Consider the following 57,671-nt stretch of genomic DNA (forward strand, 5'->3'; position numbering starts at 1 on the left):
TCACGGCGGTAACACGGGTTCGAATCCCGTACGGGTCATTAAATAAAAGGAGGATTAGCTCAGCTGGGAGAGCACTTGCCTTACAAGCAAGGGGTCAGCGGTTCGATCCCGTTATCCTCCACCATTTATTATTAAATAAGAATTAAGGGTAGGTAGCGAAGAGGCTAAACGCGGCGGACTGTAACTCCGCTCCTTCGGGTTCAGTGGTTCGAATCCACTCCTGCCCACCATTTATTGGGATATAGCCAAGCGGTAAGGCAACGGTCTTTGACTCCGTCATGCTCTGGTTCGAATCCAGATATCCCAGCCATGAGCCATTAGCTCAGTTGGTAGAGCATTTGACTTTTAATCAAAGGGTCGAAGGTTCGAGTCCTTCATGGCTCATTTTAAATAAATGCCTAGTGCATTTTATTATGGCCCGTTGGTCAAGTGGTTAAGACACCGCCCTTTCACGGCGGTAACACGGGTTCGAATCCCGTACGGGTCATTAAATAAAAGGAGGATTAGCTCAGCTGGGAGAGCACTTGCCTTACAAGCAAGGGGTCAGCGGTTCGATCCCGTTATCCTCCACCATTTATTATTAAATAAGAATTAAGGGTAGGTAGCGAAGAGGCTAAACGCGGCGGACTGTAACTCCGCTCCTTCGGGTTCAGTGGTTCGAATCCACTCCTGCCCACCATTTATTGGGATATAGCCAAGCGGTAAGGCAACGGTCTTTGACTCCGTCATGCTCTGGTTCGAATCCAGATATCCCAGCCATGAGCCATTAGCTCAGTTGGTAGAGCATTTGACTTTTAATCAAAGGGTCGAAGGTTCGAGTCCTTCATGGCTCATTTTAAATAAATGCCTAGTGCATTTTATTATGGCCCGTTGGTCAAGTGGTTAAGACACCGCCCTTTCACGGCGGTAACACGGGTTCGAATCCCGTACGGGTCATTAATTTAAATAAGCATTGTGCTTATTTTTTTTATATTAACTTGTTTAAATAATAATTATTTATGTTTTATGCAAAAATAATTTTATTAAACTTGATTATGATGCATTTTTAGAAGTTGTAATAAACTAAGTTATAAAAAATGTGGGATCTTATCTTTAGAAATTGTAAATTTAAAATGATATAATATTAGTATCAAAATTATTTCCGGGAAATATTTATTCGGAAAATTTTTATTTTTAGGGGGAAGAAAAATGAAAATCATTTACTTATCATTGACTGGTAATTGTAAGAAATTTTTGAGTTATACAAATGTTAAACTAGAAAATATAATGTCTATAACTGATTTAGAAATAGTTGATTTTCCTTTTATTTTAGTTACTCCAACTATAGGATTTGGGGATATACCTTTAAAAGTAAAGGAATTTATGGATAAAAATTCCAGATATGCTGTAGGTGTAGTTGCAAGTGGAAATAGAAATTGGGGAAGTAATTTTGCAGCTTCTGCTGATAAAATAAATGCAAGTTATGGGACACCTATTTTAATGAAATTTGAGCTTTTAGGAAATAATAGAGATGTAGATAAATTTAATGAAATCTATGAGGAGATAAGTAATGCCAGAATATAAACACATAGAACTTAACAATGAGGTGACTAAACGAGATGAAACAGGGTTTTATATGCTATATAAAGACAAAGAAGCAATCACTGAATTTTTAAGAGAAATTGATGACAAAACAATTAAATTCAATTCTGAATTAAAAAGACTAAGATACCTTGTAGAGGAAAATTATTATTATAATATTTTTAATCAGTATATTGAGGAGGAAATTCTTGATTGTTTAGAATTAGCAACTAATTATAAGTTTGAATTCCAATCTTATATGGCTGCTAGTAAATTTTTTAAAGACTATGCACTTAGAACTAATGATAAAAAACAATATCTAGAAAACTTTAATCAACATGTATTTATAGTTTCAATGTTTTTAGCTGGTGGTGATGCTTCTTTAGCTAAGGAATTAATTATTTCTATGCTTGAACAGAGACTACAACCAGCTACACCAACATTTTTAAATTCTGGTCGAGCACGCCGTGGTGAGCTAGTATCATGTTTTCTATTAGAAGTAGGTGATTCGTTAAATTCTATAAATTATATTGATTCTACAGCTAAACAACTATCTAAAATTGGAGGGGGAGTTGCTATTAACCTTTCTAAACTTCGAGCACGTGGAGAATCAATTAAGGGAATTAAAGGGGTAGCTAAAGGTGTAATCCCTGTAGCAAAATCATTAGAACAAGGATTCGCTTATGCGGATCAATTAGGTCAAAGGCCTGGTGCAGGAGCTGTGTATTTAAATATTTTTCACTATGATGTTTTAGAATTTTTAGACACTAAGAAAGTAAATGCTGATGAAGAATTACGTTTACCTACTATATCAACTGGTTTAGTGGTTCCATCATTATTTTTTGATTTAGCAAGAGACAATAAAGACTTTTACATGTTTGGACCACATTCTATTTGGGAGGAATATGGTCTTGTTCTAGATGATATTGATTTATCTGAATACTATGATAAATTTGTCGCTAATGAAAATATTATTAAGAGAAAATTCTCAGCAAGAGATATGTTATCATTAATTGCATCGACTCAATTACAATCAGGATATCCATACTTGATGTTTAAAGATAATGCTAATAAAAATCATGCTTTAAGTGAAATTGGGCAGGTCAAGATGTCTAATTTATGTACAGAAATTTTTCAATTACAAGAGACATCTTTAATCAAAGATTATGGAGAAGAAGATATTATTAAGCGTGATATCTCTTGTAACTTAGCATCATTGAATATTGCAAATGTAATGGAATCAAAAAAAATTAAAGAATCTGTATATTCTGGAATGGACGCATTGACATTTGTTTCGGATTCTACAAAAATTAAAAATGCACCTGGAGTAGTTAAAGCAAATGATGAGTTTCACTCAGTAGGATTAGGTGCAATGAATTTACATGGTTATTTAACGAAAAATTTAATTGCTTATGAATCAGAAGAAGCTAAAGATTTTGCAAATGTATTCTTTATGATGATGAATTATTATACAATAGAGCGTTCTATGCAAATAGCTAAGAAAAAAGGAAAAACCTTTAAGGATTTTGAAAAATCAGACTATTACAATGGTAAGTATTTTGATAAATATACAGAAAATCTTTTCTTACCAGTAACAGATAAAGTTAAAGAATTGTTTAAAGATATTTATGTACCTACTAAAGAAGATTGGTCTAGCTTAAAAAACAAAGTTAGAGAAAATGGACTTTACCACGCATACAGAATGGCTATCGCACCAACACAATCAATTTCTTATGTACAAAATTCAACTTCGAGTGTATTACCAATCGTAGATAAGATTGAAAGACGTGCCTATGGTAATGCTGAAACATTTTATCCAATGCCTTACCTAAATGCTCGTAACCAATGGTATTATAAGTCAGCCTTTACAATTGATCAAATGAAGCTTATAGATCTAATGTCTGTAATACAAGAACATGTAGATCAAGGTATATCTATAATTTTATTTGTAAATTCAGACATATCAACAAGAGAATTAGCTAGATACTATGTATATGCGCACCACAAGGGGTTAAAATCACTTTACTACACAAGAAATAAATTACTATCAGTAGAGGAGTGTACCTCTTGTTCAATATAAAAGAGAGGATTATAAAATATGAAAGCAGTAAACTGGAATAAGCAAGATGACCTTACATTTATGTACTGGCGTCAAAATATTGCACAATTTTGGGTAGATACGGAGTTTAAAGTATCGAAAGATATAAAAAGTTGGACGGAAGACTTAAATGATTCAGAAAGAGACACTTATAAAAAAGTTCTTGCAGGATTAACAGGTCTTGATACTCAACAAGGTGATATGGGAATGCCACTTGTTTCTTTGCACACAGAAGATATGAGGAAACAAGCAGTTTACAGCTTTATGGGAATGATGGAACAAATACATGCTAAGTCGTATTCAACAATTTTCACCTCTCTTATATCATCTTCAGAAACAGATTATTTGTTAGATGAATGGGTTACAGCTAATAAGGAATTACAATATAAAGCTGAAAAAATAAATTCTTACTATATGAAGTTATTTAAACCACAAGTAGGAAAATATGATCAATATATGGCACGTGTTGCTTCAGTATTTTTAGAGTCATATATTTTTTATTCAGGATTCTTCTATCCTTTATATTTAGCTGGTCAAGGTAAATTAACTACATCTGGAGAAATAATTCGTAAGATATTATTAGATGAAACTATACATGGTTCATTTACAGGTTTTGATGCTCAAGAAATATTTCAAACATTAACTAAGGAAGAACAAGAAAAAGCAGAGAAAGAGATGTATAAGCTGCTATTGGATCTATATCAAAATGAGTTAGTCTATACAACTGATTTATACGACCAAATAGGTCTTACTGATCAAGTTAAAGACTATATTGAATACAATGCTAATAGAGCTTTAGCTAATTTGGGATATCCAGGTTATTTTGAACATAAAGATTTAAATCCAATAATAGAAAATGCTATGGATACATCTACTAAGAATCATGATTTCTTTTCTGTTAAGGGAGATGGCTATGTTGTTTCTATGAATGTAGAGCAATTAGAAGATGATGATTTTATATTTGAATAGGAGAAAAATATGAAAATTTTAATGGTTAGACACGGAGAAACTGATTATAATAAAAATCATTTAGTCCAAGGACATACAGATATACCTTTAAATGCAACCGGAATTCAACAGGCGAAAGATGCGGGATTAAAATTAAAGGACTATAATATAGCTGCAGCTTATTCAAGTCCAATGGAAAGAGCTTATGATACTTGTCGCTATATGTTAGATAATTCTGAAAATCAAGACATAGCTATAGAGAAGGATATTAGAGTTATAGAAAAAAATTACGGTAAATTTGAAGGTGCTACTTATGAGGAGTGGCATCTTGGACAAGAAAAGGGTGATATATCAAGTGTTGAGTCGGATACTGCTATTGCCCAAAGAATAGAAGATTTTTATAAAGAGAAATATGATGAGCATAAAGATGATACAATTTTAGTTGTTTGTCATGGTGCTTGTACTAGAATTTTCTTAGAATCAAAAAAAATTAGACCCAATGATGCTTATATAGTTAATACATCTTTAAATGAAATTGAGTATGATGGAGAAAATTTTACTTTATTGAAATATAATGCTTAATAGAAGTATACATGCTTCTATTTTTTATATGAAAAAATTTTTATATGATATAATGTATAAGAAATTAAATTATGTAGGAGAGATAAGATGGCCAGAGTAGAAAGTTTTGAATTAGATCATAATATAGTAAAAGCACCTTATATACGAATAGCTGGTGTAGAAACTCATGAAACAGGAGCAAAAATTAGTAAGTTTGACCTTAGATTTTTACAACCCAATAAAGATGGATTTTCAACTGGAGCAATGCATACACTGGAGCACTTATTAGCAATTAATATGCGTGATCATTTGAAAGGAATTATTGATATTTCACCAATGGGATGTAGAACAGGTTTCTACATGATTATTTGGGGAAGTCCTAGTGTAGAAGAAGTAAGAGAAGTTTTAGTTAAAGTTTTACACACTGTAGGAGAAACAGAGGTAGTTCCTGCTACAACCGCTAAAGAATGTGGGAATTTTAGAGATCATTCATTATTTGCAGCTAAAATTTATGCAAGTGAAGTACTGAGTCAAGGAATTAGTTTAGATCCATTTAAAAGAATTTTATAAAGGGTGGTTTTACCGCTCTTTAATTTAGAATTAAATGAAGTAAAAAAGAGGATATTATACATAGTAAATAAGAGATAATAGGAGGAAATAAAATGATAACAGTAAAAAATATTATAGTAGATCCGCATGAAACACTTAGATTACGTTGCGAGGAAGTAAAGTCACCAATATCAAAAGAAGATAAGGACATTTTACGTTCATTACTTGAGTATGTGATTGCATCACAAGATGATGAATTGGTAGAAAAATATGGATTGAAACCAGGAATTGGATTAGCAGCACCTCAGATTAATGTAGCTAAAAGAATGATGGCGGTCCATATTCCAAATGAAGAATATCCGGAGAATACAATATCTTATGCTTTATATAATCCAAAGATTATTTCTCATTCAGCGGCTAAATCTTACTTAGCAGGAGGGGAAGGCTGTTTATCCGTCGATAAGGAAATAAAAGGATATGTTCCTAGATATTCTAAAATTAAGGTAGTAGGATATAATGAAAATGATGAAAAAGTAACTTTAGACTTAAAAGGTTTACCTTCTATTTGTTTTCAACATGAAATTGATCATTTAAATGGGGTTTTATTTTACGATCATATCAACAAGGAAAATCCTTTCGATATATCAGAAGAATATGAGAAACTTTAGTTTTAGGACACTTGACAAAAAAAGAGAATAGGAGTAGAATAAGTATTAAGTTAATACTTTATTTGGTATAGACATGTTTTAAAATATAAAATTTTTAGAGAGAGTATGCTTGCTGAAAATACTTAATTTTGATTTTAAAATTCTACTATTTTCTATATGATTAGTTATAGACCAAATAATTTTCTAAAGAGAGCTGTGAAGCTAAATTTAGGGTGGAACCACGATTAGACTCATCGTCCCTTGCATTTATATATTAAATGCGAGGGATTTTTATATTTTTGGAGGAAGAAAATGTTAGATATTAAATTAATAAGAACAGAAACTGAATTTGTCAAAGATAAGATTGCTAAGCGTGGAGATGATGCAGTAATAGTAGATACTATTTTAGAATTAGACAAGTTAAGACGTGAAAAATTGATAAAGGTTGAAGATATGAAGGCTTTACGTAATAAAACAAGTGAAAAAATTGCAGTTTTAAGACGTAATAAGGAAGATGCTAGTGATTTTATCTCAGAAATGAAAAAACTTTCTGATGAGATAACTGAATTAGATACAGAAGTTAGGGGAATTGACGAAAAATTACAAGATATTTTATCAAGAATACCAAATCTTTTATCTGATGAAACTCCAGTAGGAGAAGGTGAAGAAGATAATGTAGAAGTTCGACGTGTTGGAAATTTACCAAACTTTGATTTTGAAGCAAAAGCACATTGGGATTTAGTTGCTGATTTAGATATAGTTGATTTTGAAAGAGCAGCTAAAGTTTCTGGTGCTAGATTTGCCTTTTATAAAGGAGCAGGAGCTTTATTAGAAAGAGCATTGATTAATTTTATGATTGATACCCATGTTGTTGATCATGGATATCAAGAGATGATGGTACCACAAATGGTTAATAGAAATTCTTTATATGGAACAGGACAATTTCCTAAATTCTTAGAGGATGTCTACACTGTAGAATCAGAGGGATTGACACTTATTCCAACCGCAGAGGTACCTTTAACAAACTATTATAACAATGAAATATTAAGTGAGGACGACTTACCGCAAGGATTAACAGGTTTTTCAATTTGTTTCCGCTCAGAAGCAGGTTCAGCAGGACGTGATACTCGTGGTTTAATTCGTATGCACCAATTTGATAAAGTAGAAATGGTTAGATTTTCTAAACCAGAAGAATCCTTCCAACAATTAGAATTAATGACAGGTCATGCAGAAACTATTCTTAAAAAATTAGAATTACCTTATCGTGTTATAACATTATGCACAGGAGATATTGGATTTTCAGCCGCTAAAACTTATGATATAGAGGTATGGTTGCCGAGTTATGGGGCCTATAAAGAAATTTCATCATGTTCAAATTGCACAGATTTCCAAGCGAGACGAGCTAACATTAGATTTAGAAGAGAGAAAAATGGTAAATTAGAATTTGCACATACTCTAAATGGATCGGGATTAGCAGTAGGGCGTACAGTAGCAGCTATAATAGAAAACTATCAAAATGAAGATGGATCAATAACAATTCCAGAAGTGTTGCGACCATATATGAGAGGTATGGAAAAAATTACTAAAGCCTAGTAGTTAATGATAGGATATACTATAAAGTATTAGAATGAGATAGAATTTTTATAGAAGAAGTATCTTGGGAGCATAATAAAGTAATAGAATGCTTTGAAGAATAGAATACAGACAGACCTAGCAAGAAATCTTGCTAGGTCTTTATATTTGTCTTTTAAAAATTATAATATGGGTAAAATTAGTTGTACTACTTTTTATCTAAAATTATGATATGTTAAATAAGAAAAAATAGGTGAGAAGTTAATAATTTATTAATTTTTTAAAAGGAGAAACAAAAAAGTCAAAAAAAGTCAAAAAATTTTATTTTTTCTATTGACATTATTTGACCTTAGTGGTATTATATAAATATGAGTTAGCACTCGATAACTCAAAGTGCTAATTCTGAAAAAATAAGAAGGTGGATACTATGTTATTAGAAAGGCAAGTTCTTATCCTTCAAACAATAGTTGAAAATTTTATCAATAATAATCAACCAGTAGGGTCAAAACTAATATCACAAGATATAAAATTCTCGTCAGCTACGATTCGTAATGATATGAGTAAGCTTGAAAAAGAAGGATTTATAATGAAGACACATACATCTTCAGGAAGAATTCCTTCTGAAAAGGGATATAGATATTATGTTGATTATATAAATACAGAGTATAAGCTAACAGATGATGATAATACTATAATTAATTCTATAAATAAGGAAGAAGTTTATTCACAATCTAAATTTTTAGAAAAGAATGCTATAGTCTTATCAAATTTAACTGATTGTACAGCAATTATATTGGCACCTACTAAATCAGATAAAAGGATAAATAAGATAGAATTGATTTTATTAAGTCCTAGAAGTGTACTGGTAGTATTAATTACTAGTATAGGAGAAGTCCATCAACAGAATTATAAAATGCAAGCTGATTTTACAAATGATGATATAGCAGAGGTAAATAGATTACTTCAAGTATATTTCTATGATGTAGAAATGGCACAGGCTCATATAGTACTTCATAAAGAACTTGAAAAATATCTTAAAAATAAAGTAAATAATTATGATATGATAGTTCTAGTATTAAATAGACTTCTAAATGATGAAAGTAAGAAAACTATTGCTTTGGGTGGTAAGTATAATTTGCTAAAACAACCTGATATAGATAATATAGACAAATTAAAAGAAATAGTAAGTCTTTTAGAAGATGATAGTATCATAGAACTTTTAGATAATAACTCTACAAGTAATGATATATCAATAAAAATTGGTAATGAGCTTTCTGGATCTAATTTGACTGAAGTCTCATTAATATCAAGTAAGTACTCTAGCGATAAAGGAGAAGGGGTTATTGCTGTAGTTGGTCCTAAGAGAATGAACTATAAAAAAGTAATGGCTTTGATAAGATGTGTAAAGAGTAACTTGAATAAAAACCTAAAATAATAGGAGGTAGCTATGTCTAGTAAAAAAGAAGAAAATTTAGAAAAAAAGAAAGAGAGCTTAGAGGGTACAGTAGAAGAAAATCTAAAGGCCACCACTGAAGAAATAAAGAATATAAGTGAAGAATTAGAGTCTGAAGAAACTTTAGAAAAAGAAGTCGAAGAAAGTATAGAGGGCCTTTTAGAAGCTAAACTTTTAAAAGCAGAAGAAGACTTGAAAGCATCGGAAGATAAATATTTAAGACTTTATGCAGAATTTGAAAACTTTAAAAAACGTAAAAATCAGGAAATAGAAACAAATAATAAATATAAAAGCCAAAAGATAATTTCAGAAATACTTCCTAGTATAGATAACTTAGAAAGAGCTTTAGCTTCAACCGAAGAAACAGAAGAGACAATTGGACTTTTAAAAGGTGTACAAATGGTCTATGAAGGATTACAAGCTGCTCTAAAATCAGAGGGAGTAGAGCTAATAGAATCAACGGGAGAAAAATTTGACCCTAATGTTCATCAAGCGGTAATGCAGGATAGTGATTCTGAAAAAGAATCTGGAATTGTATTAGAAACTTTCCAAAAAGGATATAAATTAAAAGATAGAGTAATTAGACCAGCTATGGTTAAAGTAAATTCCTAATACTTAAGAAGAAATAACTTTAAAATTATAAAAATATTTTAAAATTTATCCGAATAACTAGGAAAAATATTCAGTGATTAGAGATAATTGCTGAGTAAATTAGATGTGAAAATAATATTAATTGTATATAAATAAGGAGAATAAAAAATGTCAAAAATTATTGGTATAGACTTAGGAACAACTAACTCATGTGTATCTGTATTAGAAGGAGGGGAAGCTAAAGTTATCCCTAACCCAGAAGGAAATAGAACTACTCCATCAGTAGTGGCCTTTAAGGGAGATGAGATTCAAGTAGGTGAAGTTGCAAAACGTCAGGCAATTACAAACCCTAACACAGTAATTTCAATTAAGCGTCATATGGGAACTGATTATAAAGAAGCGGTAAATGGAAAAGATTATTCACCACAAGAAATTTCGGCAATGATTTTGCAAAATTTAAAAGCAACAGCAGAGTCATATTTAGGTGAAAAAGTAACTAAAGCAGTAATTACAGTGCCAGCTTACTTTAATGATGCTCAACGTCAAGCAACTAAAGATGCAGGTAAAATTGCTGGACTAGAAGTAGAAAGAATTATCAACGAACCAACAGCAGCAGCTCTAGCTTACGGTCTAGATAAAACAGATGTAGATCAGAAAATCCTAGTATTCGACTTAGGAGGAGGAACATTTGATGTTTCTATTCTTGAATTAGGAGATGGAGTATTTGAAGTATTATCTACATCAGGTGATAATTTACTAGGTGGGGATGACTTTGACCAAGCAATCATTGACTACTTAGTAGAAGAATTTAAAAAAGATCAAGGAATTGATTTATCACAAGATAAAATGGCTATGCAACGTCTAAAAGATGCAGCAGAAAAAGCTAAGAAAGATTTATCTGGAGTAACATCAACTCAGATATCTCTACCATTTATCTCTGCAGGGCCTGCAGGACCAGTTCACTTAGAGAACACATTAACTCGTGCTAAATTTGATGAATTAACTCATTCATTAGTAGAGAGAACATTGATTCCAACTCGTCAAGCACTTAAAGATGCAGGGTTATCAGCTTCTGAAATTGATCAAGTAATCTTAGTAGGGGGATCTACTCGTATCCCAGCTGTGCAAGAAGCAGTTAAGAAAGAAATGGGTAAAGAAGCAAATAAAGGAGTAAATCCAGATGAAGTTGTTGCAATGGGAGCAGCTATTCAAGGTGGAGTTATTACTGGAGATGTTAAAGATGTAGTACTACTAGATGTAACACCACTATCACTAGGTATTGAGACAATGGGATCAGTAATGACTGTATTAATTCCAAGAAATACTACGATTCCAACATCTAAATCTCAAGTTTTCTCAACTGCAGCAGACAACCAACCTGCAGTAGATATTCACGTGTTACAAGGTGAAAGACCAATGGCAAATGATAATAAGACTTTAGGAAGATTCCAATTATCAGATATACCACCAGCACCACGTGGAGTGCCTCAAATCGAAGTTACATTTGATATTGACAAAAACGGTATCGTAAATGTTACAGCTAAGGATTTAGGAACACAAAAAGAACAAAAAATTACTATTGAATCATCATCATCACTATCTGATGCAGATATAGATAGAATGGTTAAAGAAGCAGAAGCAAATGCGGAAGCAGATGCTAAACGTAAGGAGGAAGCTGATTTACGTAATGAAGCGGACCAACTATCATTCCAAGCTGATAAAGCTTTAGAAGATGGAAAAGATAAAGTTGATCAATCACTATTAGATGCTATTAAAACTAAAAATGATACATTAAAAGAAGCAATTAAAAATAACGAATTAGAAGGGATTAAGTCTGCAAAAGAAGAACTAGAGAAAGCTGTTCAAGAAATGACTATGAAGTTATATGAACAAGCACAAGCAGCGGGATCTGCTAACTCAGAAGCAGAAACTACATCATCAAATGATAAAGATGATGACGTAGTAGAAGCAGATTTCACTGAGAAAAAATAAGCATACAGTTATTAAGATAAAAAAGTTAAAAATTATTATCTCAAGATTTTCTAGAATGAAAATGTTGTTTAAAACAATAGGAAGCAATCACATAGTGATGTAATATATATATAGAAAATTTTTAAAAATAATCAAAATTTGAAATAAATAAGGGAGTGTTTTACGCTCCCTTAAAATTTAACATAGGGGAAAATATGGCAAAAAGAGATTACTATGAAGTGCTGGGACTTAGTAAAGGTGCTAGTGCACAAGAAATAAAAAAAGCATATAGAAAATTATCTAAGCAATATCACCCAGATATTAATAAAGAACCAGGGGCAGACGAAAAGTTTAAAGAAATCACAGAAGCCTATGAAATTTTAAGTGACGATAATAAAAAAGCCCAATATGATCAATTTGGACATGCAGCTTTTGAACAAGGTAATTATGGAGGTGGTGGCTTCGGAGGATTTGGTGGAGGATTCTCTGGAGCAGATTTTGATGATTTAGGAGATATATTTTCATCATTTTTTGGTGGTGGAGGACGTGGAAGAAGAAATCCAAATGCTCCAAGGCAAGGAGAGGATCTACTTCACAGACTTAATATATCATTTGAAGAATCTGTTTTTGGTGTTAAGAAAGCAGTAAAATTTAGAAAAGATGTAACGTGTGAAAAATGTAATGGTTCGGGAGCTAAAGATGCATCGTCTACTACAACATGTACAACTTGTCATGGTTCTGGATCTGAAACATTTGTTCAACAATCAATCTTTGGTCAGGTACAAAGTCAAAGAACATGTTCAAGATGTAACGGAACAGGTAAAATAATTAAAGATAAATGTGCTCATTGTTTCGGTAAAGGATACAACAACAAAGAAGTTGAGTATGAAGTCGATATTCCAGCTGGAATTGAAAATGGACAAAGAGTTCGACTTTCAGGAAAAGGAGGACCTGGTGTCAATGGAGGACCAGCAGGAGATTTATTTATAGAAGTTATTGTTCCAGAAGACAAGTACTTCCATAGAGATGGAGACGATATCTATACAGAGTTAGAATTATCACCAGCACAAGCTGCTTTAGGAACTAAGATAGATGTTCGTACACTTAATGGGGAAATAGAACTTAATGTTCCAGCTGGAACGCAATACGGGCGTAAATTTAAATTAGCAGGGAAAGGTGTTAAAAATGTTAGAGGATATGGAGTAGGGGATCATTATATTATAGCGATAATAAAAATACCTAAAGACTTATCACAACGTGAACGTGAATTATATGAAGAACTTGCTAAAATAAGAGGGGAAAAATCATCTGAAGGAGAAGGATTTTTTGAAAAAGCAAAAAGAAAAATAAACAAAGCATTAGATGACTTATAGAATAAAAATCGTAACTAGAAATAGTTGCGATTTTTTTGCTAGCATTCTTGACTATAACCTAACGTTATGCTTTAAAATAAAGATAGTTAGCTAACGATATATTAATAAATGAGGAGGGGAAGTATGTTTTCTATTAAGGATATTATAAAAATAACAGGAATAACAAAGAGAACTTTACATTATTATGATGAACAAGGTATCTTAACACCTAGCAAAAATAGTGAAAATAATTATAGAGAGTATAATAAAAAAGATTTGATTAAATTACAAGAAATACTTTTTCTAAAAGCAATAGGTTTGTCGCTTAAAGAAATTAAAGAGTACTATTTATTAGATAATGAAAAAAGAACTAAAATTTTATTAAAACACAAAGAAAATTTAAAATATGAATTATTAAAATTACAGAATACTATTGAAAAATTAGATAAAGTTATTGATGGAAAAGACATAAGAAGAGAAATACTTGAAGGAGAAAAAGTAAATAATATGGAAAAACAATATGAACGAGAAATAGAATTACTGTATAGCAATTCAAGTGAATATAGGATATATAAACATAATACTAAAGATTACACGAAGGAAGATTTTAAAAATTTAGAAAAAGAATTGGATCATGTTTATAGGAATATTGTAGAAAATATAGACGAACTAGCCGAAAGTAAAGTTATACAAAATGAAATAGCAAGTTTATATGATATTATGTATAATTTAATGGGATGCAGTAAAGAGATATTTTACAGTATATGTTTATCTTACAAGGAAGATTGTCGTTTTAATAGCTATTTTGAGAAGTTTGGAGAAGAAAGCCTGGTAGACTTAATAATAGAAGCTGCAAAAATTTATAAAGAAAAATAAAAATAGAAGAATTATATTGACAAATTCAAAAAAATATAGTATATTATTCTAAGTCAGTTTGATATGTACCTAAGACAGTAGGGAACTTAAGTTTTAATAATCCTACCGAGGACGATAATAAAAAGAGTATTATGTTTATGCCTTTTTGTATGTTCTCGCATGCAGAAAGGTTCTTTTTGGTACAATTGAGATTGATAAATCTAATTAGGAGGAAGTTCAATGTCAAAAGCTATTGAGAGAAAACAAGAACTTGTAAACCAAATTGCTGAAGAAATTAAAGCAAGTTCGTCAATCGTTATCGCAGATTACCGTGGTTTAAATGTTGCTCAAGTAACTGAATTACGTAACAAAATGCGTGCTGAGGGATTAACGTTTAAAGTTTACAAAAACTCACTAGTGCGTCGTGCTATGGAGCAAAATGGTATTGAAGGATTAGAAGAAGTATTAACTGGTCCAAATGCTATTGCATTCTCTACTGAAGACGTAGTAGCGCCTGCTCGTGTACTTAATGATTTTGCTAAAGAAAACGAAGCACTAGAATTAAAAGCAGGGGTAATTGAAGGTAAAGTTGCTTCATTAGAAGAAGTTAAAGCTATCGCAACATTACCAAACAAAGAAGGGTTACTTTCTATGTTACTATCTGTATTAACAGCGCCTATGAGAAATACTGCTTTAGCAGTTAAAGCTGTTGCAGATCAAAAGGCTGAACAAGAGGCTTAATTCTTGTAAAAGAAATTAAATAAAAGATAATATTTGGAGGAATATATAATGACTAAAGAGCAAATCTTAGAATCAATTAAAAACATGTCAGTTTTAGAATTAAACGACTTAGTAAAAGCAATCGAAGAAGAATTCGGTGTAACTGCTGCAGCACCTGTAGCTGTAGTAGGTGGTGGAGCTGCTGCTGCTGAAGAAAAAACTGAGTTTGATGTAGTATTAGCAAGCGCAGGAGACCAAAAAATTAAAGTTATCAAAGTTGTTCGTGAGATCACTGGTGATGGACTTAAAGAAGCTAAAGAAAAAGTTGATGGTGCACCAGCAACTCTTAAAGAAGGAGTTTCTAAAGAAGAAGCTGAAGAAATCAAAGCTAAACTTGAAGAAGTTGGAGCTTCTGTTGAAGTTAAATAATTTTAATCGATTAATTTCAACAACTAATTAGATAGATGTAAAAATAACAAATATCTGTATAAGATATTTATAGATGATAATAACAATAGTGTATCTCATATCGAATAGGTTATGAGATATACTTTTTTAATATATAAAAACATAAACAAATACTCTTATAAATAGAAAGAAAAAACAGGAAGAAAAAATGGAACATTATTATACAAATAATCCTAATTCTAAAAGTGAAGAAAAAGTAATTTCGGGATTTATAAATTCAAAAGAATATAACTTTTATACAGATAATGGAGTTTTCTCAAAAAATGGAATAGATTTTGGTACAAAAACTATGTTAGAATCTTTTGAAACGGATAAAAAAATAGCTAATGTATGTGACTTAGGTTGTGGGTATGGAGTTGTATCTGTATTTTTGGCTGATAGATATAAAGATTTTTCATTTATCTTAGTTGATGTTAATAAGAGAAGTCTCGAATTATCCAAAAAAAATTTAGAAAAAAATAATATAAAAAATAATGTGAAACTCTTAGAGAACAATGCTTTATCAGATATTGAAGAAAATTTTGATATTATTTTAACAAACCCTCCTATAAGAGCTGGGAAAGAAGTAGTTCACATGATGATGAAGCAATCATTTGAACGATTAAATTCTAAAGGTGAATTATGGGTAGTTATTCAAAAAAAACAAGGGATGGCTTCTTGTAAAAAATTATTGGAAGAACTTTTTTCACATGTAGAAATTATTACAAAAAATAAAGGATATTATATCCTTAAAAGTGTCAAATAAATTGACTTTACATCTATATTATGCTATTATGATATATTGCAAGTAATTTATTTAAATTAATAAAAAATTACAAAAAACTCATTTGAAACAGCTTTAAAATTAACTTTAAAATAGCTGTTTTTAATGCGTTATGCTTATAAAAAAACCAAGGGGTGACACAGTTGCAAAAAATTAAATTTGGTAAACATAGAGAAAGACGTAGTTATGCAAGAATTTCAGAAGTTATTGACTTACCGGACTTAATCGAAATTCAGACTTCATCATATGAGGAATTTTTAAAGACTGGTATTAAGGAAGTATTTAAAGATGTTTCTCCTATTGAAGGTAATAACGATAAACTAAGTTTAGAATTTATCGACTACAAATTAGGTGATCCTAAGTATGATATTGATAAGTCTAAAGAACGTGATGCTACTTATGCGGCTCCGTTAAGAGTTAAAGTTAGACTATTAAATAAAGAAACAGGTGAAATTAAAGAACAGGAAGTATTCATGGGTGATTTACCACTTATGACTGATACAGGTACTTTTATTATTAATGGAGCAGAACGTGTTATCGTATCACAATTAGTACGTTCTCCATCGGTTTATTTCACAGAAGATGAAAAACTTAAAGTTAAAAATATTGCTAATGCCTTCAAAACAACGGTTATCCCTAATCGAGGGGCTTGGTTAGAATTCGAAAAAGATATGAAGAATTTAGCTTATGCTCGTATTGATAGAACAAGAAAAATTCCTATTACTACATTAATTAGAGCTCTTGGATTTGCAAGTGATGAAGAAATAGTATCCTTATTTGGAGAAACTGAAGAATTATTATCTACTTTAGAAAAAGATGACAAAAAAGATACTGGAAAAGCACTTCAGGAAATTTACGAAAAACTTCGACCAGGAGAGCCATCAACTGTAGAATCAGCAAAAGCAACATTATTTGGAAGATTTTTCGATGCTCGTCGATATGACTTAGCAAAAGTGGGTCGTTATAAATTAAATAATAAATTACATGTATCTGAAAGACTTGAAAACCAAGTTTTAGTTGAACCAATCGTAGATACTGAAACTGGTGAAGTCTTAGTAGAAAAAGGTACAAAACTAACGCGTACAATCTTGGATGGAATCCATGAAGAACTGGCGAAAACAGCAAATATTAAAGAATATGAAATTCATGAATCAATAGATGGAAATGATATATTAAGATTGCAGTTGTTTAAGGTTGTAAACATGGTAACTGCACCAGCAAATTATAATGTTGATGATTTAACAGGAGATCAAATTTTACATATAATTGGTAATGCTAGCCCAGAAAAAGATGTAGTTACATTGACTATTGCTGATATTATAGCAAGTATTAACTATTATTTATTATTAATCAGGAATAGAAGAAATATTGACGGATTTGAATTCGATTTAATTGGAAATTCTGATGATATAGATCACTTAGGAAATCGTCGTTTACGTTGTATAGGTGAGTTACTTCAAAATCAAATTCGTTTAGGTATTTCACGTATGGAAAGAGTTGTTCGTGAAAGAATGTCGCTTCAAGATTCAGAAGAAGTTACTCCACAACAATTGATTAATGTTCGTCCAGTAACAGCTATAATTAAAGAATTTTTTGGATCTTCACAACTATCACAATTTATGGATCAAACAAACCCATTATCAGAACTTACCCATAAACGTCGTTTATCAGCTTTAGGACCAGGTGGACTTACACGTGAACGTGCTGGAATGGAAGTGCGTGACGTTCACTATTCACACTATGGACGTATGTGTCCTATTGAGACACCTGAAGGACCTAACATTGGTCTGATTAACTCACTTTCTTCATTTGCAAGAATTAATGAGTTTGGATTTATTATGACACCTTACAGAAAAGTGGAGTTTGATAATGAAGGAAATCCTTATGTGACTAAAGAAGTATCTTACTTAACAGCGGATCAAGAAGATAAATATGTAGTTGCACAATCTAACTCAAATGTAGATGATAATGGATTTTTCTTAGATGATCAAGTTGTATGTCGTTTCCGTGGGGAGAATACAGTTCTACCTAAAGAAATGATGAACTATATGGATGTATCACCTAAGCAAGTAGTTTCAGCAGCTACAGCATGTATACCTTTCTTAGAAAATGATGACTCTAACCGTGCCTTGATGGGAGCTAACATGCAACGTCAGGCGGTACCTTTAATGGTAACAGAGGCTCCTTTTGTAGGAACAGGGATGGAACATGTTTCTGCACGTGATTCAGGAGCAGCCATCGTTGCTAAATATCCAGGGGTAGTTGAGTATGTAGATTCTACTGTGATTAAAGTAAGAAGAACAGAATATTTAGATGGAAAAGAGTTAAGAGGAGACTTAGACCTTTACTCAATTCATAAGTTTGTTCGTTCTAATCACTCTACATCTTATAATCAAAAGCCAATTGTTAAGGTAGGAGATAAGGTTAAGAAAAAGGATATTCTTGCAGATGGGCCATCTATGGATAAAGGAGAGTTAGCACTAGGGAAAAACTTAGTAGTTGCTTTTGTAAACTGGGATGGTTACAACTATGAGGATGCTGTAATTATGAGTGAGCGTCTTGTTAAAGAAGACGTATATACTTCTATTCACTTAGAAGAATATGAAACAGAAACTCGTGATACAAAACTAGGACCTGAAGAGATCACGCGTGAAATTCCTAATGTAGGGGAAAATGCACTTAAAAATTTAGACAGTCGCGGAATCATTCGTGTTGGTGCTGAAGTTAAATCTGGAGATATTCTAGTTGGTAAAGTTACTCCAAAAGGACTGACAGAACAAACACCAGAAGAAAAGCTTTTATATGCAATATTCGGTTCTAAATCTAAAGAAGTACGTGATACATCGTTAAGAGTACCACATGGTGCTGATGGAGTAGTAGCGGATGTTAAAATCTTTAGACGTGAAGATGGAGCGGAATTAGCTAACGGTGTTAATGAGTTAGTGAGAGTATTTATTGTTCAAAAACGTAAAATACGTGTAGGGGACAAGATGGCTGGACGTCATGGTAACAAAGGGGTTATATCTAATATTTTACCAGAAGAAGATATGCCATACCTACCAGATGGAACACCAGTTGATATCATGCTTAATCCATTAGGGGTACCATCACGTATGAATATAGGTCAGGTATTAGAGCTTCATTTAGGAATGGCTGCTAAAAGATTAGGAATCCATGTAGCAACTCCAGTATTTGATGGAGCAACTGATGATGATGTATGGTCGACTGTTGCTGAGGCAGGTATGTCTAAAGATGCTAAGACAATCCTTTATGATGGTCGTACAGGTGAACCATTTGATAGTCGTGTATCGGTAGGAGTAATGTACATGATTAAGTTATCTCACATGGTTGATGACAAACTTCATGCTCGTTCAATTGGACCTTACTCGTTAGTAACTCAACAACCACTTGGAGGTAAAGCGCAGTTTGGTGGACAAAGATTTGGAGAGATGGAGGTATGGGCATTAGAAGCATATGGTGCAGCTTATATACTTCAAGAGATCTTAACTTACAAGTCAGATGATACAAATGGACGTATTAAGACTTATGAGTCAATAGTCAAAGGTGAAAATATTCAAAAACCTGGAGTTCCAGAATCATTTAGAGTACTTATGAAAGAGATGCAAGCTTTAGGAATGGACTTTAGAGTCATGGATAAAGATGACAATGAAGTAGATTTAGCACATATGGAAATTGCAGATACAATTGAATTTCAAGCAAAAACTAGTTTAGAAGAAGTTGAAAACGCTGATTCAGAAGAAGCTTCAATAGACCTAGTAGAAGAAACAAAAGAAGAACATGCAGGCTTAAATGCCCTATTATCAATGTTAAATAGTGATGAAGATGATTTAGAGGAAGAAAAATAATTTCAAAATAATCTAAATCTAATAAAAGACGCGTTATCGAATAATGAAGGAGGTAGGCTTTCTTGATAGATGTAAATAATTTTTCATATATGAAAATTAGTTTAGCTTCTCCGGAAAAGATCAGATCTTGGTCATATGGAGAAGTTACTAAACCAGAAACAATAAACTATAGAACATTAAAACCTGAAAGTGATGGTTTGTTCTGTGAAAAAATTTTTGGACCAGCTAAAGACTGGGAATGTTCTTGTGGTAAATACAAGAGAGTAAAATATAAAAATATTAAATGTGATAAATGTGGTGTAGATGTAACTTTATCTAAAGTTAGACGTGAAAGAATGGCGCACTTGGAGCTTGCTGCTCCAGTCAGCCATATCTGGTATTTTAAAGGAACACCAAGTAGAATGGGATTATTACTGGATATAACACCTAAATATCTAGAAGAAGTAATTTATTTTGCATCGTACATAGTAATTGATCCAGGAACTACTGACTTCACTAAAAAACAAATAGTTTCTGAAAGAGAAGTTCGTGAAAGAAGAGCTCAATATGGAGCAGGTTCATTTGTTGCCAAAATGGGTGCTGAAGCAATTCGTGATCTGTTAGAAGAACTTGATATTGAAAAAGAACTTAAAGAATTAAAGAATGAATTAAAAGAATTAAGTGAATCAAATTACAAATCAGGGCAAAAAGTTGTAAAACTTATCAAACGTATTGAAGTATTTGAGGCATTCAAAAACTCAGGAAATAAACCGGAATGGATGATAATGACAGTACTTCCAGTCATTCCACCAGAAATTCGTCCAATGGTTCAATTAGATGGTGGACGTTTTGCAACATCTGATTTAAATGATTTATATCGTCGTGTAATTAACCGTAACAACCGATTGAAAAAGCTTATCGAACTTAAAGCACCAGGTTTAATTGTCCAAAATGAAAAACGTATGTTACAAGAAGCTGTAGATGCCCTAATTGACAACGGACGTCGTGGACGTCCAGTAACAGGACCAGGTAACAGAACTTTAAAATCATTATCTAATATGCTTAAAGGTAAACATGGACGTTTCCGTCAAAACTTACTTGGTAAACGTGTTGACTATTCAGGACGTTCGGTTATAGTTGTAGGTCCAAATCTGAAAATGTACCAATGTGGACTTCCAAGAGAAATGGCACTTGAACTATTCAAGCCATTTATTATGCGTGAACTAGTAAAACGTGAATTAGCTAATAACATTAAGAATGCTAAAACACAAATTGAAAAAATGGAAGATCATGTATGGGGAATCTTAGAAGAAATTATAAAAGAACACCCAGTACTACTTAACCGAGCACCTACACTTCATAGATTAGGGATTCAAGCCTTTGAACCAATCTTAGTAGAAGGTAAAGCAATTAGATTACATCCACTTGTTACAACAGCATTCAACGCTGACTTTGATGGAGACCAAATGGCTGTTCACGTTCCTTTATCTAAAGAAGCTCAAGCAGAAGCTAGAATGCTTATGCTTGCTGCTCAAAACATCCTTAACCCGAAAGATGGGAAACCGGTAGTTACCCCATCTCAGGATATGGTATTAGGTAACTATTACTTAACATTGGAAAGATCTGGAGCTATTGGAGAGGGAATGATTTTTAAAGATGCAAATGAAGCTAATATTGCTTATCAAAATGGATACATTCACTTACATACTAGAATCGGTATTTCAGCTAAATCATTTGGTAATATTACCTTTACTGAAGAACAAAACAGTAAATTACTTATTACAACAGTAGGAAAAGTAATTTTTAATCAAATACTACCAGAAGAGTTTCCTTACTTAAATGAGGCTACTAAAGTAAACCTTGAAGAAGCAACTCCAGATAAGTACTTTGTTGCTTATAAAGATTTACCACAGGGTGGCTTAAAAGAGTACTTGGCAGATAAAGCGGTGGTTACTCCATTTAAGAAAAATTTCTTATCACAAATAATTGCAGAAATTTTCAATAGATTCCATATTACTGAAACATCAACAATGCTTGACCGTATGAAAGATCTAGGATTTAAGTATTCATCAAGAGCAGGTATTACTGTAGGAGTAAGTGATGTATTTGTTCTTCCAAATAAATATGAAATTTTAGCAGCTGCACAAAAGAATGTTGATGAAATTAATAATTCATTTAGACGTGGATTAGTGACAGAAGATGAAAGATATCAACATGTAATTAGCCAATGGGCTAAAGCTAAGGATATAATTCAAGATCAATTAATGGATTCATTGCCAGAAACCAATCCAATTTTCATGATGGCTGACTCTGGAGCTCGTGGTAATGCGTCGAACTTTACACAATTAGCCGGAATGCGTGGATTGATGGCATCTCCATCAGGAAGAACTATCGAGATGCCTGTACGTTCTTCTTTTAAAGAAGGGTTGACGGTATTAGAGTATTTCATTTCATCACACGGAGCACGTAAAGGACTTGCAGATACAGCACTTAAGACTGCAGATTCAGGTTACTTAACTCGTCGTTTAGTAGATGTGGCACAAGATGTAATTGTTCGTGAGGAAGATTGTGGAACATCTAGAGGACTTCAAGTATCTGCATTAAAAAATGGTACAGATGAAATTGAATCACTAGAAGAACGACTAGAGGGACGTTATGCCAAAGAAGATGTTATTAATCCAGAAACAGGAGAAATTATTGTTGCTAATGGTGAAATGATAACATTAGATAAAGCGAAAACTATAGAAAAATCTGGTATTGAATCAGTAGTAATAAGATCAGCATTTACATGTAACAGTCGTCATGGAGTTTGTGAGAAATGTTATGGTAAAAACTTAGCAACAGGAGATAAGGTAGAAGTTGGGGAAGCAGTTGGAACAATTGCAGCTCAGTCTATCGGAGAACCTGGTACTCAGCTTACTATGCGTACATTCCATACAGGAGGAGTTGCCGGAGCTGATATTACGCAAGGTCTTCCTCGTATCCAAGAGTTATTTGAAGCTAGAAATCCTAAAGGGAAAGCACTTATAAGTGAAGTTAATGGAGTAGTGACTAAAATTGATACAACAACAACTCATGGAGAAAGACACATTCACGTAGTAAGTGATCTTTCAGAAGAAAGAGTATATCAAGACTATGGTGCAACAAGAACCCTGGTTGCTGAGGGAGATAGAGTAAGACGTGGTCAAGTCCTTACAGAGGGATCTATAGAACCAAAAGAATTACTTTCAATTGCTGGTCACCAAGCAGTTCAAACATACTTATTAACAGAGGTTCAAAAAGTATATAGAATGCAAGGGGTAGAAATCTCAGATAAGCACGTAGAAGTTATGGTTCGTCAAATGTTACGTAAGGTAAGAATTATAAATTCTGGTGATACTGATCTATTGGCAGGTTCACTTGTTGATATTCATAAGTTCACAGATGAAAATGCTAAAATTTTAGCTAAACGAGGAAAAATGGCTACAGCAAAACCTATTATGTTAGGTATTACTAAAGCATCCCTAGAAACGGAATCCTTCTTATCTGCAGCCTCATTCCAAGAAACAACTCGTGTTCTTACTGATGCAGCAGTCAAAGGTAAGGTTGATAGATTGATGGGACTAAAAGAAAATGTTATTATCGGTAAACTGATACCAGCAGGTACAGGTATAGAGAGATATAACGGTGTTCAAATTGACTACTTAGAACAAGAAGAAATAGAGGAAGTTTAATAAAATAACTTGACAATTTTTAAAAAATAATATAGAATAACTAATGTTGAATACAAAAGTAGAAGCAGCCGTTTCTCACCTGCGTTCGTTTAGGATGATAGGTAATGAATAAACTAGATTATTTATGGGCTGGGTGTACTATGTATACTCAGCTCTTTACTTTTAGTATTTAATGAATTATAAATGGGAGGTGCTGGTCATTAGTAAGGATACTGCACAAATTAATGAAGGTATAAAAGCGAGAGAATTTCTTTTAATTAGTCAAACTGGAGAACAATTAGGTGTTAAAACTAGAACAGAAGCTATTGAGCTTGCATCAAGACAAAATCTTGATGTTGTTATGGTTGCACCAAATGCTAAAACTCCTGTTGCTAAGATTATGGACTATGGTAAGTTCAAGTTCGAGCAACAAAAGAAAGAAAAAGAAGCACGTAAAAAACAAAAAATTGTTACAATCAAAGAAATTAGACTATCTCCAACGATAGACAAGCATGACTTTGAAACAAAATTAAAAAATGCTAAGAAATTTTTAATGAAAGAAGACAAAGTAAAAGTAACTATTCGCTTTAAGGGGAGAGCAATTACCCACAAAGAAATTGGACAGAAAGTTTTAGAACAATTTTCTAATGAAGCTAGTGAAGTAGCTACTGTCGAACAAGCACCTAAAATGGATGGACGCAGTATGTTTTTAGTCCTAGCACCCAAAAAAATAAATAAATAAAGGTTTAATATAGGAGGAATCTACAATGCCAAAAATGAAATCGCACCGTGGTTTAGCAAAACGTGTGAAGAAAACAGCAAGCGGAAAATTAAAAAGAAGCCGTGCTTATACATCTCACTGGTTTTCTAGAAAAACTACTAAACAAAAACGTCACTTACGTAAAGCTGCATTAGTATCACGTGGGGACTACAAACGTATTAGAACTTTATTAGTAAAATAAGATTTAGATATAAGATAATTTAATTTATTTTATGTATTCGTAAGGAGGAATTTGATATGCCACGTGTAAAAGGTGGAACAGTGACTCGTCGTCGCCGTAAAAAGGTTTTAAAATTAGCTAAGGGTTATTTCGGTTCGAAATCTACTCTATTCAAAGTTGCTAAGCAACAAGTAATGAAATCAGGATTATACGCATTCCGTGATCGTCGTCAAACAAAGCGTAACTTTAGAAGATTATGGATAGTTCGTATAAACGCTGCTGCTAGATTAAATGGATTATCATATAGCCGTTTAATGAATGGATTAAAAGTTGCGGGAATTGAAATTAACCGTAAAATGTTATCTGAATTAGCAATCCATGATTCAGCTGCATTTACTAATCTTTGTGAACAAGCTAAAACTGCTTTAAACAAATAATAATAATAAAAAGCCTAGTGTGTTAACACACTAGGCTTTTTATTAGGTTAAAGTATAAAAATATAGTACTTTGAAATCTGTAGTTCTATATCTTATTTTAATAAAAAATTAATTATAGAATCTATCTAAGGTATCCCTTAAAAATATTTAAGTCGACGGTTTTTCATTATCATAAGGAATAGACCTATTTTAATATTTATTTTTATCTAAAAAAGTTTAAATTTACAAATTAGATAAAAATACTATTTAAAAGTCAATTTAAATCATCTTTTATGCCACAAATTATTTAATAAATTAAGAATATATGTTATAATATAACATTGTAAATAAACTTAATGTATATAAATTAGGTAGGAGTAATTAATGAAAAATAAAATTGTAAGGTTACTAGAAAACTCTGTTGCAAAAATTACAGAGAAGACAATTGATATATATGTAGAAACTCCAAAAAATACAGAAAATGGAGATTTTTCTTCTAATATTGCAATGCAATTAACAAAAGTATTAAAAAAGAATCCACGTATGATTGCAGAAGAAATCATTGCTAATATGGAAGATAATGACTTTGTAAAAAAAATAGATATAGCAGGACCAGGATTTATTAATTTTTTCGTTAACAAATCTAGTTTAGTAGAAGTTTTGGACAAAGTTTTATTAGAAAAAGATGACTTTGGTCAGAATAATTCAGGAAATAGTGAAAAAGTTTTATTAGAATATGTTTCAGCAAATCCAACAGGAGATTTACATGTAGGACATGCTCGTAATGGTGCAGTGGCAGATTCTATAGTAAGAATTATGAAAAAATCATCTTATGATGTAACTAGAGAATATTATGTAAATGATGCAGGAAATCAAATTAACAATTTAATTTTATCTGTTGATGCAAGATATAAACAAGCATTAGGACAAGATGTAGCTATGCCAGAAGACGGATACAATGGAAAAGATATCATGTTATTAGGGAAGCTTCTTGCTGAAGAGTTTGATGCAAATCTTTTAGAAAAATCTGAAAAAGATTACATGAAGTTTTTACGTGAGTATTCAGTAAATTATCAATTGAATAAATTGAAAAAAGATTTAAGTGATTTCAGAGTAGAATTTGATAATTTCTATAGAGAAACCTGGCTTTATGAAAGTGGAAAAATTACAGATACTTTAGCTGCCTTAAAAGAAAGTGGTTATGTATTTGAAGAAAGTGAAGCAGTATGGCTTAGAACTACTAGCTTAGGGACGGGAGATGATAAAGACCGTGTTCTTATTAAGGCAGATGGTTCCTATACTTATTTCACACCAGATATAGCTTACCACAAGGATAAATTTGATAGAGGATATGATAAATTAATTAATTTATTTGGAGCTGATCACCATGGCTATGTTCCAAGACTTAAAGCGTCAGTCAATGCCTCTGGCTATAAATCAGAAAATTTAGAAGTCTTAATTATGCAACTTGTGAGACTATTAGAAGATGGTCAAGAAATAAAAATGAGCAAGCGTACAGGTAAGTTAATTACAATACGTGATCTGATAGAAGAAGTAGGTACCGATGCAGCACGATACTTCTTAGCAATGCGCAGTGCAGATACTCATTTAGATTTTGATTTTGCTTTAGCTAAAGAACAATCAAGTGATAATCCACTTTACTATGTACAATATGCTCACGCTCGAATTTGTTCAATTCTAAGACAAGCAGAAGATCAAGGTCTTGAATTTACAGTTTATGATAAGGAATTATTGACTGATCCTTATTCAGTAGAAATTCTTAAGAATTTAGCTTACTTCCCAGAATTAGTGGCCCAAGCAGCAAAACATAGGGAGCCACATCGAGTATGTAATTATATGCAAACACTGGCTGCTTCATTTCATAAATTCTATGGAAATAATAAAGTAATTAGTGATAACAAAGAGCAAACACAAAGTTACTTAGCTTTAATAACAGCAGTTAAAATAACTATTAAAAATGCGTTAGAATTAGTAGGAGTATCTGCTCCAGAGAGAATGTAAGGAGAAAAATAATGACAGGAAGAAAAATTAACAGTAGTTCAATTACGGAACAATGTTACCAATATATGGTAGATAATGGTATTAAAAATTTGAATATCTATGATTTTATGGATTCTATTAGACCCCAGTACAATGTATCTGACCAAGAGTTTGCATCAATTATGTCTTATTTTTATACAGATCTAAATGTAGATGGGAGATTTGTATGTGTTGAAGATGGAACATGGGCATTAAGAGATGATTTAACTATGGAAGATGTTAAGGCTTTTGTAGAACCAAGTATATCAACTACTTCATTAGATGTATTTGATGATGAAAATGATCTTGAAGAAGAAGTAGCTGAAGAAATCGAAGTTACAGATGAAATTGATGAGCATAGAGCATCTGAAGATGATGAAACAGAAATTTTTGATGGTGGATTTACTGAGAGTACAGATATAGCGTCGAAATTTTCAATTGATTCAGAGGAAGAGAGTTTCTAGTATTTTAAATTTAAAGATTGAGAATTATTCTCAATCTTTTTTTTTTCAAAAATATTGCTAAGTATATTTATATTTGATACAATTTTATTAAGAAGTAGATTAAAGGAGAAGCTAGGAGTGGATCACAAATTTTATATGTCACTAGCGATTGAAGAGGCCCAAAAAGCCTATAATAAAGGAGAAGTTCCCATAGGGGCAGTTTTAGTTGTTGATGGACAAATAATATCAAGGGCACATAATAATAGAGAGGAAAGTCAGCAAGCTTTAAATCATGCTGAAATTTTAGTTATAAAGGAAGCTTGTGAAAAAATGGGATTTTGGAGATTGGATAATACATACTTGTATTCAACAATAGAACCTTGCATGATGTGTAGTGGGGCAATAGTTCAAGCAAGGATAGAGAATGTTATATTTGGTGCTAGAGATCCAAAAAATGGTTGTTGTGGGTCTAAAATGAATATAGTAGCTAGTGGAATTTTTAATCATGATGCTAATATAGTATCGGGAATTATGGAAGAAGAATGTTCAAAAATAATGAAAAAATTTTTTAAAAAACTCAGAGATAGTAAAAGATGAAAATAGAAAATGTTATAAAAAAATTTAATAAAGAACTAGATTACTCTTGCCCTAAATGTAAAAATTTAGCAAAAATTAATAATATATCTTTAAAGTGTATAAATAATCATTCCTATGACTTTTCTAAGAAAGGTTATATACATTTAATTAATAATTATAAAGATAGTAAGTATGATGAAAAATTGTTTAAAGCTAGAAATTATGTTTTTTCAAATGGATTTTATAAGCAGCTATTAGAGGAAATAAAGAAATTTATTAATGAAAGAAAATCTGAGATTATTGTAGATTTAGGTTGCGGAGAGGGTTATTATATTAAAGAATTAAAAGAAAAATATCCAGAAACTTACTTTTATGGTTTAGACAATGCTAAATCAGCTATAGAATACGCTGTGAAATATGATAAGAAGAATCCTTATATCTTGGCTAATCTTGCTAATATTCCTTTTTCTGATAAGACTGTAGATCTTATTTTAAATATACTAAGCCCTGCAAATTATGAAGAATTTGTTAGAATCTTGAAAGATGACGGTTTAGTTTTAAAAATTATCCCATCTAGTAATTATTTAAAAGAAATAAGAAATTTATTAGAAATTGATGATTATAGTAATCAGGAGACAATAGATCAACTTAGCAAGTTTGCAGATATAGTTAAAAGAAATTTAGTAGGTAAAACTTATACTCTCTCTAAAGAAGATGCTGAAAACTTTTTGAAAATGACACCCTTATCTTTTTCTAAAGAAATAAGTGAGAAACATATAGAAAACTTAAAAGAAATTACAGTAGAATTAGAGATGCTTATTTTAAAACTCAAAAAATAGGAGTTGATTTTTATGTATATAGCTCTAGATAGTAAAGGGAATATTGTTAACGTTTTAGAGCTAAGTGTGGAAAAAGGACAGGAATATTTTTGTCCACATTGTAAAAAATCTTTACTTTATAAAAAAGGAAGAAAAATTCAATCACACTTTGCTCATAAGAAGAAATTATCATGTTCTTATAATTCATATAAAAGTGAAAGTAAGGAACACTTGTTGACTAAGAAAGATTTTTATGATCATTTTAAAAGAATATATAGTGATGTTAAACTGGAATATATTTTTAAAGCGGATGATAATTTGCAAATTGCTGATATTTATTTAGTAGATAAGAATATTGCTTTTGAGTACCAACGCTCTATAATATCAAGTTCTCAAATAAAAGAGAGAACTATTGGCTATGAAAAAGCAGGGATAAAACTTATTTGGTTAATAGACTTAAATAAGTTTGTTAAGGAATTCAAGTTTTACAATAATATAGCTTATATAAGATATGCAGCTTTTGTGGAAAATTTTTTAAATTATCACAAGGGTTGTGTATTTTTTTATGGATATGATTTAGAAAATAAACAACTTGTATTCTATCAAATATGGCCGAATAGATTGAAAAAAAGACATGCAGTCGCAATAAAACAAGTATGTAAATTAGAAAATTTTAGACTACCACTTAATTTTAAATTTTCTAAAAAAAATTTAATTAGCAAGATAGATAGGTCTCATATTGAAAATTATTTATATGTACAACTTAAGTTTGATAAGACAGTAAAAAATAAGGTGCTTAGCTTATTTTATAATTCAAGAATTGCTTTAAATGATATACCAGAAATAATAGGGATCCCTAGTGTGGAGGACTTACTTGTAAAAACACCTATATTTATGTGGCAGACTAAGGTTTATAAAATGTATAAGGAAAATAGGACGTATGTAGAAATATTGAAGTATATGTATACCTATATGGAATTAGTAGATTCTATTTATTTATCAGATAAAATAAAAGCAAAAATAATTGAGAAGTTAGTTAAAAAATATTATATAGAATTAGTAAAAATTTAGGAGAATGCTTATGAATAGAGAAGAACTGCTTAATAAAAAATTGAATGATATGGAAAAAAGAATATTATTATCTTTGGTAGCTATAGAAAAAGTAACTAGTTTAAAAATTCATAAGATATTAGGAAAATTAGAAAAAATAGAAGAAATTGCTAAGTTAAATAGAGAGTCTTTTATAAAGTTGTTTGGTAAAAATAGTGACGATATATATGAAAAATTTCATAATAATATGGATTTTAACTATGACAAATATTTTAAATTTTATAAAACAAACTATTTATTTTTTGATTCAGAATACTATCCCCAAAATTTATTTAAGCTCTATGATTTTCCCTTTATACTATTTTATAGAGGTAATAAAGACTTACTCCTATTTAAAAGAAAAATATCTATAGTTGGAACAAGACATAATACAAGTTATTCTGATAAATCTTTGGATCAAATAGTACCTTATCTTGTAAAAAATAATTTTGTAACTGTATCTGGAATAGCGTCTGGAGTAGATAGATTAGTACATGAGAAAACAATAAAAAATAAGGGATATACTATAGGGATTATAGGTCACGGACATAATACAATATATCCAGAAGAAAATATTAAATTATATGAAGAAATGAAAAAGAATCATATAATAGTGTCAGAGTATTTTCCAACATCTGGAATAAGAAAATATAGATTTTTAGAAAGAAATAGACTAGTGGCTGCTTTTGGATTAGGTTTACTAGTAACAGAAGCAGCTAGTAAATCTGGAACATCTAGGACAATAGATTATGCTTTAGATATAGGCAATAGTGTATTTTGTTTACCAGGAAGGTTTGGAGATAAAATGAGCGGAGCATTGAATGAACATATAAAATCGGGAGCCATACTATTTAATAAATTAAGTGATTTGAATGATGAACTAAGGTTTAAGTCTTAAATATGGTATAATGGTAGATATTTGATATTAGGAGAAGACATAATGTTATTTGATACACATGCACATTTGAATGATGATGCCTTTTTGAATGATTTAGAAGAAACGATGAAGAGTGCTAGAGAAGCTGGTGTGAAACTAATCAATATAGTTGGATTTGATGATAAATCTATAAAAAGGGCCTTAGAAATAGTAAAAAATTATGAAGAATTGTATTTAACAGTAGGATGGCATCCGGTGGAAGCTATTGATTTTAATCAAGAAAAATACGATATGATTAAAGAAATAGCCTTAACAAATCCTAAGGTAATTGCTATTGGAGAAATTGGACTAGATTATCATTGGGATAAATCCCCAAAAGATATACAAAAAGAAGTATTTAGAAAACAAATAGCTCTAGCCAAGGAAGTGAATAAGCCAATAGTAATTCACTGTCGTGAAGCTATGGCAGATGTACTAGAAATTTTAAAAGAAGAAAATGCTAAAGAAGTAGGAGGAATAATGCATTGTTTTTCTGGTTCAGTAGAATCGATGAATATAGCATTAAAAGAAAATTTCCTTATTTCTTTAGGCGGACCGGTTACTTATAAAAATGCTAAAAAGGCAAAAGAAGTAGCAAAATTATGTCCTTTAGATAAATTATTAGTGGAAACAGATTGCCCATATCTATCTCCAGTTCCATATAGGGGACAGAGAAATGAACCAGCTTATGTAAAAAATGTAGCTCAAGAAATAGCGGATCTGAGAGAGATGACTTATACTAAATTAGCAGAAGCATCTTTTGAAAATGCTTGTAGATTATTTAATATAGATTATAGAAAATAGTAAATATATTACTTAGATCTAGGTAATTAAGAAATTTTGATATTTTATTGACAATTTCTAAAAAATAATATAAAATAAATTAGTGGATTGTGTTTTAACAATTCTATAAATTTAGACTTTTTAATATCGGAGGGAGGGAAATCCAATGTCAAAAACTGTAGTTCGTAAAAACGAAACTTTAGAGGACGCGCTACGTCGTTTCAAACGTGCTGTTTCTAAAAATGGTACTATTCAAGAAGTACGTAAACGTGAATTCTACGAAAAACCAAGTGTTCGTCGTAAGAAAAAATCTGAAGCAGCTAGAAAACGTAAATTCTAATTTTTAATTAATTTATTTTTCAAGTTTATAAATCTAAAGAATTTCCCTCTTTTAGATTTAGCCTCATCACTCTAAGTGGTGGGGTTTTTTATTTTTGATTACTGTTAATATAATCAAATTTTTGATATAATTTATAATATTTGTTAATAATATAATGAAAGGAGTAGTTATGTTACTTCAATTAAATAATATAAGTAAATATTTTGTTGTTACAGAAGTTTTTTCTAAGGTAAAGTTAGAGATTAATGAAAAAGATAAGATAGCTATTGTCGGACGAAATGGTGCTGGAAAATCTACCTTACTTAAGGTTATTGCTGGTATAACTTCTTATGATTCTGGAGAGAGAGTAGTATCTAAGAATGTGAGTATTGGTTATTTATCACAAGAATTTATTGTTAAGGAGGATAAGACGGTTTATGAGGAAATGCTTTCTTGTTTTGATGAAATTATAAGTTTAGAAAAAGAACTAGAAAGACTGTCGGAAGAACTAACAGCTGAAAATCTTGAATCGGATCATGGACTTTTAAATAGATATGATGCTTTACAAAATATGGTATTGACCCATAATGACTATCATTATAAATCAAAAATAAAGTCAGTTTTATATGGTTTAGATTTTTCAGAAAATGATTTGAATAAATCTATTTCTAATTTTTCTGGAGGACAAAAGACGCGTATTTCTATGGCTAAATTATTACTTAGTGAACCTGATATTTTAATTCTAGACGAGCCTACTAACCACCTTGATATGGAAAATGTTGCTTGGTTAGAAAATTACTTAAATGCTTATCCAGGTGCTGTTGTAGTAGTCAGTCACGATAGGTACTTCTTAGATAAAATTGTAAATATTGTTTATAATGTAGAGTTTGGACGTACTAAGAAGTATGTGGGTAATTACTCTAAATTTCTTAAGCAGTACGAAGAAGATTATGAAAAGCATCTTAGAGAATATATTAGCCAACAAAAAGATATTAAAAAATTAGAAGACTTTGTTCAAAAGAATATTGCTAGATCATCAACATCAGGTATGGCCAAGTCTAGACAAAAAATTCTTGATAGAATTGAACGTATTGATAATCCGCGTAAAGATGAAAAAAGGGCCCATATAGAGTTTTCTATCAATGAACAGTCTGGTAGAGATGTACTTAGAATCTTTGATTTAAAAGTAGGATATGAGAAAGAGCAGATTGGTCCCTCTTATAATATAGATGTCTATAAGGGAGATAGGATTGCAATTGTAGGAAGAAATGGTGTTGGTAAATCCACTCTTATAAAAGCTATTGCTAAAAAGTCAGACTTTCTTGATGGAGAAGTAACTTATGGTTCTAAAGTATCTTTGGGTTATTATGATCAAAAACAAGCTGAATTTGAGTCTGTAAAGACAATTTTACAAGAATTATGGGATGAGTATCCAAATATGAAAGAAGCTGATGTGCGTAGTGTATTAGGTCGTTTCTTATTTTCAGGGGAAGATGTTCTAAAGCTTGTTAGGGATTTATCTGGAGGAGAGAAAGCGAGATTACAACTTGCAAAATTAATGCTTGAAAAAAATAACCTGTTAATTTTAGATGAACCCACTAACCATCTTGATATAGTTAGTAAGCAAGTACTAGAGTCTGCTTTAGAAAACTATGAGGGAACTCTTATCTTCGTAAGTCATGATAGATATTTTATTAATAAGATTGCCAATAAGATAATTTTTATAGATGAAAATAAGTATAATTTATACTTAGGAAATTTTGATTACTATTTAGAAAAGAGAGAGCAAGAAAAAATTGCCCAAGAAATAGCTGGAAAAGAGGACAAGAAAGAGCTAGTAAGGGAAAAAAATTCTTATGCATTAGGTAAAGAGGAGAAGAAACTTCATAGAAAACTAGAACGTGAAAGAGATGCAGTAGTTATTGATATAGAAACTTTAGAAGAGGAGATTTCTAAGATAAATAAGGAACTTGTAAAAGAAGAAGTCTATACAGATGTTGAAAAAACGCAAGAATATAATACTAAACTTCAAGAAGCTAACCTTAAGTTAGAAGAATTAAATGAGCGTTGGTTAGAATTGGAAGAAGAACTTGAGAATATGGAAGGGAATTAATCTTTTTTTATATGAGAAGTAAGATAATATATAGGAGTTAATATGAATATTCAAGTAACAACATATATAAATAATGAAAAATTATTATTTGAAAAAAATGAAGGAGATTTTTTAGAAGAAGAGAAATTTTATCAGATAATATATAAAGATAAGCATTCTGAGCTATGTGATATTAAGATTGATAAAAGTGGAGAAAAAGTATTGATAAAAAAAGGAGGATCAAACCTGAATATAGGAAAAGAGATAACTAGTAGTCAGTATATGACAGACTATGGACCAATAGACTTACAGACTCAATTACTATCGGTAGAAATAAAAGAGAAAAGTAAGTTTATTCAATTTGAGATGCTGTATAGAATAATTTTTTCTAAAGTAGATAATCAATTAAATAAATTAAAGATACTAATAAGACGATAAAAAAAGACTTGCTGTGATCAGCAAGTCTTTTTTTATTAGTGGTTATTGTGCCAGTATTCTTCTAATTGTGATTTAACAATAGAAACACGTGGTCCGTAGATAACTTGGACTCCATTACCAGCTTTAATTACCCCTAGAGATCCTGATTGCTTTAATGCTGCTTCATCAATTAATGAAACATCTTTAACTGTTGTACGTAACCTTGTAGCACATGCATCAACATCGGTAATATTTTCTAGTCCACCTAAACCTTGAGCTACTAGAAGGATTTGCTCGTTAACTCCTGCTTCTTTAGCAGCATTAGCAGAGGCACCTTGTTTTTCCAGATAGTCAGCTTTAGAGTATAATTTAACCTCTTCACTAGAATCTTCACGACCAGGTGTTTTTAATTGTAATTTTGTGATTAATGTTCTGAACATGAAATAGTAAACAACTGAGTAAGTCAATCCTAATGGAATCATTGTTAACCAGTTTGTTTTAGCGTTTCCTTGTAAGATACCAAATAGGAAGAAGTCTATTAATCCTCCAGAGAATGTTTGACCAATAGGAATATTTAATATGTGCATCATCATGAATGATATACCAGCAAATAAAGCGTGAACGATGTATAATACAGGAGCAACGAATAAGAATGAGAATTCTATTGGCTCAGTAATACCTGTAATCATAGCTGTAAGACCAGCTGAGATTAATAATCCACCAACAACTTTTTTATTTTCTGGCTTAGCAGTGTGATACATAGCTAAGGCAGCTGCTGGTAAACCGAAGATCATGAATGGAAACTTACCAGCCATAAATCTAGCATGTTCGATTGTAAACATTCCAGTCCAGTTTTTATCTCCTAACTCAGCGAAGAAGATGTTTTGAGCACCTTGTACTAGTTCTCCTCCAACTTGAAGTGTCCCACCAACTCCTGTTTGCCAGAATGGTAAGTAGAATACGTGGTGTAATCCGAATGGAATTAATGATCTTTCGATTAATCCATAGATTAACGTTCCGAAGTAACCAGAACCAGTAACTAGTCCACCAAGAGCATAAATTCCATTTTGCACAGGTGGCCAAACGTAGTACATTGCAATACCAACAAATACATAAACAACTGTCGAAATGATTGGAATAAACTTAGATCCACCAAAGAATGAAAGTATTTGAGGAAGTTCAATTTGGTAATACTTGTTGTGTAGGTAAGCTACTCCAAGACCAGCGATAATCCCCCCGAATACCCCCATTTGAAGTGATTGAATACCAACTATTGATCCAATTGTTCCACCTAGCACATGCTCGGCAACTGTACCATCTGCTAAAATTTGTCCGTGTGTTTTTAACATGGCGTTAATAGATGTATGCATTACGAAAAATGCGATCATAGCCGATAGAGCAGCAACTTCTTTTTCTCTCTTAGCCATACCTATGGCAACACCAACTGCAAATATTAGTGGTAGAGTTCCGAAAATTGCATCTCCTGCATTAGACATAACTGTCAAAATCATATGTAGGATTGTTCCTTCTCCAAGGATTTTTCCTAATTTATAAGATTCTATGGTTGTAGGATTAGTGAATGATGCACCGATTCCTAGTAGAAGACCTGCAACAGGTAGAACTGCTATAGGTAACATGAATGATCTACCGATACGTTGCAGAATAGAAAATATTTTATTTTCTTTCATCGTCTTTTCCTCCTTAAATTAATATATCTGTATAAATAAAAGACAAACTAATTATATTATCAATTATATAGGGATGTCAATAAGAAAAATATACTCTAAGTTATAATTTTAAATTGTAGATAAGCTTTCCATTTACTGAGTAAAGAAAATTTACAAAACAAAACGACTCAAGATATTTTCATGTTTTCATTTCATTGTAATATATGTTAGTATTTTAGAATGCTTCAATTTATGAATTAATTCATTAATTATAGATTGACATATTATAAAAAAGACTGTATAATTTAGTAAATTTAATATAAAAATTCTTTTAAACAGTCCAGAGAGGCTAGTAAGGAAATTTATTATACTTGGCACATAGAATGCTTGGTTTATTTATGATATAAAATTTACTACTCTGACTTAGGTCGGAGTTTTTTTATGGGAGAATATATGTCAGAAAAAGTTTTGTTTGATAATGAGCAAATTTCTAAAATGATTAACAGAATATCGTATGAAATTATTGAAAAGGGAGATTTTTTAGAAGATCTTGTGCTAGTGGGTATAAAGACTAGAGGTATTTATATCGCTCAAAGATTACAGGAGAAGATTAAATCAATTTCAGAAAAAGAAGTAGGATTAGAAAGTCTAGATATTACATTTTATAGAGATGATCTTGAAAAGTCTTCTGTAGATCCTGAAGTAAGAAATTTTAAATTTGGATTAGATATCACTAATAAAACAATAGTAATTGTTGATGATGTTTTATATACAGGTAGAACTGTAAGAGCGGCTATTGATGCAATAATGGATAGGTCTAGACCAAAAGCTGTCAGATTAGCAATATTAGTAGACAGAGGACATAGAGAACTACCTATCAGGGCAGACTTTGTAGGTAAGAATATTCCTACATCAAGTAAGGAAAATATAAAAGTACACTTGAAAGAAGTGGATAGACAAGATAAAATTTTACTAATAACTTAATATAAAAATCTTTTTAAGTTAGTACAGAGAGACTAGCAAGGGATAAATTATGCAATACACCTTAGGAGTGTATTCTATTTTACTGCGCCTTGTTAGCTTAGCTAGCAAGGCGTATTTTTGCGGGGAGAATAATATGGTAAAGAACTTAGTAACAATGTCAGATTTGAGTAAGGAAGAAGTCTATGAATTAATTGAGAGAGGTTTGCAACTAAAAAACGGGGCTAAAGCTCTAGAAAGAAAAGATTTGTTTGTAGCTAATTTATTTTTTGAGAATTCAACAAGAACAAAGCATTCTTTTGAAGTCGCTCAGAAAAAGCTAGCTTTAAATTTAATAAATTTTGAGGCGTCCACATCATCAGTGAATAAGGGAGAAACACTTTATGATACTTGTAAAACTTTGGAGATGCTTGGTATTAAAATTCTAGTAATAAGGCATCCAGAGAGAGAATACTACAAGAAATTGAGCACTTTAAATATTCCAATTATATCAGGAGGAGATGGATCAGGAGAGCATCCAAGCCAGTGTTTATTAGATCTTATGACAATATATGAACGCTTTGGAAAAATAGAAGGACTAAACATAGTAATAGTAGGGGATATTAAGAATTCTAGGGTTGCTAGAAGTAACTACAATATTCTTACGAGATTAGGTGCTAAGGTAAGATTTATTTGTCCGGATATTTTTGCAGATGAAACTTTAGGGCAGAGAGTAGAATTTGATGAAGTAATATCAGAGATTGATGTCTGCATGTTATTAAGAGTTCAACATGAAAGACATGATGGTTCCGCAATTTTTGATAAGGAAGATTTTCATAAAAATTATGGATTAAATAAGGAAAGATATGTGAAGTTGAAAGATTATGCTATTGTAATGCATCCAGCTCCAGTCAATAGAGGAGTTGAAATTGCAGATGAATTAGTAGAGGCTGATAAATCGGTAATTTTTGAACAAATGAGAAATGGTATGTTTATGAGACAGGCTATTTTAGAAAAAATAATTAAAGATAATAATTTATAAGGAGATACGCTATGTTACTTTTAAAAAATGGTAAAATTTTAGAAAATGGAAAACTTATTAAAAAAGATATTTTAGTGGAAGGAAAATATATTAAGAGTATAAAAGATGAAATAGAATTAGAGGGAGCAGAAGTTTTAGAGCTTAATGGAAAATTTGTATCTCCTGGATTTATCGATGTACATGTTCACTGGAGAGAACCTGGATTTGAATACAAGGAGTCAATTTACAATGCATCAAGAGCAGCAGCAAGGGGTGGTTTTACAACTGCTATGCCTATGCCTAATTTAGATCCAGTACCCGATACTTATGAAAATTTAAAACTTCAATTAGATATTATTGAAAAAGATTCAGTAATTAGAGCTATTCCCTATGGTGCTATTACTAAAGGGGAACTCGGAGAGGAGTATGCAGAGTTTGAAGAATTAAGTGAGCATGTATTTGCATTTTCTGATGATGGACGAGGAGTTCAGGATGCTAATATGATGTATCAATCAATGAAGATAGCATCTAAACTTAATAAGGCAATAGTAGCCCACTGTGAGGATAATTCCTTAATTCTCGGAGGTTGTATGCATTGTGGTAAGAGAAGTGATGAACTTGGACAAAAAGGAATTCCTTCAGTCTGTGAATCGGTACAGATTGCAAGAGATGTTTTGTTAGCAGAGGATGCAGCTTGCCACTATCATGTTTGTCATGTGTCTACTAAAGAATCTGTACGTATAATAAGAGATGCAAAAAAAACCGGAATTAAGGTAACTTGTGAAGTTTGTCCTCATCACTTAATCAGTGATGAAAATGATATAACAGAGGCAATAGGAATGTGGAAAATGAATCCACCCTTAAGAGCTAGTGAAGACAGGCAAGCTCTTATTGCTGGGGTATTGGATGGAACTATTGATATTATCGCAACAGATCATGCACCACATGCATTACATGAAAAAGAAGTTCCTATGGCGGAGTCAGCATTTGGAATTGTAGGTTCTGAAACTGCCTTTGGACAACTATATACTAACTTTGTAAAAACAAATATTTTTACCTTAGAGCAAATAGTAAATATGATGTCTACTCGAGTTGGGGAAATTTTTGACCTTCCATATGGAAAATTAGCAGAGGGAGAGTTAGCAGATTTGACAGTAATTGATTTAGAAAGAAAAGAAGTAATTAATCCAGATAATTTCTTATCTAAAGGAAGAAATACACCTTATAAGGGGCAAGAAATTTATGGTATTCCAGAATTAACCTTAGTAGAAGGAAAAGTAGCATATAAGGATGAGAGAATTTTTTAAGGAGAAAATTATGTATAAATTAGATAGACAACTAGTACTTGAAGATGGAACGGTATATAAAGGATATGGATTTGGTTCTGACAAAGAGATGACAGGAGAAGTAGTTTTTAATACGGCTATGACAGGTTATCAAGAAACTTTATCAGATCCATCTTATAATGGGCAAATTGTAACTTTTACTTATCCTTTAATTGGAAATTATGGAATTAATAGAGATGATTATGAAACAATCAGTCCTACTATCAAAGGAATGATTGTGAGAGAGGTTTGTCATAAACCATCTAACTTTAGAACAGAATTTACCCTTGATGAAATTTTAAAAGATTTAGAAATTCCGGGTATTGCTGGTATTGATACAAGGGCTCTAACTAGAAAAATAAGAGAACATGGAACTATTAAGGGTATAATTACGTCTTCTGAAAGAGATGTAACAGGGGTTGTGGACGAATTAAGAAATAATATATTACCAACCGATCAAATTGATCAAGTTTCTACTAAACGTTCATTTGTATCATCTGGTAGAGGAAATAGAGTAGTCCTACTAGATTGTGGTGCTAAATCAGGAATTTTAAGAGAGTTAAATGATAGAGATTGTGACATTATAGTAATGCCACATAATTCAAGTGCTAAAGAAATTTTAAGGCAAAAACCAGATGGGATTATGTTATCGAATGGACCGGGAGACCCAGAAGATGTACCAGAAGCAATAGAAGCTATTAGAGAACTAATTCCGCAAGTACCAATCTTTGGTATTTGTATGGGACATCAACTTATAGCTTTAGCTGCAGGAGCTAAGACTTATAAACTTAAGTTTGGGCATAGAGGGGCAAATCAACCAGTAAAAAATTTACTAACTGGACGTGTAGATATCACTTCACAAAATCATGGTTATGCAGTAGATATTGATTCACTAAAAAATACAGATTTAGAATTAACTCATGTTGCTGTTAATGATGGAACTTGTGAAGGATTTAGACACAAGAAATACCCAGTATTTTCTGTTCAATACCACCCAGAAGCAGCACCAGGGCCACACGATCCAAATTACTTATTCGATCAATTTGTTGAAAATATGGAAAAATTCAAGAAAAATAAATAAGGAGAAATCATATGCCAAAACGTACAGATATTAAGAAAATTTTAGTAATAGGTTCTGGTCCTATTATCATCGGTCAAGCAGCAGAGTTTGATTATGCAGGAACGCAAGCCTGTCTATCTCTTAAGGAAGAGGGATATGAAGTTGTTTTAGTAAACTCTAATCCAGCAACAATTATGACTGATAAAGAAATTGCTGACAAGGTTTATATTGAACCATTAACTCCTGAATTCATTACTAAAATTATTAGAAAAGAAAGACCTGACGCTTTATTACCAACTTTAGGTGGACAAGTAGGACTTAATATGGCAGTAGAATTGCATAAAAGGGGAATTTTAGATACTTATAATGTAGAACTTTTAGGAACTAAGTTATCTTCTATTGAACAGGCAGAGGATAGAGAACTGTTCCGTGATCTAATGTTTGAATTAGGAGAACCGGTACCAGAATCAGAAATCATTAGTAGTTTAGATGAGGCTAAAGATTTTGTTGCTAAAATTGATTACCCAGTTATTGTAAGACCAGCCTTTACAATGGGGGGAACTGGTGGAGGAATTTGTAATAATGATAAGGAATTAGAAGAAATTGTTTCTAAAGGATTATATTATTCTCCAGTTACGCAATGTCTTTTAGAAAAATCAATCGCAGGATATAAGGAAATTGAATATGAAGTCATGCGTGATTCTAATGATACAGCTATTGTTGTATGTAATATGGAAAATATTGATCCAGTAGGAATTCACACGGGAGATTCGATCGTAGTAGCTCCATCTCAAACTCTAACAGATAGAGAGTATCATATGCTAAGAGATGTTTCTTTAAAAATCATAAGAGCTTTAAAAATAGAAGGTGGATGCAATGTTCAGTTAGCACTAGATCCACATTCATTTAGATACTATATTATTGAGGTAAATCCACGTGTATCACGTTCATCGGCTTTAGCGTCAAAAGCAACAGGATATCCAATTGCAAAAATTGCAGCAAAAATTGCTGTTGGATTAACATTAGATGAAATTATAAACCCTGTAACTAAGTCATCTTATGCTTGTTTTGAGCCAGCACTGGACTATGTAGTTTCTAAGATTCCTAGATTCCCATTTGATAAGTTTGAGAAAGCAGATAGAAAATTAGGAACTCAGATGAAAGCAACTGGAGAAGTTATGGCTATGGGGCGAACTTATGAGGAATCATTATTAAAAGCTATTCGTTCATTGGAGTACGGAGTTCACCATTTAGGATTGCCTAATGGGGAAAACTTTGAGCTTGATTATATTATGAAACGTATTAGGCAGGCTGGTGATGAAAGATTATTCTTTATAGGGGAAGCACTACGACGCGGGGTTAAACCGGAAGAAGTTCATGAAATAACTAAAATTGACATGTTCTTTTTAGATAAAATGCAACATATTATTGACCTGGAACACGAGCTAAAAGATAATGTTGGAAATCTTGATTTATTATTATATGCTAAACGTTATGGATTTTCTGATAAGGTTATTGCTCATAGGTGGAATATGAAGGAAGAGGAAGTCTACGCTATGAGGCAAGATAAGTCTATTAAACCAGTATTCAAAATGGTAGATACTTGTGCGGCAGAATTCACATCTTCTACTCCATACTTCTATTCAACTTATGAATTTGAAAATGAGTCGATAGTAAGTGATAAAAAGAAGGTCATAGTGTTGGGCTCTGGACCTATTCGTATAGGGCAAGGGGTAGAGTTTGACTATGCGACAGTACATACAGTACTAGCAATTAAAGAAGCAGGATATGAAGCTATCATAATTAACAATAATCCAGAAACGGTTTCAACAGATTTCTCGATTTCAGATAAATTGTATTTTGAGCCATTAACAATAGAAGATGTTATGGCAATAATTGATCATGAAAAACCATTGGGCGTAGTAGTTCAATTTGGGGGACAAACAGCTATTAATTTAGCAGATTCTTTAGCAAAAAAAGGAGTTAAGATTTTAGGAACATCTCTTGAAGAAATTGACAATGCAGAGAATAGAGATAAATTTGAAAGCTTATTGAGAAGGTTGGATATACCGCAACCATTGGGAAAAACAGCATTCACTACAGAAGAGGCTGTAAAACATGGGAAAGAAATTGGATATCCAGTATTAGTAAGACCATCTTATGTACTTGGTGGTCGAGCTATGGAGATAGTCTATGAGGAAGAAGAACTATGTCGATATATGGAAAATGCTGTTAAAGTCTCACCAGAGCATCCCGTATTAGTAGATAGATATTTAGTAGGAAAAGAGATTGAAGTAGATGCAATTTGTGACGGAGAAACAGTGGTGATCCCTGGAATAATGGAGCATATTGAGAGAGCAGGAGTACACTCTGGAGATTCAATCGCTGTATACCCACCTCAAAGTTTAAGTCAAAATGAAAAAGATCTGTTAATTGACTATACTATTAGACTCGCTAAAGGATTGAATATAGTAGGATTATTAAATATTCAATATGTAATATCTAAAGGTGAAATATTTGTACTAGAAGTTAATCCACGTTCATCGAGAACAGTTCCATTTTTAAGTAAAATTACTAATGTACCTATGGCTAAATTAGCAATGCAGGTAGTTTTAGGAGCAAAATTAAAAGAAAAAGGATATGAAACAGGATTAATAAAGGAAGCTAATAAAGTTTATACTAAAGTACCAGTTTTCTCATTCCAAAAATTAAAAGATGTCGATACAACATTAGGACCAGAGATGAAATCTACGGGTGAAGTAATGGGAGTAGACTTAACTTTAGAAAAATCTTTATATAAAGGTCTTGTTGCAGCAGGATTTAAAATTGAAGAAGTAGGTAATGTGTTATTTACAGTATCAGATGATTCTAAGGAAGAAGCTTTGGAACTGGCTAAGAGATTTTCTGAGATAGGCTATAATCTAATAGCTACAGAGGGAACAGCTAAATTTTTAGTTGATAATAATTTACGTGTAAATAAAGTAGGAAAAATTAGTGATGCAGAAAATACGGTACTAGATGCAATTTATGATGGAAAAATAAACATTATCGTAAATACAACATCAAAAGAGAAAATATCGACGAGTGATGGATTCAAGATTCGTCGAGCAGCAAGTGAGCAAGATATAGTATGTTTAACGTCATTAGATACAGTGGATGCTTTATTAAAAGTATTAGAATCTATTAGCTTTAATATTGCAGAAGTTTAATATAATGAAAATATTTAAGGAGATAAGAATGACTGAAAGATTAAGAATTGAATTACCAGGTTTAGATTTGAAAAATCCAATAATGCCATCATCAGGTACATTTGCATATGGTTATGAGTATGGAAAATTATTTGATTTATCAAAATTAGGAGCAATAATAATAAAAGCAGCTACTAAGGAGGCTAGACTAGGTAATAAATCTCCTAGAGTAGCGGAAGTAGAAGCAGGTCTACTTAATGCAGTAGGACTTCAAAATCCTGGTGTAGATAAGATAATAGCTGAAAAACTACCCTTATTAGAAGAGTATGATTTACCAGTAATTGCTAATGTTGCTGGTTTTGATATAGAAGAATATGTATATGTAGCAGAAAGAATTTCAAAAGTAGCTAATGTTAAAGCTATAGAATTAAATATCTCTTGCCCTAATGTAAAGTGTGGAGGTGTTCAGTTTGGAAGTGATCCTTCAGCTGCTAAAGAATTAGTAGAAGAAGTGAAGAAAGTTTCTAGTGTACCAGTTTATGTAAAGTTATCACCTAATGTAACTGATATTGTAGTTATGGCTAAAGCAGTAGAAGAGGCTGGAGCTGATGGAATTACTATGATAAATACTTTATTAGGGATGAAATTGGATAAAAAAACAGGTAAACCAGTTTTATCTAATGTAACAGGTGGTTTATCAGGAACAGCAGTAAAATCAGTAGCTCTTAGAATGGTTTATCAAGTAGCTCAAGCGGTAAATATTCCAATTATAGGAATTGGTGGAATAAAAGATGAATGGGATGTAGTTGATTTTATATCAGCAGGTGCATCAGCTGTAGCTATAGGCACAGCAAATTTACTTGATCCATATACTTGTCCTAAGATTATAGATAATTTACCTAAAGTCCTAGATGAGTTAGGTGTTACTCATATTTTAGAATTAAAAGATAGAGCATGGAGATAGTTGTATATTATATGTAACTAATAGATTATAGGAGAGGTATTGATAATGAAAAGAGATGTAATAGTAGCATTAGATTTTCCAACATTAGAAGAAACTTTAGAATTTTTAGATAAATTTGATGATGTAAAGCCTTTTGTAAAAGTAGGTATGGAACTATATTTACAAAATGGACCTAAGGTGATAGAAGAAATTAAGAAGAGAGATCATAAGATTTTTTTAGATTTAAAACTTCATGATATACCTAATACAGTCTATGGTGCTTGTAGAGGACTAGCGAGATTTTCAATTGATATATTGACTGTTCACGCAGCGGGAGGAGTAGAGATGCTTAAAGCAGCTAAGAAAGGAATGATTGATGGTGGTCATGAAAAAACAGCTGTAATTGCTGTAACGCAACTAACATCAACTTCTGAGGAAAATATGAAGAAAGAACAGTTGTTAGTAGTTAGTTTGGAAGAGTCTGTATTAAATTATGCAAAATTATCAGAAGAAGCGGGGCTTGATGGTGTCGTTTCTTCGGTACATGAAGTAGAAAAAATTAATAAGGTAAGCAGGACTAATTTTTTAAAAGTAACACCGGGTATAAGATTTGATAGTGATGATCTAGGAGATCAAAAACGAGTAGCCACACCTAGTGAAGCTAGAAAATTAGGATCTACTCATATTGTAGTTGGAAGACCAATTACTAAAGCAAAAGATCCGGTAGAGGCATACAAATTATTTTTAGATGAATTTATAAAATAAGGAGAAAGCAATGACAAATATAAGACAATCAGTAGCCAAAGATTTACTAGAGATAAAAGCAGTAGAATTAAGACCTAATGACTATTTTATATGGACATCTGGAATTAAGTCACCAATTTATTGTGATAATAGAATTACGATGTCATATCCAAAAGTAAGAAGAAATATATCTCAAGGTTTGGCCGCTTTAATAAGAGAATATTATCCCCAAGCAACTAGTATTGCAGGAACAGCGACAGCAGGAATACCGCATGCTGCTTGGGTAAGTGAAATATTAGACATGCCTATGACTTATGTACGTGATTCTAAAAAGAAACATGGAAAAACTAACCAAATAGAAGGACGTTTGTCAAAGGGTGATAAGGTAGTTGTAGTAGAGGATTTGATATCTACAGGCTTATCATCAATTAATGTAGTAAAAGCATTGGAAGAAGTTGGAGTAGAAGTTTTAGGAGTGATTGCTATATACTCATATAATTTGAAAAAAGCAGTCGACGCTTTTAAAGAAGCCAAAGTTTCTTATCATACACTAACAAACTACGATGAGTTAGTCGAAGAAGCTAGCAAACAGGGTTACATTAAAGAAGAAGATAAAGTTGAACTTGTTGAATGGAGAAATAATTTATAATAATTGATAAGCTTAGAATATAATTAGTATAAAGTTGTAAAATGTGATTAAATATGTTATCATACTTAAGTAGCTATTTTTAAATAGAGGAGTGTAACATTTTGAAAGTAAAATATCACGGAGCTTACAAAGGATTCTATCTTTTTGATGGTGAAAAATTTGTTAAACCATTCCAAAGACTAGATATAGAAGAGACAGAGGCTTTGATGTCGAAATCGGGACAAAAGCTAGAACTACTAGTTAATAAAATAGTGGAAATAAAAGATGAGTTTGTGGTATTCAAAAAATCACAAGTTAAGAAATCGACAAAAACTAAGTTAGTAAGAAAAAGTGTAAAAAATACTGGGGAGAATGTTTTATTAAAAACAGAGTTAACAAGATTTGTTCCTAAGTATTTATTAGAAAAACTTGCTGAAGTTGTTAAAGTACATGAGAAATCTTTAGATAGGCTATCATCTGTTTTGGAAATATTAGATAATATTGTATATTCTGACGCATTATTTAGGGTGAAAGCTAGAAAATTATTCTATTACAGTGAAGAAGAATTAGAAAATTATATAAAGAGATTTATCCCTTTTGTTAACTTAGATAGTAACTTAGAGCAGGAGGTTTTGAAAAACTATCCTAATCAATATATTTATGAACACCTACCACTAGATTATAAAGAAAAAGAAATGATATATGTATTTTACTTCATTATTTCGGTAGAATTGTTATCAATATTAAAATAAGAAACTTATTTCTCGTAGGAGGGCTAAGTTTCTTATTTTTAGTAAAAAGGTATTTAGTTTATTAAAAATAAAGAGGATGGACTTTACTTTTAAGATAATTTTTTACTGTTATATACTTGACAGAGAAAAAGAAGAGGTGTTATAATATAGACAGAAAAAAAGATAGTATTTTTTTGGGAAAAGTTGGACGTCTAGTGACACCCTTGGACGGAAATTGACCATCTTATTTTTCATAATTAAGGAGCTAAATATGGATATTTTACAATTACTTCAATTACAAGGTAAGCTTATTCCAGATTTGTTCGAGAAGTTTAACAAAAGATATGAGTTGTTAGTATCAATCAAAAATAATCAACCAATCGGTAGAAGAAATTTAATCGATATAGTTGGACTGACGGAAAGGCAGCTCAGAACAGAGTGTGACACTCTATATAAACTTGGTTTGATTTCTAAAAATACTACTGGTATGACGATAAGTCAGGATGGTGAGAGTTTTTTATTAGAAATTAATAATTTTCTTAGAAGTGATGCTTTCGGAGCTGAAAGGAAAATTATCAAGGAACATTTTGAGATTAAGGAAGTCTATGTTATAGCTGGTGATTTTTCAAAAAGTCAAGAGACCAGAAAAGACATGGTTATGTTGCTTTTCGAAAAGATAAATATTATAATAGATAGAGAATGTGTACTTGGTGTTTCAGGTGGTTCTACTATGGGTTATATTGCTAGCATGGCAGATAAAACTTTTGCTTATGGCAAAGATATTACCATAACTCCTATAAGAGGAGCTCTGACTATATCTAATACAGGTTTTCAATCTAATGATATAGCTACTAAACTTGCGGTAAATACCAACCATAGATATCAATTATTACATGCTCCTGATAATATTGGAAAGGCAACTCTAGAGGAACTTATGAAAGAACCTATAGTAAAGAGTGCTTTAGATATTATCAAAAATACATCTATCATAATTCATAGTATTGGTGATGCTTTTGAAATGGCAAGAAGAAGAAAGTTATCTAAGGAGGTTCTTAAGCTTTTAGAAGATAAGAATGCTTATAGTGAATCTTTTGGATCATATTTTGATTATCAAGGTAATGTCATTTATGAAACAGAAACTATTGGGATGAATAGTGAAGATGTAGAAAAAGTTTCAAATATATTCACAATAGTTGGTGGTGGAAATAAAGCAGATGCTACATTTTCATATTTAAATTCTAAACCAAAGAACACAACACTTATAATTGATGAAGCTATTTGCAAACAAATATTAACTAAGGTCATAACACAATAAATAATTAATTTTAGGGGGACTAAAACTATGACAGTAAAAGTTGCGATTAACGGATTTGGACGTATTGGAAGATTGGCTTTCAGAAAAATTCAAGAAGTGGAAGGAATTGAAGTAGTTGCTATTAACGACTTAACTCCAGTAAAACAATTAGTACACTTATTAAAATATGATACAACTCAAGGACGTTTTAACGGAACAGTTGAAGAAGGTGAAGGAGTTATCGTAGTAAACGGTAAAGAAGTTAAAGCTTTCGCTAACGCTAACCCAACTGAATTACCATGGGGAGAGCTAGGTGTAGATGTAGTATTAGAATGTACAGGATTCTTTACATCTAAAGAAAAAGCTGAGTCTCATATTCAAGCAGGAGCTAAAAAAGTTGTTATCTCAGCTCCAGGTGGAAATGACATAAAAACAATCGTTTATAATGTAAACCACGACACATTAGATGGAACAGAAACAGTAATTTCAGGAGCTTCTTGTACAACTAACTGTTTAGCTCCAATGGCTAAAGTTTTAAACGATAACTTTGGAATAGTTCAAGGATTAATGACTACAATTCACGCTTACACTGGGGACCAAAATACACTAGATGCGCCTCACCGTGGTGGAGATTTACGTCGTGCTCGTGCTGCAGCAGAAAACATTATTCCAAACACAACTGGAGCTGCTAAAGCAATTGGTTTAGTAATACCAGAATTAAATGGAAAATTAGATGGTTCTGCTCAACGTGTTCCTGTAGCAACTGGATCAATCACTGAATTAGTAGCTACTTTAGAAAAAACAGTTACTGCAGAAGAAGTTAATGCTGCTATGAAAGCTGCTGCAAATGAATCATATGGTTACAATGTAGATGAAATTGTATCTTCTGATATCGTTGGAAGTAACTTTGGATCAATCTTTGATGCAACTCTAACAAAAGTATTGACAGTTGGAGACAAACAATTAGTTAAAGTTGTAGCTTGGTATGACAACGAAATGTCTTACACTTCTCAATTAGTAAGAACATTAAAACACTTTGCAGGATTAATTAAATAATTAATTAATTATTTATAGAAAACTAGTAGCCAAGGTATGGGTAATATTACTCTATCTTGGCTAGTCTTAAATTTAAAGATAATAAAGGAGCCTTTTTTGATGAAAAAATCAATCAAAGACTTAGGAAATTTACAAGGTAAAACAGTATTAATGCGTGTTGACTTTAACGTCCCACTTAAAGATGGAGTTATTACAAATGATAATCGTATTACTGCTGCATTACCAACAATCAATTATGCTCTAGAGCAAGGAGCAAAAGTTGTTGCTTTTACACACTTAGGACGTGTTAAAGAAGAAGCTGACAAAGCATCTAAAACAGTAGCACCAGTAGTAACTCGTTTATCAGAAGTATTAGGGAAAGAAGTAAAATTCGTACCACAAACTCGTGGAGCTGAATTAGAAGGAGCTGTAAAAGCATTATCAAACGGAGAAATTTTAATGTTTGAAAATACTCGTTTTGAGGATGTTGGCGGTAAAAAAGAATCTAAAAATGATCCTGAATTAGGAAAATATTGGGCTTCATTAGGAGACGTGTTTGTAAATGATGCTTTCGGTACAGCACACCGTGCTCATGCATCTAACGTAGGAATTGCATCTAATGTTGGAGAAGGAAATTCAGCGTCAGGATTTTTAGTGGAAAAAGAATTGAAATTTATCGGTGGAGCAGTTGACAATCCAGTTAAGCCATTAGTTGCGATTATTGGAGGAGCTAAAGTTTCTGATAAAATTGCTGTTATTGAAAACTTATTAGAGAAAGCTGACAAGGTTATCATTGGAGGAGGAATGGCTTACACATTCTTCAAGGCTGCTGGAAAAGAAATTGGAAAGTCGCTTTGTGAAAATGATAAAGTAGAATATGCAAGTGGGTTATTAGCTAAATTCGGAGATAAAATTGTATTACCAATAGATACAGTGGTTGTTAAAGAATTTTCAAATGATGCACCAAGTCGTGTAGCAACTAATGATATTCAAAGTGATGAAGAAGGACTAGATATTGGACCAGCATCAGTTGAATTATTCAAAGAAACATTACAAGGAGCTAAAACAGTTATCTGGAATGGACCTATGGGAGTATTTGAACTACCAAACTTTGCTAAAGGTACAATTGGAGTATGTGAAGCTATAGCTAATTTAGAAGATGCTACGACAATCATCGGTGGTGGGGATTCAGCTACTGCAGCTATCCAGTTGGGTTATGCAGATAAATTTTCACACATTTCAACTGGTGGTGGAGCATCACTAGAATACTTAGAAGGTAAAGTATTACCAGGAATCGAATCATTATCAAATAAATAATTAGGAGAAATCTAATAATGAGAAAACCAATTATTGCAGGAAACTGGAAAATGAATAAAACAGTAGCAGAAGCTATTGAATTTGTTGAAGCTGTTAAAGATAAATTACCGTCATCTGATTTAGTAGAATCAGTAGTAGGAGCACCGGCTTTATTACTAAATGGGGTAAAATATTTCTCGACAGGTAGTGAATTAAAAGTAGCTGCACAAAACTGTTATTTTGAAGATGAAGGGGCATTTACTGGAGAAACTTCTCCAAAATCATTAGCGGCATTAGGTGTTGAGTATGTTATTATCGGGCATTCAGAACGTCGTGATTATTTCCACGAGACTGATGAAGATATTAATAAAAAGGCACATGCTATTTTTAGAAATGCTATGCTACCAATCATCTGCTGTGGAGAGACTTTAGAACAATATGAAGCAAATGAAGCAGAGGCAGTAGTTTCTCGTCAAGTATCAGCAGCACTTAGAGGACTAACAGCAGAACAGGTAACAAATGCGGTTATCGCCTATGAACCAATTTGGGCTATTGGAACAGGAAAATCAGCAACGCAAGATGATGCACAAAAAATGTGTAAAGCTGTACGTGATGTAGTAGCTAAGGATTTTGGACAAGATGTTGCCGATAAAGTACGCGTTCAATACGGAGGTTCTGTTAAACCAGAAAATATTAAGGAATATATGGCTTGTCCAGATGTTGATGGAGCTTTAGTAGGTGGAGCCTCATTACAAGCAGATTCATTTTTAGCTTTATTGGAGGCAGTTAAATAATGACTAGAAAACCAGTAGCATTAATTATTTTAGATGGTTTTGCTGAACGTGAAGAAGAGTATGGTAATGCTGTCAAAGCAGCTAACAAACCAAATTTTAACCGTTATTTTGCAAAATATCCGCATAGCAAATTAGCTGCAAGTGGTGAAGATGTTGGTTTACCTGATGGACAAATGGGTAATTCAGAAGTTGGTCACTTAAATATTGGAGCAGGACGTATTGTATATCAATCATTAACACGTATAAACATTTCTATTCGTGAAGATGATTTTTATGTAATTCCTGAATTGTTAGAAGCTGTAGAGTCTGCTAAGAACAACAATAAAGCTTTACACTTAATGGGATTAATCTCTGATGGAGGGGTTCATTCTCATTATGAGCATCTGTTTGCATTATTGCGTTTAGCAAAAGAACATGGATTAGAAAAAGTTTACGTACACGGATTTTTAGATGGACGTGATGTAGCACCAAGTTCAGCTTTAGAATTTGTAAAAGAGACTGAAGCTAAGTTTAAAGAAATCGGTGTAGGACAATTTGCGACAATTGCAGGACGTTACTACGCAATGGATCGTGATAAGCGTTGGGAACGTGTGCAATTAGCATATGATGCAATGGTTCACGGAAAAGGTGAGATGTTTGTAGATGCAGTAGATGGAATACAAGCTTCTTACGATAAAGAAGTCTTTGATGAGTTTGTGTTACCATTTGTAGTAACTGATTCAGATAATAAACCAGTTGCAACAATTGAAAATGGAGATTCAGTTGTATTCTTTAACTTCAGACCAGATAGGGCCATTCAATTAGCTACGGCTTTATCAAATCCAAAATTCGATGGATTTGATCGTGGATCTTTAGCTACAGATTTAAATTTTGTAACTTTCACTGCTTATAGTGATGATGTAATTGCTAATATCGCCTTCAAAAAAGAAGATTTAAAACAAACAATTGGTGAAGTGATTTCTGATGCAGGGAAGACGCAATTACGTATTGCTGAAACAGAAAAATATCCACATGTAACATTCTTTATGAGCGGTGGACGTCATGAAGAATTTTTGGGAGAAGAGCGTATTTTGATACCATCACCCAAAGTTGCAACTTATGATTTAAAACCAGAAATGAGTGCCTATGAAGTAAAAGATGCATTAGTAGAAGCTATTAACAAAGATACTTTAGATGCAATTATTTTAAATTTTGCTAACCCAGATATGGTTGGACATTCTGGTATGTTAGAGCCTACTATTAAAGCAATAGAGGCAGTAGACGAGTGTTTGGGTGAAATTGTTGATCTAATCTTATCTAAAGATGGATATGTAATTATTACTGCAGACCATGGTAATTCAGATGAGGTAGTTACACTTGAAGGTGAACCAATGACAGCTCATACTACTAATCCAGTACCAGTCATTGTAACAAAAGAAGGTGTATCACTACGTTCGGGTGGACGTTTGGCAGATCTAGCACCAACAATGTTAGACTTATTAGATATTGAAAAACCTGAAGAAATGACAGGAGATTCTTTAATTGTAAAATAGTTAAAATACTACTGGCAATTTAAAGTCATTTATTATAAAATAAACATATAAATTAACATTCAAGGAGAACATAAATGTTACAAAAAACTTTCGATTTAATTTCAGAAGTATATGCAAGAGAAGTATTAGATTCACGTGGTAATCCAACTGTTGAAGTTGAAATTACAACTGAGTCAGGAGCTTTCGGACGTGCATTAGTACCATCAGGAGCATCTACTGGTCAATATGAAGCAGTAGAATTACGTGATGGAGATGCTGACCGTTACTTAGGTAAAGGTGTTTCTAAAGCAGTAGAAAATGTAAATAAAGAAATTGCTCCATTATTAGAAGGAAACTTCGATGTATTCGAGCAAGTAGCAATTGATCGTGCTATGATCGAATTAGATGGAACTGAAAACAAAGGACGTCTAGGAGCTAACGCTATCTTAGGTGTATCTTTAGCGGTAGCTCATGCGGCAGCTGACTCTTTAGGTGTACCTTTATATCGTTACTTAGGTGGGGTTAACTCTAAAGAATTACCAGTGCCAATGATGAATATTGTTAATGGTGGATCTCACTCAGATGCACCAATCGCTTTCCAAGAGTTTATGATTTTACCAGTTGGAGCTCCTTCATTCAAAGAAGCTTTACGTTGGGGAGCTGAAATTTTCCACAACTTAGCTAAAATCCTTAAATCACGTGGATTAGCTACAGCGGTAGGAGATGAAGGTGGTTTTGCACCTAAATTTGAGGGAACTGAAGATGCAGTTGAAACAATTTTAGAAGCAATCAAAAAAGTTGGTTTAGAGCCAGGTAAAGATGTATTCTTAGGATTTGACTGTGCATCATCTGAATTCTACGTAGATGGTTTATATGACTATGCTAAATTCGAAGGTGAAGGTGGAGCTAAACGTACTTCAGCTGAGCAAGTAGATTATTTAGAAGAATTAGTAAATAAATATCCAATTATCACTATTGAAGATGGTATGGATGAAAATGACTGGGATGGATGGAAATTACTTACTGAAAGAATCGGTGATCGTGTTCAATTAGTAGGAGATGACTTATTCGTAACTAACACAACTAAACTTTCTCAAGGAATTGAAAAAGGTGTTGGTAACTCAATTTTAATTAAAGTTAACCAAATTGGAACTTTAACTGAAACTTTAGAAGCTATTGAAATGGCTAAACGTGCTCGTTACACAGCAGTAATTTCTCACCGTTCTGGAGAAACTGAAGATGCTACAATTGCTGACATAGCAGTTGCTACAAATGCTGGACAAATTAAAACGGGATCACTTAGTCGTACAGATCGTATTGCTAAATACAACCAATTATTACGTATTGCTGACGAATTAGATTCAACTCAAGTTTACGGTGGAAAAGCTGTATTCTACAACATCAAAAAATAATAGTTGATACTAAAAAGAGAAGTAAATTTACTTCTCTTTTTTATTATGCACATAGTAATTATAATCATGCGTTAATATTTATTTAAATGATATAATGATGTTAGATAAATATATATTAAAAAATGAGGATAGGTAAGATTATGTTAAAGGTGAATAGATTTGTTGTGGAATATACATTCAATTATTAATAGCAATTTTAGTTATATTAATCAGATTTTATAATTAAACTAGTTTTGTGATAATGAGTAATATATAATTTTAATAAGTATTATTAGTTGTGTAGCTTTTTAGTAAGAATTGTATTAAGTAATGAAGTCTATGAGATGGTAATAAAATGAAAAAAGAAATAGTAAAAAATATATTATTGACACCAATTGAATGTAAAAAAGGATATAAAAGTATTATTTTAGAAAATAATATAATAAAAACTTCACAAAAATATTATTCTACAGCAGATGAGGATATGTCGGATATAGCGATAGGTTTTTATGAAATATTATATAATGAGCTATTGAATAATGCTTACATTTTAGCTGGGGATAGAATAAAAGATGAAAATTTTGCAGGAGATACAATCAATACATTTAATACAATTGCAAATATTATATTAAAAGATAAATCTAAAGAGCATCGTAGTCCAATTGAATTTTGGCCAGAGTATTTGAAAAAATATGAAAAAAATTATTCTTGTTTAGCAAATTTTTGGCTTATACCAACGAAACATGGAAGAAGAAGTCCAAAGTTAAATAGATATGATGCAGTTGAAATATATCTTTCAGAAGTAGGTAGACGTATTAAATTAAAAGAAGATTATTTTAATAATTTTACATCTTTAGAGGAATTTTTAGATATACATTATTTAAGTTTAGAAACTATAGATACAGAATTATTATATGAATTCTATCGTAAAAAGGATATAAATAAGGGACCTAATGTTGTAAATGAGATTGAAAAAATGATAGAATTGAGAGCTGAGAAAATGAGTCAAGATGAAATTATGTGTAATAAGCTATATGAGTATTTTATGAAGCTTAACATAATTAAATAAGCTAATAAATAATAGTGAAGTCAATCAGTATAGGCTAGCTTTTTATTTACTATTATGCTTTATAAATATGGTAAAATAGAAGTAGAAATAATGATTTTGGGAGATACTTATGTCAAATAAAATAATAGTGAAAGATTTGGTTAAGGCTTATGGAGAAGGAGAGTCACGAGTTTTAGCCAATGATAAGATAAATTTTGAAATTGAGGAGGGGGAGCTTGTTGTTATACTAGGGCCCTCTGGTGCAGGAAAGTCAACTTTATTAAATATTTTAGGAGGAATGGATAAGGCTACATCTGGTTCTATAAATGTATTTGGAGATGAGTTGACAACTTTTAGTGAGAACGAGTTGACAAAATATAGAAGAGATAGTATAGGTTTTGTTTTTCAATTTTATAACTTAATACCTAACTTAACAGTTTTAGAAAATGTAGAACTTGCTAGTGAGATAGTAAAAGATGCACAAAACCCTGCCAAAATTCTAGATAAAGTAGGATTATCTGAAAGACTTAATAATTTTCCTGCTCAAATATCTGGAGGAGAACAACAAAGGGTAGCTATTGCTAGAGCAATAGCAAAAAATCCATCAATTCTTTTATGTGATGAACCTACAGGGGCTTTGGATCACAATACAGGAAAAGATGTTCTTAAGATATTAAAATCTTATGCTAAGGAAAATGGAAAGACTGTTATTATAATTACACATAATGCTGCTATTTCCCAAGCTGCTGATAAAGTTATAGAAATTTATGACTCTAAGGTAAGGGATATATTAGTAAATTTAAGTCCTAAAGATATAGATGGGATTGAGTGGTAGCAATGAAAAAAACAAATTTAGATTTAATAAGAGAAATTTCGAAAACCAAGTCTAAGTTCATTTCTATATTGGTAATAATGTTTTTAGGAGTTTTTGTATTCACAGGTCTTAAAGAAACACCACCAGCAATGAGAAATTCAGTTAACACCTATTTCAAAGAAGTTAATATTTATGATTTGCATATAAGTAATGATAAGGGACTGAAAGAGAATAGTCTAGATATTTTGAGAAACAATGATAAGGTTGACTCCTATGAAATTTATTATAAAAAAGAGGCCGATTTAGAAAATTTCTCCAGAAAGGTAGATTTATTGTCCTTACCTAAAGATATTGCTAAAACTAAATTGGTAAGTGGTAATTATCCTAAAGATAAGAATGAAATTTTACTTACGGAAGCATTAATATCTTCTTACCATATAGGAGATAAAATTAAGGTAACTTATAAGGATAAGGATAATAAGGATATAGATAAAATTTATACAGTAGCAGGTTTTGTTTATGGAGCTCATGCACCAGCTTCAAATTCTAATAATAAGGCTAACCAAATATTCTTTGCTTATGTTGATGAGGAAGATGTAGCTGCGGATATTTTTTCTGGAATAAATGTTTTATTGAAGGCTATTGATAGAAGTGACTTTAGTAAACAAACATATTATCAAGATATTAATAAGGTAAGGGATGAGTTAATTTCTAGCTTTGCAGATCTTGCTAGTGAAGAAGAGGAAGAATTCAAAAAGAATGCTATTATTACCTGGCAAGCTAATAAAAATAAATTAGATGATGCTAAAAAAGAGCTAGAAGTTAGAGAAAAATCAATTGAATTTCTTAAAAATGTTTCTGTTGAAAGATATCAAGATGCCAAAAATGAACTAGATAACAATAAAAAGAAATTAAATGAGCAAGAAGAGACTTTGATCTTATCTAAAAATCAAATTGATGAATACAAGTATCCTAGATATATGATTAATAATATAAAAGATGATGATATGTATAAACAATTTATTAATTCTATGGATTCATTAATGTCGATTGCTAATATTTTTTCAATCTTTTTATTTTCGGTATCAATTCTTGTAACTTTAACAACAATTAGTCGTATGGTTGAAGAAAATAGGATTAATATAGGAACTCTAAAATCATTAGGTTTTTCAAATTGGATAATAGCTAAGAAGTATTATCTATATGCTATTTTATCGGCATTAAGCGGAGCTGTATTAGGGCTTATTTCATCTTACTTTGTTATAGTTCCCTTAGTATATGATTCTTATGCTAGATTCTTGATATTTAAGAATGTAATATTAACAGTGACAATACCTACTATATTTATGGCTTTAGTAATAGTTTTAGTTTGTATACTAGTTGCTGTATATATTCCAATTTCTAAAATATTAAGTGAAAGAGCAGCGTATTTATTAAGACCCAAAGCACCCAAAGCTGCGACAAGAATCTTATTAGAATATATTCCATTTATTTGGGCAAGATTATCATTTTTAAGAAAAGTTACTTTTAGAAATATATTTAGATATAAGGTAAGGATGATAATGACTATCTTTGGAATAATGGGGTCTTTAGCTCTAATGTTTATTGGGTTTGGAATAAAATATGGAGTTCAAGATATAGCTGCTGAGCAATTTTCTAGGATAAATAACTATCAATTAACTGCATCTTACAATTCTAATTCTAGCAAACAAGATATAGAAAATCT

General features: G+C 31.7%; 49 protein-coding genes, 10 tRNA genes and 1 other annotated feature (1 of these 60 running past the window's edge). Of the genes, 58 read left to right on the forward strand and 1 reads right to left on the reverse strand.

The genetic code is table 11. The features are described 5' to 3' along the window. Positions 1 to 48 precede the first annotated feature (48 nt). The 40 genes from HZY82_RS04105 to HZY82_RS04300 all read left to right on the forward strand — a co-directional run bounded on the left by HZY82_RS04105 (position 49) and on the right by HZY82_RS04300 (position 34,516). Positions 49 to 124, forward strand: a tRNA-Val gene (locus HZY82_RS04105). Between the two features lie 22 nt (positions 125 to 146). Continuing rightward, positions 147 to 230: transfer RNA gene (locus tag HZY82_RS04110), tRNA-Tyr, on the forward strand. 5 nt (positions 231 to 235) lie between these two features. Continuing rightward, positions 236 to 310, forward strand: a tRNA-Gln gene (locus tag HZY82_RS04115). 1 nt (position 311) lies between these two features. After that, positions 312 to 384: transfer RNA gene (locus HZY82_RS04120), tRNA-Lys, on the forward strand. Positions 385 to 415: 31 nt separating this feature from the next. Further along, positions 416 to 487 (forward strand) — tRNA-Glu (locus HZY82_RS04125). A 10-nt stretch (positions 488 to 497) separates the two neighbouring features. After that, positions 498 to 573: transfer RNA gene (locus HZY82_RS04130), tRNA-Val, on the forward strand. A 22-nt stretch (positions 574 to 595) separates the two neighbouring features. Then, positions 596 to 679 (forward strand) — tRNA-Tyr (locus tag HZY82_RS04135). A 5-nt stretch (positions 680 to 684) separates the two neighbouring features. Continuing rightward, positions 685 to 759: transfer RNA gene (locus HZY82_RS04140), tRNA-Gln, on the forward strand. A 1-nt stretch (position 760) separates the two neighbouring features. Then, positions 761 to 833: transfer RNA gene (locus HZY82_RS04145), tRNA-Lys, on the forward strand. 31 nt (positions 834 to 864) lie between these two features. Further along, positions 865 to 936: transfer RNA gene (locus HZY82_RS04150), tRNA-Glu, on the forward strand. A gap of 252 nt (positions 937 to 1,188) precedes the next feature. Continuing rightward, positions 1,189 to 1,563 (forward strand): class Ib ribonucleoside-diphosphate reductase assembly flavoprotein NrdI, encoded by a 375-nt coding sequence (nrdI, locus tag HZY82_RS04155; protein WP_135156870.1) that lies wholly within the window; start codon positions 1,189 to 1,191, stop codon positions 1,561 to 1,563. After that, positions 1,550 to 3,640: a class 1b ribonucleoside-diphosphate reductase subunit alpha gene (gene nrdE / locus HZY82_RS04160; protein WP_135156872.1), complete on the forward strand. Its 2,091-nt coding sequence runs from the start codon at positions 1,550 to 1,552 to the stop codon at positions 3,638 to 3,640. The genes nrdI and nrdE overlap by 14 nt, the downstream gene beginning before the upstream one ends. A gap of 18 nt (positions 3,641 to 3,658) precedes the next feature. Next, positions 3,659 to 4,627 carry a class 1b ribonucleoside-diphosphate reductase subunit beta gene (gene nrdF / locus HZY82_RS04165; protein WP_135156874.1) on the forward strand — a complete coding sequence of 323 codons (969 nt, stop codon included), beginning with the start codon at positions 3,659 to 3,661 and terminating at the stop codon, positions 4,625 to 4,627. Positions 4,628 to 4,636: 9 nt separating this feature from the next. Continuing rightward, positions 4,637 to 5,188 (forward strand): histidine phosphatase family protein, encoded by a 552-nt coding sequence (locus tag HZY82_RS04170; RefSeq protein WP_135156876.1) that lies wholly within the window; start codon positions 4,637 to 4,639, stop codon positions 5,186 to 5,188. Between the two features lie 87 nt (positions 5,189 to 5,275). Then, a complete protein-coding gene (locus HZY82_RS04175; protein WP_135156878.1) occupies positions 5,276 to 5,737 on the forward strand; it encodes an S-ribosylhomocysteine lyase in 462 nt (153 codons plus the stop codon). A gap of 92 nt (positions 5,738 to 5,829) precedes the next feature. Then, the gene (gene def, locus HZY82_RS04180) at positions 5,830 to 6,384 is read left to right on the forward strand and encodes a peptide deformylase (RefSeq protein WP_135156880.1); all 555 of its coding nucleotides are present in this window, start codon (positions 5,830 to 5,832) and stop codon (positions 6,382 to 6,384) included. A gap of 291 nt (positions 6,385 to 6,675) precedes the next feature. Next, positions 6,676 to 7,956: a serine--tRNA ligase gene (gene serS, locus HZY82_RS04185; RefSeq protein ID WP_135156882.1), complete on the forward strand. Its 1,281-nt coding sequence runs from the start codon at positions 6,676 to 6,678 to the stop codon at positions 7,954 to 7,956. A 406-nt stretch (positions 7,957 to 8,362) separates the two neighbouring features. Beyond that, entirely contained in the window at positions 8,363 to 9,370 is a 1,008-nt protein-coding gene (gene hrcA, locus HZY82_RS04190) for a heat-inducible transcriptional repressor HrcA (protein WP_135156884.1), read from the forward strand. Between the two features lie 12 nt (positions 9,371 to 9,382). Further along, the gene (gene grpE / locus HZY82_RS04195) at positions 9,383 to 10,000 is read left to right on the forward strand and encodes a nucleotide exchange factor GrpE (RefSeq protein WP_179938768.1); all 618 of its coding nucleotides are present in this window, start codon (positions 9,383 to 9,385) and stop codon (positions 9,998 to 10,000) included. Between the two features lie 147 nt (positions 10,001 to 10,147). Next, the gene (gene dnaK, locus HZY82_RS04200; protein ID WP_135156887.1) at positions 10,148 to 11,971 is read left to right on the forward strand and encodes a molecular chaperone DnaK; all 1,824 of its coding nucleotides are present in this window, start codon (positions 10,148 to 10,150) and stop codon (positions 11,969 to 11,971) included. A gap of 194 nt (positions 11,972 to 12,165) precedes the next feature. After that, entirely contained in the window at positions 12,166 to 13,323 is a 1,158-nt protein-coding gene (gene dnaJ / locus HZY82_RS04205) for a molecular chaperone DnaJ (protein ID WP_135156888.1), read from the forward strand. Between the two features lie 123 nt (positions 13,324 to 13,446). After that, positions 13,447 to 14,178, forward strand: a complete 732-nt coding sequence (locus HZY82_RS04210) for a MerR family transcriptional regulator (RefSeq protein WP_167753236.1) — start codon at positions 13,447 to 13,449, stop codon at positions 14,176 to 14,178. Positions 14,179 to 14,228: 50 nt separating this feature from the next. Continuing rightward, positions 14,229 to 14,363 (forward strand) — a sequence feature (ribosomal protein L10 leader region). Positions 14,364 to 14,397: 34 nt separating this feature from the next. Then, a complete protein-coding gene (gene rplJ, locus HZY82_RS04215; RefSeq protein WP_135156890.1) occupies positions 14,398 to 14,898 on the forward strand; it encodes a 50S ribosomal protein L10 in 501 nt (166 codons plus the stop codon). A gap of 48 nt (positions 14,899 to 14,946) precedes the next feature. Next, positions 14,947 to 15,306, forward strand: coding sequence for a 50S ribosomal protein L7/L12 (gene rplL / locus HZY82_RS04220; RefSeq protein WP_135156891.1), 360 nt, complete (start codon positions 14,947 to 14,949; stop codon positions 15,304 to 15,306). A gap of 187 nt (positions 15,307 to 15,493) precedes the next feature. Continuing rightward, the gene (locus tag HZY82_RS04225; RefSeq protein WP_135156892.1) at positions 15,494 to 16,090 is read left to right on the forward strand and encodes a class I SAM-dependent methyltransferase; all 597 of its coding nucleotides are present in this window, start codon (positions 15,494 to 15,496) and stop codon (positions 16,088 to 16,090) included. Positions 16,091 to 16,251: 161 nt separating this feature from the next. Then, a complete protein-coding gene (gene rpoB, locus HZY82_RS04230) occupies positions 16,252 to 19,974 on the forward strand; it encodes a DNA-directed RNA polymerase subunit beta (RefSeq protein ID WP_135156894.1) in 3,723 nt (1,240 codons plus the stop codon). A 62-nt stretch (positions 19,975 to 20,036) separates the two neighbouring features. Then, complete coding sequence (gene rpoC / locus HZY82_RS04235) at positions 20,037 to 23,666, forward strand: DNA-directed RNA polymerase subunit beta' (RefSeq protein ID WP_179938770.1); 3,630 nt, start codon at positions 20,037 to 20,039, stop codon at positions 23,664 to 23,666. A gap of 190 nt (positions 23,667 to 23,856) precedes the next feature. Then, positions 23,857 to 24,387 carry a translation initiation factor IF-3 gene (infC, locus tag HZY82_RS04240; RefSeq protein WP_135156959.1) on the forward strand — a complete coding sequence of 177 codons (531 nt, stop codon included), beginning with the start codon at positions 23,857 to 23,859 and terminating at the stop codon, positions 24,385 to 24,387. A gap of 25 nt (positions 24,388 to 24,412) precedes the next feature. Continuing rightward, on the forward strand, positions 24,413 to 24,607 hold the full coding sequence (gene rpmI, locus HZY82_RS04245) for a 50S ribosomal protein L35 (protein WP_135156898.1): 195 nt from the start codon (positions 24,413 to 24,415) through the stop codon (positions 24,605 to 24,607). A gap of 56 nt (positions 24,608 to 24,663) precedes the next feature. Beyond that, positions 24,664 to 25,023: a 50S ribosomal protein L20 gene (gene rplT, locus HZY82_RS04250; protein WP_135156900.1), complete on the forward strand. Its 360-nt coding sequence runs from the start codon at positions 24,664 to 24,666 to the stop codon at positions 25,021 to 25,023. A gap of 363 nt (positions 25,024 to 25,386) precedes the next feature. Continuing rightward, positions 25,387 to 27,024 carry an arginine--tRNA ligase gene (gene argS / locus HZY82_RS04255; RefSeq protein ID WP_179938772.1) on the forward strand — a complete coding sequence of 546 codons (1,638 nt, stop codon included), beginning with the start codon at positions 25,387 to 25,389 and terminating at the stop codon, positions 27,022 to 27,024. An 11-nt stretch (positions 27,025 to 27,035) separates the two neighbouring features. Continuing rightward, positions 27,036 to 27,506, forward strand: coding sequence for a DNA-directed RNA polymerase subunit delta (gene rpoE, locus HZY82_RS04260; RefSeq protein WP_135156904.1), 471 nt, complete (start codon positions 27,036 to 27,038; stop codon positions 27,504 to 27,506). A gap of 117 nt (positions 27,507 to 27,623) precedes the next feature. Continuing rightward, on the forward strand, positions 27,624 to 28,082 hold the full coding sequence (locus tag HZY82_RS04265; protein WP_256386471.1) for a nucleoside deaminase: 459 nt from the start codon (positions 27,624 to 27,626) through the stop codon (positions 28,080 to 28,082). After that, on the forward strand, positions 28,079 to 28,900 hold the full coding sequence (locus HZY82_RS04270; protein ID WP_179938774.1) for a methyltransferase domain-containing protein: 822 nt from the start codon (positions 28,079 to 28,081) through the stop codon (positions 28,898 to 28,900). Before HZY82_RS04265 ends, HZY82_RS04270 begins: the two co-directional genes overlap by 4 nt. 12 nt (positions 28,901 to 28,912) lie before the next feature. Continuing rightward, complete coding sequence (locus HZY82_RS04275) at positions 28,913 to 29,950, forward strand: competence protein CoiA (RefSeq protein ID WP_179938776.1); 1,038 nt, start codon at positions 28,913 to 28,915, stop codon at positions 29,948 to 29,950. 10 nt (positions 29,951 to 29,960) lie between these two features. Next, positions 29,961 to 30,866: a DNA-processing protein DprA gene (locus HZY82_RS04280; RefSeq protein WP_179938778.1), complete on the forward strand. Its 906-nt coding sequence runs from the start codon at positions 29,961 to 29,963 to the stop codon at positions 30,864 to 30,866. 42 nt (positions 30,867 to 30,908) lie between these two features. Then, the gene (locus HZY82_RS04285) at positions 30,909 to 31,688 is read left to right on the forward strand and encodes a TatD family hydrolase (protein WP_179938780.1); all 780 of its coding nucleotides are present in this window, start codon (positions 30,909 to 30,911) and stop codon (positions 31,686 to 31,688) included. A 145-nt stretch (positions 31,689 to 31,833) separates the two neighbouring features. Next, positions 31,834 to 32,007, forward strand: a complete 174-nt coding sequence (rpsU, locus tag HZY82_RS04290; RefSeq protein WP_135156913.1) for a 30S ribosomal protein S21 — start codon at positions 31,834 to 31,836, stop codon at positions 32,005 to 32,007. Between the two features lie 169 nt (positions 32,008 to 32,176). Beyond that, a complete protein-coding gene (locus HZY82_RS04295) occupies positions 32,177 to 34,099 on the forward strand; it encodes an ABC-F family ATP-binding cassette domain-containing protein (RefSeq protein WP_179938782.1) in 1,923 nt (640 codons plus the stop codon). Between the two features lie 42 nt (positions 34,100 to 34,141). Then, entirely contained in the window at positions 34,142 to 34,516 is a 375-nt protein-coding gene (locus HZY82_RS04300) for a DUF1934 family protein (RefSeq protein WP_179938785.1), read from the forward strand. A 35-nt stretch (positions 34,517 to 34,551) separates the two neighbouring features. Here the strand turns inward: HZY82_RS04300 and HZY82_RS04305 are convergent, their stop codons facing one another. Then, a complete protein-coding gene (locus HZY82_RS04305; protein ID WP_135156919.1) occupies positions 34,552 to 36,183 on the reverse strand; it encodes a PTS transporter subunit EIIC in 1,632 nt (543 codons plus the stop codon). A 432-nt stretch (positions 36,184 to 36,615) separates the two neighbouring features. On the opposite strand from HZY82_RS04305, the gene pyrR reads away from it, so the two are divergent. The 18 genes from pyrR to HZY82_RS04395 all read left to right on the forward strand — a co-directional run. Next, positions 36,616 to 37,146 (forward strand): bifunctional pyr operon transcriptional regulator/uracil phosphoribosyltransferase PyrR, encoded by a 531-nt coding sequence (pyrR, locus tag HZY82_RS04310; protein WP_135156921.1) that lies wholly within the window; start codon positions 36,616 to 36,618, stop codon positions 37,144 to 37,146. A 133-nt stretch (positions 37,147 to 37,279) separates the two neighbouring features. After that, positions 37,280 to 38,164: an aspartate carbamoyltransferase catalytic subunit gene (locus tag HZY82_RS04315; RefSeq protein WP_135156923.1), complete on the forward strand. Its 885-nt coding sequence runs from the start codon at positions 37,280 to 37,282 to the stop codon at positions 38,162 to 38,164. Between the two features lie 11 nt (positions 38,165 to 38,175). After that, on the forward strand, positions 38,176 to 39,450 hold the full coding sequence (locus tag HZY82_RS04320) for a dihydroorotase (protein WP_135156925.1): 1,275 nt from the start codon (positions 38,176 to 38,178) through the stop codon (positions 39,448 to 39,450). A 10-nt stretch (positions 39,451 to 39,460) separates the two neighbouring features. Beyond that, complete coding sequence (gene carA / locus HZY82_RS04325) at positions 39,461 to 40,549, forward strand: glutamine-hydrolyzing carbamoyl-phosphate synthase small subunit (protein WP_179938788.1); 1,089 nt, start codon at positions 39,461 to 39,463, stop codon at positions 40,547 to 40,549. Positions 40,550 to 40,560: 11 nt separating this feature from the next. Further along, entirely contained in the window at positions 40,561 to 43,737 is a 3,177-nt protein-coding gene (carB, locus tag HZY82_RS04330) for a carbamoyl-phosphate synthase large subunit (protein ID WP_179938794.1), read from the forward strand. A 28-nt stretch (positions 43,738 to 43,765) separates the two neighbouring features. Next, positions 43,766 to 44,680: a dihydroorotate dehydrogenase gene (locus tag HZY82_RS04335; RefSeq protein WP_179938799.1), complete on the forward strand. Its 915-nt coding sequence runs from the start codon at positions 43,766 to 43,768 to the stop codon at positions 44,678 to 44,680. A 45-nt stretch (positions 44,681 to 44,725) separates the two neighbouring features. Then, a complete protein-coding gene (gene pyrF / locus HZY82_RS04340) occupies positions 44,726 to 45,424 on the forward strand; it encodes an orotidine-5'-phosphate decarboxylase (protein ID WP_135156933.1) in 699 nt (232 codons plus the stop codon). A gap of 10 nt (positions 45,425 to 45,434) precedes the next feature. Further along, positions 45,435 to 46,052: an orotate phosphoribosyltransferase gene (pyrE, locus tag HZY82_RS04345; RefSeq protein ID WP_218925245.1), complete on the forward strand. Its 618-nt coding sequence runs from the start codon at positions 45,435 to 45,437 to the stop codon at positions 46,050 to 46,052. 101 nt (positions 46,053 to 46,153) lie between these two features. Continuing rightward, on the forward strand, positions 46,154 to 46,783 hold the full coding sequence (locus HZY82_RS04350; protein ID WP_135156935.1) for an exonuclease SbcC: 630 nt from the start codon (positions 46,154 to 46,156) through the stop codon (positions 46,781 to 46,783). A 250-nt stretch (positions 46,784 to 47,033) separates the two neighbouring features. Continuing rightward, positions 47,034 to 48,077, forward strand: a complete 1,044-nt coding sequence (locus HZY82_RS04355; protein ID WP_179938801.1) for a sugar-binding domain-containing protein — start codon at positions 47,034 to 47,036, stop codon at positions 48,075 to 48,077. A 27-nt stretch (positions 48,078 to 48,104) separates the two neighbouring features. Continuing rightward, complete coding sequence (gene gap / locus HZY82_RS04360; RefSeq protein WP_179938803.1) at positions 48,105 to 49,112, forward strand: type I glyceraldehyde-3-phosphate dehydrogenase; 1,008 nt, start codon at positions 48,105 to 48,107, stop codon at positions 49,110 to 49,112. Between the two features lie 96 nt (positions 49,113 to 49,208). Continuing rightward, complete coding sequence (locus HZY82_RS04365) at positions 49,209 to 50,408, forward strand: phosphoglycerate kinase (protein ID WP_179938805.1); 1,200 nt, start codon at positions 49,209 to 49,211, stop codon at positions 50,406 to 50,408. 17 nt (positions 50,409 to 50,425) lie between these two features. Beyond that, positions 50,426 to 51,181, forward strand: coding sequence for a triose-phosphate isomerase (gene tpiA / locus HZY82_RS04370; protein ID WP_218925246.1), 756 nt, complete (start codon positions 50,426 to 50,428; stop codon positions 51,179 to 51,181). Then, the gene (gene gpmI / locus HZY82_RS04375; RefSeq protein WP_179938807.1) at positions 51,181 to 52,713 is read left to right on the forward strand and encodes a 2,3-bisphosphoglycerate-independent phosphoglycerate mutase; all 1,533 of its coding nucleotides are present in this window, start codon (positions 51,181 to 51,183) and stop codon (positions 52,711 to 52,713) included. Before tpiA ends, gpmI begins: the two co-directional genes overlap by 1 nt. 74 nt (positions 52,714 to 52,787) lie before the next feature. Then, positions 52,788 to 54,104 (forward strand): phosphopyruvate hydratase, encoded by a 1,317-nt coding sequence (eno, locus tag HZY82_RS04380; RefSeq protein WP_135156947.1) that lies wholly within the window; start codon positions 52,788 to 52,790, stop codon positions 54,102 to 54,104. Between the two features lie 334 nt (positions 54,105 to 54,438). After that, on the forward strand, positions 54,439 to 55,152 hold the full coding sequence (locus tag HZY82_RS04385; protein ID WP_179938809.1) for a hypothetical protein: 714 nt from the start codon (positions 54,439 to 54,441) through the stop codon (positions 55,150 to 55,152). A gap of 109 nt (positions 55,153 to 55,261) precedes the next feature. After that, positions 55,262 to 55,966: an ABC transporter ATP-binding protein gene (locus HZY82_RS04390; protein WP_135156951.1), complete on the forward strand. Its 705-nt coding sequence runs from the start codon at positions 55,262 to 55,264 to the stop codon at positions 55,964 to 55,966. A gap of 2 nt (positions 55,967 to 55,968) precedes the next feature. Next, positions 55,969 to 57,671 carry the 5' portion of an ABC transporter permease gene (locus HZY82_RS04395; protein WP_179938811.1) on the forward strand. Its footprint extends 895 nt past the window's final position, so 1,703 of the gene's 2,598 nt are visible here — the first part of the coding sequence; its start codon is at positions 55,969 to 55,971; its stop codon lies off the right edge, out of view.

This window comes from Gemella sp. GL1, assembly GCF_013415365.1.
GTDB lineage: Bacteria > Bacillota > Bacilli > Staphylococcales > Gemellaceae > Gemelliphila.

Bases quoted from the DNA above. Each gene is read 5' to 3' on its own strand.
- dnaK (WP_135156887.1), top strand. From the start codon at position 10,148: ATGTCAAAAATTATTGGTATAGACTTAGGAACAACTAACTCATGTGTA.
- nrdI (WP_135156870.1), top strand. From the start codon at position 1,189: ATGAAAATCATTTACTTATCATTGACTGGTAATTGTAAGAAATTTTTG.
- pyrE (WP_218925245.1), top strand. From the start codon at position 45,435: ATGACAAATATAAGACAATCAGTAGCCAAAGATTTACTAGAGATAAAA.
- HZY82_RS04170 (WP_135156876.1), top strand. From the start codon at position 4,637: ATGAAAATTTTAATGGTTAGACACGGAGAAACTGATTATAATAAAAAT.
- HZY82_RS04315 (WP_135156923.1), top strand. From the start codon at position 37,280: ATGGTAAAGAACTTAGTAACAATGTCAGATTTGAGTAAGGAAGAAGTC.
- dnaJ (WP_135156888.1), top strand. From the start codon at position 12,166: ATGGCAAAAAGAGATTACTATGAAGTGCTGGGACTTAGTAAAGGTGCT.
- HZY82_RS04300 (WP_179938785.1), top strand. From the start codon at position 34,142: ATGAATATTCAAGTAACAACATATATAAATAATGAAAAATTATTATTT.
- nrdF (WP_135156874.1), top strand. From the start codon at position 3,659: ATGAAAGCAGTAAACTGGAATAAGCAAGATGACCTTACATTTATGTAC.
- hrcA (WP_135156884.1), top strand. From the start codon at position 8,363: ATGTTATTAGAAAGGCAAGTTCTTATCCTTCAAACAATAGTTGAAAAT.
- HZY82_RS04355 (WP_179938801.1), top strand. From the start codon at position 47,034: ATGGATATTTTACAATTACTTCAATTACAAGGTAAGCTTATTCCAGAT.
- HZY82_RS04270 (WP_179938774.1), top strand. From the start codon at position 28,079: ATGAAAATAGAAAATGTTATAAAAAAATTTAATAAAGAACTAGATTAC.
- HZY82_RS04210 (WP_167753236.1), top strand. From the start codon at position 13,447: ATGTTTTCTATTAAGGATATTATAAAAATAACAGGAATAACAAAGAGA.
- pyrF (WP_135156933.1), top strand. From the start codon at position 44,726: ATGAAAAGAGATGTAATAGTAGCATTAGATTTTCCAACATTAGAAGAA.
- rplJ (WP_135156890.1), top strand. From the start codon at position 14,398: ATGTCAAAAGCTATTGAGAGAAAACAAGAACTTGTAAACCAAATTGCT.
- rpsU (WP_135156913.1), top strand. From the start codon at position 31,834: ATGTCAAAAACTGTAGTTCGTAAAAACGAAACTTTAGAGGACGCGCTA.
- rplT (WP_135156900.1), top strand. From the start codon at position 24,664: ATGCCACGTGTAAAAGGTGGAACAGTGACTCGTCGTCGCCGTAAAAAG.
- argS (WP_179938772.1), top strand. From the start codon at position 25,387: ATGAAAAATAAAATTGTAAGGTTACTAGAAAACTCTGTTGCAAAAATT.
- HZY82_RS04280 (WP_179938778.1), top strand. From the start codon at position 29,961: ATGAATAGAGAAGAACTGCTTAATAAAAAATTGAATGATATGGAAAAA.
- rpoE (WP_135156904.1), top strand. From the start codon at position 27,036: ATGACAGGAAGAAAAATTAACAGTAGTTCAATTACGGAACAATGTTAC.
- HZY82_RS04285 (WP_179938780.1), top strand. From the start codon at position 30,909: ATGTTATTTGATACACATGCACATTTGAATGATGATGCCTTTTTGAAT.
- carA (WP_179938788.1), top strand. From the start codon at position 39,461: ATGTATAAATTAGATAGACAACTAGTACTTGAAGATGGAACGGTATAT.
- HZY82_RS04305 (WP_135156919.1), bottom strand. From the start codon at position 36,183: ATGAAAGAAAATAAAATATTTTCTATTCTGCAACGTATCGGTAGATCA.
- gpmI (WP_179938807.1), top strand. From the start codon at position 51,181: ATGACTAGAAAACCAGTAGCATTAATTATTTTAGATGGTTTTGCTGAA.
- HZY82_RS04175 (WP_135156878.1), top strand. From the start codon at position 5,276: ATGGCCAGAGTAGAAAGTTTTGAATTAGATCATAATATAGTAAAAGCA.
- HZY82_RS04225 (WP_135156892.1), top strand. From the start codon at position 15,494: ATGGAACATTATTATACAAATAATCCTAATTCTAAAAGTGAAGAAAAA.
- eno (WP_135156947.1), top strand. From the start codon at position 52,788: ATGTTACAAAAAACTTTCGATTTAATTTCAGAAGTATATGCAAGAGAA.
- rpmI (WP_135156898.1), top strand. From the start codon at position 24,413: ATGCCAAAAATGAAATCGCACCGTGGTTTAGCAAAACGTGTGAAGAAA.
- serS (WP_135156882.1), top strand. From the start codon at position 6,676: ATGTTAGATATTAAATTAATAAGAACAGAAACTGAATTTGTCAAAGAT.
- HZY82_RS04320 (WP_135156925.1), top strand. From the start codon at position 38,176: ATGTTACTTTTAAAAAATGGTAAAATTTTAGAAAATGGAAAACTTATT.
- carB (WP_179938794.1), top strand. From the start codon at position 40,561: ATGCCAAAACGTACAGATATTAAGAAAATTTTAGTAATAGGTTCTGGT.
- nrdE (WP_135156872.1), top strand. From the start codon at position 1,550: ATGCCAGAATATAAACACATAGAACTTAACAATGAGGTGACTAAACGA.
- def (WP_135156880.1), top strand. From the start codon at position 5,830: ATGATAACAGTAAAAAATATTATAGTAGATCCGCATGAAACACTTAGA.
- HZY82_RS04385 (WP_179938809.1), top strand. From the start codon at position 54,439: ATGAAAAAAGAAATAGTAAAAAATATATTATTGACACCAATTGAATGT.
- HZY82_RS04295 (WP_179938782.1), top strand. From the start codon at position 32,177: ATGTTACTTCAATTAAATAATATAAGTAAATATTTTGTTGTTACAGAA.
- tpiA (WP_218925246.1), top strand. From the start codon at position 50,426: ATGAGAAAACCAATTATTGCAGGAAACTGGAAAATGAATAAAACAGTA.
- HZY82_RS04390 (WP_135156951.1), top strand. From the start codon at position 55,262: ATGTCAAATAAAATAATAGTGAAAGATTTGGTTAAGGCTTATGGAGAA.
- gap (WP_179938803.1), top strand. From the start codon at position 48,105: ATGACAGTAAAAGTTGCGATTAACGGATTTGGACGTATTGGAAGATTG.
- grpE (WP_179938768.1), top strand. From the start codon at position 9,383: ATGTCTAGTAAAAAAGAAGAAAATTTAGAAAAAAAGAAAGAGAGCTTA.
- rplL (WP_135156891.1), top strand. From the start codon at position 14,947: ATGACTAAAGAGCAAATCTTAGAATCAATTAAAAACATGTCAGTTTTA.
- HZY82_RS04335 (WP_179938799.1), top strand. From the start codon at position 43,766: ATGACTGAAAGATTAAGAATTGAATTACCAGGTTTAGATTTGAAAAAT.
- pyrR (WP_135156921.1), top strand. From the start codon at position 36,616: ATGTCAGAAAAAGTTTTGTTTGATAATGAGCAAATTTCTAAAATGATT.
- HZY82_RS04275 (WP_179938776.1), top strand. From the start codon at position 28,913: ATGTATATAGCTCTAGATAGTAAAGGGAATATTGTTAACGTTTTAGAG.